The sequence below is a fragment of the Vibrio hippocampi genome, assembly GCF_921292975.1.
Lineage (GTDB): Bacteria > Pseudomonadota > Gammaproteobacteria > Enterobacterales > Vibrionaceae > Vibrio > Vibrio hippocampi.
In genome coordinates this window covers 519,043-576,713 of record NZ_CAKLCM010000003.1, presented here as the reverse complement: position 1 = coordinate 576,713, position 57,671 = coordinate 519,043, and the positions used below count along the sequence as shown (strand labels likewise).

Genomic DNA, 57,671 nt, shown 5'->3' with positions numbered 1-57,671 from the left:
TTTTGATATGCGGTGACTGCCGGAGAAAATTCAACAATCGGGTTGTCTTTGTTTTCGACGCCAAATGAACACATACCTTGACCGCGGTTGACGTAAAACGCCCAAAGCGGCACCCCTTTTTTACCCGCTAGACCCGGCAAGAAAGAAGAAAAGGTCTTTTTCAGGTCGTAATCTTGAATCACGAAACCGTCAGTATCTAAATAATATTCTTTAGTCATAATAGTTTTGGCCTATCGATGTTGCACTGTGCTAACGTCAAATCAGCTCTGATACAGCTGTGTAAGCGAGAAATAATCAGCGTTCTTGCCTCCTGCTGCTCTACAAGAAATTGGTACAAGTACCCATTTCTCATTATAAACAACAACAGTTTGCATCTGTGACACTCTTAAGTAAGCGCTTTCTTTCTGACATAAAAGTAAATGGATTAACCAATTACTTCCCGCTTTGAATGAAAAAAATGGATGCCTAGCCAGACTGAAAGGCATCCTAAATATGTTGCTTTAACCCTGCTAAATTAAGTTAAAGCGACAAAATAATTACCAACTTGCTTCAGTTTGAATACCAACGATCACGTCGTTAGCGGATTGCCCGTCGTCTGGATCAGTAGTCCAAGAGTTTTTCACCCAGCTCACTAAGAAACGAACTTCCGGGTTAACACCAGTCCAAGTTGGGAACATCAATGTAGGTGCGATAGTTAGCTTAGCTTGGTCGTAGCTATCACCGTTCCAGTTGTTATAGACATAACCAATTTCACCTTGCAGATACATCTTAGAGTTGATGCCAATCACTGGACGAACCATCGCTGATGCCCAATAGTCGTAAGTGCCATCGTCATAGTCGTTATATTGAGCTTGGAACGATGGGAAAATGCTTAGACCATTTTCAAATGCATGACCACCAAAGATCAATGCGCGGTAAGACACGTCACCCTCTTCCACTTGAGTTAGGAGGGAGATGGCGTCATTCCCCTCACCCCATTCAAACTCATGTTCACCAAAGCGCAGGCCGCCTGGTCTGTAAGCGTTATAAGATGTGATCGTACCCCCAAGTAACTGACCCGCACCTAAACCTTTACCCGCTTGAACAACAATGTTTGTATTTGAGCTGCCATCTCCCTGTAAACCAAAGAAGTTAAACATTTTGTAGCCAACAGTTAAGTCGTAACCTGTCTCTGCCCACTCTTTACCACTAATATCCCAGTTATCTGGCATCGCTTTAAATGTCGCGGAAATATCCCACACCCCATAGCGAGCGCTCACGTTAAATGCGTGCATTTTATTGTCGACGTTGTCATAGTCGTCGGCATACTCGTAGTCATCACGCTGACTCGAGATATACGCTGCATTAACAATGGCACTGCCCACTTTCATGGACTCAACGCCAATACCTGTACCTGACATGTCCGAATAGAAGAAATCGGTCATCCAGATATAACGTTCTTTACCGTAATCACGCTTACCACCAAAGATAACCCCAGTATCTGTGTAGCCCGAGATTTCGATAAAGCCGCTGCCGTCACCCGCGGTCAAACCATCAGAGACACCCGCGCCGATTTTCAACGAACGACCATCTCCGTAGGTCCAACGATAAGATAAATCGATATTGGTTTGGTTATCGTACTCAAGACCAAGACGACCTAGCGTCTCTTTTTGAGCGATAAAGTCTGAATCTTTAAAATCATTTTCCGCACTGTAAAGCACGCCTTGACGAAAGTAACCGTTGAATGTGAAACCTTCGGTATTTTCTGCAGAGTACGCTGAAGGAGCGGATAAACCGAACATTGCAACCATGCATGCCAAATTTAGTTTTGAGATTTTCATGGATATCCTTACGTATGAACAACAACCGGAATGAAACCGGTTACATATTAATAAATATTGTGTCGTAAACCTTAAGACAATCAGTACCTACCCTGTTTATCTTTGCCATGATAATAATCGAATCCAAAATTAATACCGTGATCAACTTCATTATTTAAGTAAGCGCTTTCACAATGACTTTTAAATATGCTTTCGATCACGTTGTCATGCAGTTCACTAATTTTCGTGCTACTGAATTGCAGCCATTTCTATAAATTCATTACTCGCATAAAGTGCTAATGCTATTTATAGCGGTGACTTTCTTTGCCAAACCCCTTTACTAAGCTGCCTATCCTCACCGTATCCAATGGGCAAGCGAGGTCACTTCTCCACCAATAAAGCCTTATTAAATATAGGATTAGTCAGCTAACCTTTGTAAGAGCCAACCTGATTCATCGCCAAACCTCTAATCATTGCTTTCAATAGTGACAAAACTATTAATTTCCCTTGAGACTAATGACTGGATATAGAGCCAACTCACATTTTAGTTAATAACGCTGCTTTGTCTTGAGTTAAAGATTGAATAGAAATTTTATAATGATATAAAGAAAGGGCTTTCTTTTTGACACTTTTAGTTAGGAAACTTTTATGTTTACTCGTAAAAAAAACGTGTTGTGTGCAGCAATCACTGCCACTGTATTGGCAGGTTGTAGTTCAAGCTTTGAAGTACCCAAGCGAAACCTGACCGATCCTGAGATAAAAAAATCCGAAGGTTGGACGTTAGTATGGAATGACGAGTTCAATGGAACTGAAATCGACCAAACTAAATGGAGTTTCGAAGAGAACTGCTGGGGCGGCGGCAACAACGAGCAGCAATGTTATACCGCTCGTGACAAAAATGCTTTCGTTCAAGATGGTGTGCTTTACATCGTGGCACACAACGAAACCTTTGTGGGTCCGAATAACATTAAAAATGATTACACTGACCTAAAAACCCTACCTTATACGTCTGCTCGCCTTACCACCAAAGAAAAAGGCGATTGGACATACGGTCGTTTTGAGATCCGCGCAAAAATGCCAATCGGTCAAGGTACTTGGCCAGCTATCTGGATGCTCCCAACGGATTACGTTTATGGAACATGGGCAGCTTCAGGAGAGATCGATATCGTTGAAGCGGTTAACCTAAAAGCGCCATCAGATTCACCTGATTTCGCGGGTCAACCTGAGTCACGTGTTTACGGCACACTGCACTACGGTGCGGCTTGGCCGAACAACAAACACTCGGGTCAACCTTATTACATTCCAGACAACAAGAACCCAGCAGACGACTTCTATACTTACTCGATTGAATGGGAAAAAGACGAAATTCGCTGGTACGTTGACGATGTACACTTCGCCACGCAAACTTCTGACGGTTGGTATGCTCTTTACACTAAAGACGGCGAAAAGAAAATTGGTATCGCCGACGCGCCTTTTGAGCAGCGCTTCCACCTACTGCTTAACCTAGCGATTGGCGGTTCTTGGTCTGGTAACACTAACCAAAAAGGCATTGATTCATCGGTATTCCCTCAAGCGTTGGAAGTGGATTACGTCCGTGTCTACCAATGTTCTAAAGACCGTGCCACTGGGCAAGGTTGTGCAACGGTGTCGGAGACCGCAGCCAAAGTTAAAGGTATTCAACCACCACTTATGATTGATCTACCTGCCGACTATACCACGGGTAAAGAAATCAACATCTTTGACGGTGAACTCAGCCAGTATTTGCAACAACATGCTTACGATCCGCAAGGCGTTATCATGGACTTCTCTTATCAAGCCGATGCTGAGCGTGGTCAGGTAATGCAAATCACGAAGAAAGCGGCAACGGGTAACGTCTACTTTGAATCACCAGAGCTTGACCTTTCTGACTGGTCTAGCAATGCAAAACTGGTGTTTGATATCAAGATGCTAGAAGTGAAATCCGGTGACGCTATCTCTGTCAAACTAGACAGTGGTTGGCCCGCAACCAGTGATCTTCCAGTCACGGTGCCCACTGATAACCAATGGCATACGATTGAAGTGGATATTGCCGAGTTGATTGCTAACGGCAACTCTTACAGTGCTGGCTCGGTGAATATGGCGAAAGTCAAAAACATCCTTGTTCTCGACCCCCTAGGTGAGATGACGTTCCAACTAGATAACGTGCGATTCGAGCGTTACTAAGCGGTTGTTCTTCTCTCCCGGCTGCCATTTTCGAATGGCAGCCAAACCCTATTTCCAAACAGAGTGTTGAGCCAATTTATCTCAGCACTTTTTTATAAAATAGAAAGAAAGCGCTTTCTTGTTGGTTTTATCTTATTGATTTATCAGCATATTGCCAAAGGCTCTATAAGCTCACCTGTGAGTCTTGGCGCGCTCTAGTGTTATTATTACTTATAGATCTAGACCTACTTTGGCTAGATAGGAGTCTTTTCATGTTTGCTAATAAAACGACGTTGTTAAGCCTGTGTATTTCTGTTGCCCTAGTATCGGGCTGCGAGTCTTCCAATTCCTCTAACAACGATAAACTCGCTCAAAACACACTGCCCTACCTTGCTGACTGGCAGCCTGCCAATAGTGCCGTTGCCAAAGATCCTGCTATTGAAGCTGAGGTATCTCGTATTCTCGCGCTTATGACGCTTGAAGAGAAAGTCGGCCAAATGGTACAGCCTGACTTACGCGAAGTAACACCAGAAGAAGCAAAGCAATATAAGCTGGGTTCTATATTGAACGGCGGCGGCGGTTTCCCCCAAGGAAATAAATACTCCACCGCACAAGACTGGGCTAAAGAAGCGGATAAGTTCTGGCTTGCGCTTGAAGCTGCCTACGCTGAGCGAGGCTTTCGAGTACCGTTCATGTGGGCAACGGACGCCGTTCACGGTCACAACAACGTCTATCGCGCCACGGTATTTCCGCACAACATAGGTCTGGGTGCTGCGCGTAACCCAGATCTCATTGAAAAGATTGGTATCGCCACCGCACGTGAAGTTGCGGCGACTGGTCTCGATTGGACCTTCGCACCTACCGTTGCCACGCCAAGGGACTATCGTTGGGGTCGTGTTTACGAGGGTTATTCCGAAGATCCTGAAGTGGTTTATCAATACGCAGGACGTATGGTTCAAGGTATACAAGGTGGCAGCGACGGACTCAAGACTGACCAACATGTTATCTCTAACGTAAAACACTGGATTGGTGACGGCGGTACACTAGGCGGCATCGACCATGGACAAAACCGTTACACCGAAGAATATTTACGCAATATCCATGCGATGGGTTATGTGGCGGGTCTTGAAGCGGGTGCTCAAGTCGTCATGTCATCATTTAACTCTTGGTGGAACGTCAATAACTATGACCCAATGGCGACAGATCGCGCCTCTGCCTCTGATGCCAGCAATCCGTACATGGAAAACCAAAAAATTCACGGTTCTCAATACCTGATCAGCGATGTGCTAAAAGGCAAGATGGCATTCGACGGTATTGTGGTGACTGACTGGAATGGTCAAGGTGAAATCAACGGTTGTACACCAGCGGATTGTGCTCAAGCGGTTCTCGCTGGCAACGATGTGTTTATGATTACTGACCGAGAAGATTGGCAGGCGTTCTATCACAACGTCATCAAACAAGTTGAAGCTGGCATTATCCCGATGTCTCGCATTGATGACGCAGTGACTCGAATTCTGCGCGTCAAGCTGCGTGCCGATTTATGGCAAAAACCGATGCCTTCTCAGCGTTCACTGGCGGGTAACCAAGCGATCCTCAGCGCCCCTGAGCACGTTGCTGTCGCGCGCCAAGCCGTATCGGAATCGTTAGTGCTACTTAAAAACAACGATCAACTTCTACCATTGAGCCAAGAATCGAACTATCTGGTCGTTGGTTCAGCGTCAAACGATATCACCAAGCAGACTGGGGGTTGGTCATTGAGTTGGCAAGGGGATGGCAACACCATTGATAAAGACTTCCCGAATGCACAAACTCTAATGATGGCGATACAACAAGAAGTCGGTGAAGACAAAGTCTTTACGGACCCTGCCGCAACGTCACCACAAGAGTCGATTGCTGTTGTGGTGATGGGTGAAGATCCGTACGCTGAGATGTTTGGTGATATTGGTCGTACTCTGACCCTAGAGTATTCAAAATTGAAGCCTTCTTACGCTAAAGATTTGCAAACGATTCAGTCATTAAAACAGCAAGGCTACAAAGTCGTCACTGTGTTCTATTCTGGTCGTCCACTCTATGTGAATGAGGAAATTAATCAATCGGATGCCTTTGTTGCGGCTTGGCTACCGGGCACGGAAGGCTTAGGTATTACGGATGTGTTATTTGCCAAAGACGGCATGGACTTCAAAGGTAAACTGAGTTATTCATGGGGCGCGATGAAGTGTTCAACCACGATCAATCGCGCTGCACCTAATATCAGTAACTACACCACGCCTGTCGATGGTATCAACGGTGAGTTGATCGAACAGGATATTAGCGGTGAACACGCTCCCCTATTCCCGTATGGCTATGGTTTAAACTATGCCGGTGAAACTGAGGTGGCAGCCCGCTTTGAAGACCTTGATGCCATTCCACTTGATCCTCGCTCATACGGTTGCGGCATGTCAGAACCAGATTCTGATGTTGCTCAATATCCATTAGAGATTTATGGCAAAGATGCGCAAGGTGGTGAGTTTGTACCAAGAATGAATGGCGCTGCCAATGGATGGAAAATTCTACCTCTGACTAGAGGAGAAACCTCTATCGGCTCGATTACCACACTAGGCATCAACTACGACGGCATGCAACAATCCGCGCTTGAAGTGACCTTTAAAGGCAGGCAGAGCGAGTTTGGTGACAACGCGCCGGGTCAAGTCTATATGCAGACACCGGATCTTAAAGGTCGTGATTACACCCGTTACCTCAACGCTAACTCTACCCTTGAGTTCGACATTCGCATGGCAACAAAAGCCCCAGAAAGTCTGGTGTTAGCGACACATTGCGAGTGGCCTTGTAACGGCACGGTTCAGATCAATAAAGCACTACCCGAGCCATCAACTCAGTGGAGTACCATTAAGGTGCCACTTAGCTGTTTTGTCAAAGGTGGTATGTCGTTCCAGTCTATGAGTACACCATTCTTGATGTATTCGGAAGACGCGGTGAAATTCGATTTAGGTAAAATCCGTTTGGTTCCAAACCCTAATGGTGAGCCAAAAGATGCGGTTAACTGCGATGATGTGTTGAGTTTTTAATTGAAACATTATTCCTTTTAGATTCAACAAAAAATCCCCCATGGCTTACACCATGGGGGATTTTATATTGCGGATATTGTGAATATTGCGGATATTACGGCTAGGTTATAAACCGCTATTCATCATCAGACAGAGGAATCAGCTTAGTGCTGCCCCCTTTCACTTTTTCTCGGCGATGCTGAATCATGGCATAGAAGCCCGGTATCAAGAACGTTCCTGCCAATAACACACACAGTAAGCCGCCAACCAAAGAAATACCTAATGAGTTCTGGCTGATATGACCGGCACCTGAAGCAAAAATCAGCGGGAAAATACCCAAGATAAATGACCATGAGGTCATATTTACCGCTCGGAAACGCAATTTGCCCCCTCGTACTGCGGCCGTATCGATCGCGATATCCTTCTCTTCGCGCTCCAGTTTGGCAAATTCAACAATCAAAATCGCATTCTTGGCGGCCAAGGCTATCAAGAGAACCAAACCTATCTGCGCATACAAGTTCAAAGGCGTTCCGGTCAAGTTAAGCGCTAAGAAAGAGCCTAACGTGGCAACCGGCACCACCAAGATAATCGCCAGTGGTATGGTCCAACTTTCATATTGAGCCACCATAAACAAGTAAATAAAGATCAACGCTAATGCAAACGCATAGATCGCTTGGTTACCCGCTAAGATTTCTTGATACGCCATGCCTGTCCATTCGTACTGATAACCCATTGGCAAGATTTCAGCAGCCACGCGTTCCATCGCCGCAAGTGCATCGCCACTTGAGTAACCCTCAGCAGGTTGCCCTTGAATCACCGCGCTTCGGTACATGTTATAACGCCAAGCAACATCCGGCTCAAACACCTGCTCATAAGAGACCAGCGTACTCAGTGGAATCATTTCACCACCTGATGAGCGCACATGGAACAGCGCCAAATCATCCATACCTGAACGATATGGGGCGTCAGCCTGCATTGTCACACGGAAGTTCTTACCAAACATGGTGAAGTCATTCACATACAAAGAACCTAAGTTGCCCTGTAGGGTTTGGAAAATGCTCGATAGTGGAATACCCAGTTGCTGCGCCTTTTCACGGTCAATATCGACATAATAGTGCGGAACATTGGCTCTAAAGGTGCTAAAGGTGTAAGCGATCTCAGGTTGCTGATTCGCCTTTTGAATCACCTCTTGCATCACCATCGCCAGATCGGTACGACTACGACCTAAGGTATCTTCCAGAACAAATTCAAACCCTGACGCTGCGCCCATCCCCGGAACCGCTGGCGGTCCCATCGCAAACACCACCGCGCCCGGTAGTTGCTGGGCCGCAACTTGGTTGATGCGAGCCGAAATCGCCTGTGAAGAGTGGTCACCCTCAAGATCACCTCGCTCGCTCCAGTCTTTTAGCTTGATAAACAGCGATGCACCATTAGAGGCCGCGGCACCTGTCATAAAGGCATAGCCATTGGCTACCGTGATGCCGTCAACTCCTGGCTCTTGCTCGACCAATTCAACTAACTTCTCCGCCGTTTCCGTGGTGCGAGACAAAGAGGCAGCATCAGGCAATTGCACATTGACCAACAGGATGCCTTTGTCTTCTTGAGGCACAAACGCCGTTGAGGTGTTTTTAGCGAAGAAAGTCACCGCCGCCACCGCCACTATGAAGAAAGTCACCAACAAAATCGCTTTCTTAACCAAGAAACCCGCAATCTGTCCGTATCGTAAAGTCACCTTGTCCAACATACCGTTAAAGGTTTGGAACCAACGTGCCGTGTTACCACCGCCCTGTTTTAGCACCAATGAACACAGCGCTGGAGAGAGCGTCAGTGCGTTGATCGACGAGATGATCACCGAAATACAGATGGTCAAAGCAAACTGACGATACATGATGCCGGTAATACCCGGCAGCAAAGTCACCGGAATAAATACCGCCAACAATACCAAGGTTGAGGTAATGATGGGACCAGTCACCTCTTTCATCGCCCGCAGGGTTGCTTGACGCGGTGTTAACTCGGGGTGGCGTTTCATTATGGTGTCGACGTTCTCAATCACCAAGATCGCGTCATCCACCACAATTCCGATCGCCAAAATCAAGCCAAACAAGGTCACGGTATTGATGGTAAAACCAGTGATGCTCATGATGGCGAAAGTACCGATAAGCGACACTGGAATCGCAACCACCGGAATCAAAGTGGCGCGCGCACTACCTAAGAACAGATAGGTCACTGCAATCACCAACAGTATTGCTTCAATCAGGGTTTTCACTACCCCTTTAATTGATTCGGCAACGAAAATCGTGGTGTCATAACTGGATTCATACGCCATGCCCTCTGGGAAATTCACGCTCATACGATCAAGCATTTCCATCACGGCTTTGCCACTTTCTAGTGCGTTGGCATCCGACTGTAGCGACAGCGTCACAATGGACGCATCTTGGCCACGGAACTGACCACCGCCATCATAGAACTTTTTCCCCAGTTCTACTCGAGCCACATCCTTGAGATAAACAGTTTCACCGCTGGAATTGGCGCGGAGCACGACATTTTCAAACTCGCTGACGGACTCAAGTCGCCCTTTCGTCACCAGATTGAACTGCACTTCTTGCGGATCAGCATAAGGCGCAGCACCGACACGACCAGCGGCGACTTGTACGTTCTGTTCCGCCAACGCGGAGTAGACATCGGAAGTGGTCATATTGAGGTTGGCTAACTTGTCAGGGTCCAGCCAAACACGCATCGCGTACTCACCACCCCCGAGAACATTGACCTCACTGATACCTTTCACTCGCGCTAATTGGTCTTTGACGTTTAAGTTGATGTAATTAATCAGAAACTTATCGTCATACTCGCCATCAGGTGAATAGAAGTTCAACACCATCAATAGATCGGGAGAACGTTTTTTCACTGTCACACCGACCATGCGCACTTCTTGAGGCAGTTTTGACTCAATCTGTGCCACACGGTTTTGCACGTTCACCTGCGCCATATCGGGATCGGTGCCAGTTTCAAAGGTCACATTCAAAGAATATGAACCGTCATTGGCACTTTTTGAGGACATGTAGATCATATCCTCTACCCCATTGACTGAGGTTTCTATTGGATCGGCAACCGCCTCTTCCACCACTTCCGCGCTGGCACCAGTATAGTAAGCGGTCACGCTGACGGAAGGAGGGCTAATTTTGGGATATTCTGCCACGGGCAATACAGTAAGCGCGATGGCGCCCGCCAGTGTCAAAATAATTGAGATCACCAAAGCAAACTTTGGTCTCTGAATAAAGAAACGACTTAGCATCTACGACTCCACTTTTTCGCTTGCGCTGTTTGCCTGTTCTACCTGAACCGGCATACCGTTCCTTACACGCTGTAGTCCTTGGGTGATCACTTGATCATTTTGGCTCAAACCATTGCGGATAATGACGCCGGATTCCACCTGCGTGCCTAAAACCACGTTGCGGCGCTCGGCGACATTCCCCTCGGAAACAAGCATAACAAAATCACCTTGCAAATCGGTTTGCACTGCGCGACGAGGGACAGTCACCACTTCAATCGGTTGGTTCTGTACCAGTTCAACACGAACATGCTGTCCCGGCAGTAATCTTTGCTGTGGATTATCCACAACAGCGCGCATTGCTAACGTACCAGTATTGATGTCAATACGGTTGCCGAGGAAGTCAATCTTACCTTGGTGATCATAGGCTTTGCCGTTTTCCAATAGGATATTAACTGACACTTCATCCGATTCCGCTTTGCCATCGCCCTCGACTTCATCCATACCGAGTACCAAACGCTCGCGCTCACTGACACTGAACGATGCGAAAATAGGGTCAAGGCTCACCAATGTGGTCAACACGCCCGTTGAAGGAGAAATTAGGTCGCCAATGCTGGCTTTACTATCCGCAATTCGACCGCTAAATGGTGCGCGGATCTCGGTATACGAGAGATTGACCTCTGCCACCTTGAGTTGGGCAAAACCCGCTTCTAAGCGAGCTCGGCTACTCAGCAAATTCGCCGTTAAGGTATCGAACTCAGATTGAGAAATATTGTTGGATTTAATCAGGTTTTCACCACGCTGAAAGTCTAGCTCGGCTTTTTTCAGCGCCGCCTCAGCTTCGGTCACCGCCGCTTTAGCGCTGGCAACTTGAGCCTCAAACGAAGAAGGTTCAATGGTGTAAAGTCGCTGACCCTGCTCTACAATCTGACCCTCTTTAAAGTGTCGTTGCTGCAGGTAGCCCGTTACTTGAGCAGTTATCGCAGTGTCTTCCACTGCATCCATACGTCCAATGTAAGATTTGCTTTGTTGATGAGAAATAAGCTGAACCGCTTGTGCTTGCACAACAGGCGCAGGTGCTGATTGATTCGCTTTATCAGCTTGACCACAACCGGCTAAGAGCGCTGCGGACATAAGGCTAGCAAGGAGAATTTTCTTAGGCATTGAAAAACCACTAATGTCGTCTAATTGGAACAGAGCCAATGAGACTAACAAAACCAGAGGGTTAGCAATGTCCGAGAAACATTAGTAAATGGTATAGAAGTGTTTCGAGATATTACACATTGTAAATTCAGTTAATACACTAAATCGCTCAACCGTAAAGACTAGTCCTTCGCTAACTCGCGAGGAAACGTTTTGTGGTACATCTCCATAAAATCGGCTCGAATTTCTTGCTCTAAGTGCAGGGCTAATTCGGTAGGACAGAACAACATAATATGTATGATCTGCTCCCCAGTATCACCACTAGAAATATGGACATGCGGTTCAGAGCCGGGTAAATCAACACCCGCATGTTTCTCAATCACGCCATTGTATCGACGTGCAACGTCAATGAAACTTTCGCTGTGATGTTCAATTCGTTGGATAAGCTCTGGAACCAGCGGATAAAGGTTATCAAAATCACGCACCACAATTGAAAAGTTGTGGTAAACATAGCGCTTCATAAAGTTGAGGTTCTTCACCGCATAAGTAAAGAACATGCTATTGGGGAGCGTGATGGTTTTGCCAGTAAAATGATACTGACCGTGGTAGAGGTCGATCTCTTGAATCACGGTCGCCATCAGGTTGTGTTCAATCACCTCACCGCTGGTTTTTCCTACCTCAATCCAATCACCAATTCGAAAAGAACGCGAACTGGCTCGCTGAATAGAGCCAGTGAAGCAGAGAATGATCTCTTTAGAGGCCACCACAATCGCCACGGCAATGGCGGTTACAGACAGGGCAAACTCGCTGATTTCTGACCGCCACAGTAAAAAGAGTGACACCATAATCACCGCAAACGAGCCATTCTTGGTGCGTGACATCCATTTGCGTTGATCTTCAGATAAAAAAGCGACGTCTCCGCGAATACCGGAAAGCGTCACTCTTCGAATCATCAGTATCAATCCAACGATCAGTAAGCTAAAAAGGAGTTTATTTTCCAATAAAAACTCAACAACTCTATTTAACTCTTCCATAATCGCCCGATTCGCCTATTGGTCACTTAATTATCGTTACGATAACGAATCGCCGTCTGTTTCGCAATTTCTACGATCACGTTGACTGCCTGCTGCATCCCTTGCACCGTAATAAACTCATGAATACCGTGGAAATTATAACCACCAGTAAACACGTTCGGACACGGTAATCCCATATACGACAAACGTGCACCATCTGTACCGCCACGGATTGGTTTGATATCTGGAGTAATCCCACAGTTTTGCATCGCTTCACCCGCAATTTCAATAATGTGTGGGTGTGGCTCAACCATCTGTTTCATATTCGAGTAGCTGTCCGTCACCGTAATCGTGACTTTTGCCTTAGGATAAGCTTGAGCAAACGACGCGACTTTATCCTCAAGGTAGGCTTTGCGAGCTTGTAAGCCTTGGGTGTCAAAATCACGCAGAATGTAGTGCAGCTTTGCTTTGGCAATCGACATATTGGCATCCGCTAGATGGTAAAAACCCTCGTAACCTTGCGTCGTTTCCGGTGTTTCATTCTCCGGCATTTGCGCATGAAACTTGGCTGCAAGCGTCATGGCGTTAACCAATTTATCTTTCGCAGTACCCGGATGAACACTGATACCGGTAAATTCTATCTCTGCGGAGGCAGCATTGAAGTTTTCATACTCCAATTCGCCCACCGGTCCACCATCTATGGTGTAAGCCCACTGTGCGCCAAATTGCTCAACTTGAAACAGATCGGCACCACGACCAATTTCTTCATCTGGCGTAAAGCCGATTGCAATGTCGCCATGTGGTATGTCAGGGTTATCAATAAGATGAGCGATAGCAGAGATGATCTCGGCGATGCCCGCTTTATTATCTGCACCCAACAACGTTGTGCCGTCAGTGGTAATAATATCGTGACCAATTAGGCGATGCAGATCAGGATATTGAATCGGTGATAGAACCTCATCTCCTTTGCCTAACGCAATATCTCCGCCTTTGTAGTCTTCGACAATCTGAGGCCGTACATTTTTACCTGAAGCGTCAGGCGCGGTATCCATATGAGCAATAAATCCAATGGTTGGAATCGCCGCATCCGTTTGGTTTGAGGGTAATTTAGCGGTCAAATAGCCATTTTGATCCAACTTAACCTGAGAAAGACCCAGTTCAACCAACTCCTGCTTTAACGCTTGAGCGAATAGCATTTGCCCTTCACTGCTGGGGCATGAGGAAAGCGACGGGTTGGATTGCGTGTCAAAGGTGACATAGTGGAGAAACCTATCGATCAAATCTGTCATAACTGAACCTTAATATCCGAGTATTCACTTGTAGGCTCAGTATGATAAAGAATAATTATAATTTGATGTTGCGGTGAGTCATCTTCCGTTCAGTTTGCTGTTCATCGATAACGACTCGCTTTGCCTAACAGCCGTGCCACCTAAAAAATGTCGCCCAAGATCGTCTAACGCGCGTCAAAATGTTCTGATACTTTTATCATTTGTATGATTTTTAAACATGCGAGTGATGCAACATAAACTGTGTATGACTTTGCTTGATCACGCCATTTTCTAACAAGTAAGGGGGGACTCATACGACACACTAACCCAACCTATAAATAAACGGGAGTGAAAGCAGAGTGGCTTCATAAACGGAAATAATTTTAATATTAAATAGAAGAAAAATTTCCATAATTAATGTTAAGTAATTAGCTTGATGTTAATTAAAATAATGTAATCCGATGTAATAATATACAATAAGTCATGTTGAAAAACCAAAGATTACAACTAAGCTATTGATTAAACTATACAATAACAAACTTACCCACTATCACTCCCCATGAAACACAAAAACGTTAATAAAAAGTAAATTTAGCACCATTTGATATAGAGTATGACGCCATAATGGGTGGTGATCATTTATTTAAAACACCACCAAGCGGGTTAATTTCCCACCAAATCGTCGCATTTGGTTTTTTTTTGTGTGGTCAAAAGCAAATTTCCACATCGATATGTGATCATGCTTGCACATTGCCAATTGAATGCTTTTGCCTTTACTTTTTCTGACTATTATGTCCGACAATAACATAAAAAAGGGGTTCAAAATGAAACTTAAAGTACTAGCAGGTTCAATCCTACTGTCTCTTCCTATGGTTGCTCTAGCGGATGTGGCTAACAATGGTGTGGACTATCCAGTTCCTGCTGACAAGTTTGATATGCGTAACTGGAAAATCACTATCCCATCAGACATCAATGAAGATGGAAAAGTAGATGAGATTGAAGGGGTAGCAATGATGAGCTACTCGCATAAAGACTTCTTCTTTCTAAATAAAGACGGCCATCTTGTGTTTGAAGTACACAACAAAGCGATTACCACTAAAAACTCTAAAAATGCTCGTTCTGAACTTCGCCAGATGCCGCGTGGTGCCAACTTCGATAATATCTTAACTGATGGAAAACTAAATCAATGGGCACTTTCGAGCCACCCACAAGCTGATGAATACAGCGCTGTTGGCGGTCTTTTGGAAGCGACTCTTAAAGTTGATCACGTTTCTATGAACGCTAAGTTCCCTGAAAAGTACCCTGCTCACTCTGTTGTTGTTGGTCAAATCCATGCTAAAAAGCACAATGACCAGATCAAAGCTGAAACAGGTTACGGTCATGGCAATGAGCCAATCAAGATTTTCTATAAGAAGTTTCCTAATCACGACACAGGATCGGTTTTCTGGAACTATGAGCGTAACTTAGCGAAAAACGATCCAAATCGTATTGATATCTCCTATCCTGTTTTTGGCAACACGTGGGATAACTTAGAAGACCCAGGTAAAGCTGGCATCAAGCTAGGTGAAGAGTTTAGCTACCGTATTGAAGTCAAAGGTACGATGATGCACCTCACATTTGATACAGCTCGCCACGACACTGTTACTTATGAGATCGACTTAAGCAAGGGTATCGATGACAAAGACCACCCAACTGGTTACGCAGCAGACGACTTTTATTTCAAAGCCGGCGCTTACGGTCAATGTAGTGTTCAAGATTCGCATCCTGTATGGGGTCCTGGCTGTGCAGGTACCGGTGATTTCGCAAAAGATAAAGCAACAGGTGACTACAACAGTGTTACCTTTAGCGCACTTAAGCTAAACGGTAAGTAAACGCCATTTGGTCATACAATGAGGGGCATTTTCCTCTTATTGCGACCCAAACTCAAGGGGCTGATTGCTATAGCAATCAGCCCCTTTTTATGTTCATGCAACAGACTCAGCTTAACGCTTCCTCTACTCCCTAATGGTCGAGTTGCGTGCAAATAGTGGTCGAAGTTGAGATCGCTTGCGCAGCCACACCCATTACCTTCTAGTGATGCCGCCTCTACATTTTACGTAATATGACGCAGACAAGTATAAAGATGGCAAAAAAAAACTCACCGAACGGTGAGTCTTCATAAATTCGCCTAAGTATCAACGGATACCAATATCGCGCTGTAGATGTGCTGACAAATCACTGCTATATAAACTGTGTTGTACTTCATCTTTACCAAACAAGATATCCATAAAATGTGCAATCAATCCTTTGAGGTTTACTGAGTATGCCTTCTTTTCCATAGAGGGAGCTACAGCGATGGTGTTCATTTGCATTGCTTGTGCCATGATTGCCTCTCTTAATACTTACGTATCAATTATTCGTTTTGTTGATAGTAATTTTACGAAAAATCTCTCTAGCCACAAAATGACAAATTTTCCTATTTCAGATAAGAAAAACTAATGAATAAAGCCATTAGAAACCAACATACGATAAAGGTGAATTTCTATTCACTATTTGCTATTCAAAGTAAATTATCCCGAATTTTTAGGCAATAAACTGGATAATAACAAAAACAGTCAGACCAACATTGAATGATAAATACTAAAAAGACCTCTCATTAATGAGAGGTCTCGCACATTTTAACTTAGATATTCTTATCGTTAAACGTCTTCAGATACGCTTGTTACTGCCTGACGACGCTCTTTATAAATCGACGCGACCGTTGCGACCGTCATCGTCATCAAAATGGTTGTCAGCGACACCCAAGTTGGGATTTCCCAAGCGGTGCCCACCAATGCCATCTTGATACCAATAAAAATCATAATAAATGACAGTGCCGGCTTAAGATAAACAAACCGATTCAGCATACCCTCAAGCACAAAATAGAGTGACCGTAAGCCTAACAGTGCAAACACGTTAGCGGCTAACACTAAGAAAGGCTCTCGTGTTACTGCAAAAATCGCTGGGATAGAATCCAAGGCAAACATAATATCCATAAACGCAATCACACCAATCACCACCAACATCGGTGTAAAGATGCGCTTGCCATTTTCAACCACAGACAGGCTGTTGCCACGGAACTCGTCCGAAATCGGCACCATTCTCCTAATCAAACGTTCAGGCAGAGGGCTGATCTCCTCTTCCCCATCATCACTTTCACGCGCCAACTGAACACCAGTCCAGATAAGGAAAGCGGCAAACAGGTACATCACCCAGTGGAACTGTTCTAACAATTGTACCCCGACCGTAATCATGAGCGCACGCAGTACCAATGCACCGATAACGCCCCACAGTAACGCTCTTGGTCTAAGGTGCTTAGGAACGGTGTATTGATGGAAGATAATCGCAAACACGAAGAGATTATCGACACTGAGTGACTTCTCTAATAAGTAGCCTGTTAAAAACGATATGGTCGCCTTAAGAGGCGTATATTCGCTAGTTGGTGCGTAGAAATCCCAGAACAGAAAAATGGTACCCGCAAATAGAAAAGCTGACAGAAACCAAAAAACACTCCAAACAGCGGCTTTACGAATGGTGATATTCCCACCACGGGTTTGATAGATGTCTAAAGCGACCATTAGCAGCGTTAAGACAAAGAATGAAATATACATTGACGGGGTCATAGCGTCCTCCAGGCGGAAGGAGGAACAGGTTGGGTTCTGACCTTCCGCATACAAAAATCACCCCAGTGCGGTTAAGCAGACTGGGCTTTGAATGCGTTGGTCTCGTCAAAGTACCGACTCGCTGTGAATAAGTGATTACCTATCACAAACAAGGGTTGATTGCGGTACTTATATTTGCCGGATAAGCGTTTGCTTAACGAGATGACGACAAATAAACGGGTGACTACTCCCCAAAACGAGAGCGATTATATGGAGCAGTATCACCTTTGTCTAGATGTAATATGGAAAAAAGTGCTACCGCTCAAAAAGCAAAAAACCAGCACTGTAGGGAGGCTGGTTTCACGTCTTTTTGGATTAAATTTTATTGTTATGCTTGCGCTTTATCTTTGCCGTTCGACTTTTGATTTGTCTCTTTCCAGTATTGGATTCGGCAACGATGAAGTTGAGCACGTCTCATTTTTTTCATGGGTTAACTCCTTCTAAATTCCGTCTGTTAAGTTACGTTTGCTATGTAACATTGACATGACAGCTTTAAGACTATTCCATGACAGCTAAAACAACCTTCTTAACCCGCTGAGCTAAGGAGCGATTAGTCTGTCACTTGTTTCGATACCCGAGATACTCTTTGTGAGAGCCTGATAGTTGTGGGTATATACGTTCCAATTGCTAACCTAGTTTGAATCTCATTTTTCATTGTCTAGGTAAATAATTTTGATTAAAAAATGAGATGTAAGTTCCATTTTCACCTACCTAATTAGAGGTATATCACGTTTAATGAGAGCTGAATCGCCACTCGTATTGAATTGCTCAGCACCACCAACAGGAGGGGTTTCTGTGTCTTAACGGTGCTGTTTGGACCTTTGGTTTTCGGTTTTCAGTGCGTAACAGGAACCACAGCGGCTGAATTACCTCTAAACTGTTGATCTGTAAACGCATCAACTATAAATATATCCATTTCCAATGTATAAACTCCATTTGCGTTGTAACGTTTGTTAGACGGAATCATTCCACCTTCGATTTCCGTCTATCTTGCTAAAATCTCATATCCAACTCAAGACATACCAGCAATTCGTATCAAGTTTGAGCAGGGAAAGACGAAAACACATTCACGCTAAAGCCGCTCTTTGTTGATTAATGACCAAAGGTAGACTCGCTTGAGCAAACTGATTCTTTTGCGCAAACGTCGTTTTGGCTGATTGCATCGGGGGCTTTTAGAAACCAGTTTCAACTTTGTTTTCACTTCGTCTCCATCCACCAACACAATCCTCCCCCAACGCAATAAGCAAGCAAATCTTTCCAATCAAACGTGGCGCCTAAAATCACGGCTAAAGGCGATGATGGCTCGATACCGAGCCAAGTCGTCACTTGCAATAGTTGTCCAATTTCAACAAAAAACGCAATTAACACCACCAGCAAAACCAACCATTTGACGGGCATTGATAGGAAACTCGCCAGCAAGTAGTAAAGCCAAACCACAACTAAAACATCACCGAAGGTCGGACGAATAAAGCTATCTCGAACGTAAAGCGCGATAACGACTAGAACGATAAAGCACACGAGGCTTTTGAGCCCATGTATCGCTGAAAAACGAAGGGCGATACCGGACTTCTCATCAATCCCAGCACTTTGCTGACGAGAAAAATTAGGTTGTTTAAGCGTCTTCATGAGTCACCTTTATGGTTTCTTCTGTTTTCAAGTCGCGGGCATAGGCATACCAGTCAACATTACGCGTGATCACCATAGTAAAACTCAAAATCGCGAAGCACAGCAATGCTCCCATCACTAGCGCGTAGTTCTCTGCTTGCAGCAAACCAAACAACAAGCCGTAAAGGGTCAGCAAGCATGCTCCAAATATCGCGCCATGCTTAACGTTATTCAACATACCACTCACGTATACACTCAAAAGGCTGGTGGAAGCCACCGCTGACACCACGTACGCCCAGTTGAATCCTAGATGCTCACTCATCGAAATCAGCAGTAGATAGAAAAGCGCCAACGCCAAACCAATAAAGCCGTACTGCACAGGGTGAACGGGGCGCGCTTGGAACAGCTCCAGTAAAAAGAAGCTGGCAAACACGAGCGTGATAACCAGCAGTGAGTAATTCACCGCACGGTGAGACTTCAGATAGTGGTCAACTGGGTCAATCAAATCCACTCCCATTTGTCGCTGTTCTAGCTTACGACAGACGTTGTTGGAGGACAAACAGCTTTGGAATAGTTGGTTGATATTGGTCGAGAAGTTATTGCTCACCCACTGCGCTTTAAAGCCATCCTCTGATATATCTGACGACACGGGTAAGTAGTCACCGATAAAGCTTGGATGTGCCCATGCTGAAGATAGCTCAACCGTGGTTTGGCCCCCAATGGGTGTCACTTGTAGCTGCCCCAAGCCTTGCAGTAGGAAGTTAATATCGAATGTCAGAGGCTGCTCTTTGTTTAAATCGGTTAGTTTCAACGGGCTGTGGAAACCCTGTGGTAGTTGTTCTAGACCGGTTCCTGGCATAACTTCGATGTCAGAGCTCGCGAACACCATATCATCGAGACGAATCAATCCGCGGCTATCTTTAATACCGACCACTAGGCTAATGCTATCAATATCGACATCCTGTAGCGACGCTAAATCATCGGCATCGAAAGCACCTTTTAGCGCCACTTGCGCCTTGTATAAACGCGCACGGTAAATGCCACGATACTTTTCAAAACTGTCCAGATGAGCGCTCATATCGAAAGTGCTGGGTAAAAGGAATTTGCGACGCTCTTTAATCTGTAGTTCGTCATCTAGATAACTGGTCTCCGTATAGTTGACCATTATGAAAGGTCCAATAATACGCTGTTCACCGCTGCTGCTTCGTGCAATGTCATTCCTAACTTCATCTTGGCGATACGAGCGTTCTGAGATCAGCTCACTGACCATTGAAAGCGGGACTTGCAGTAAGACAAACAAAAACAGTACGAAGGCGAACTTCATCCCGAGTTGGTTATTGAGGATATTTTTCATGTTTCATTCTCCATTTGCTGATATAGGTACTCTAAATCAGCAATTTGGAAAACGAATGGAGCTAATGTGTAGTTTCTATAGAGTTGGTAAAGTCAGAGTCACTTTCACGCCGGATTCAACGTTTTCCACTTGCAACGTGCCTTGATGCAACTTGGTAACTTGCTCGACAAAGTTAAGTCCTAACCCTGTACTCTTAACGCCATTCTCACGAGCGAGCGAATAGAAACGTTCCGTTAAACGAGGCATTGCGTAGTCTGGAATATGAGGACCTGAGTTGAAAATTGATAAGCGTACGTTTTGTTTCGAGATGTCAGTGCTCCACTCAATACCACCTTCCGAGTAAACGAAATCCAGCGCATTGTCCATCAAGTTAAAGACCGCTTGTTTAAGTAAGAATGTGTCGCCCAGCACGGCGATATTTTCATCAATCTTAATGCTCACAGTGACTAACTTAGCACTCAAACGCGCATCCGCCGAAGCAACGACTTCACTCACCATTTGTTTTAGTGAAATCGGCTGAACTTGCTCTAGCTCCAGTCGCTTTTCAATACGAGCAAGTTCAAGCAACTTATCAACCAGCGACTGCATGCGATCGCTTTCACGCTCAATATTGCTTGCAAAGCGAGTGACCTTGTCTTCAGGCAACGGCATCTGCAATATTTCGCTCGCACCTTTAATCGCTGACAGTGGGCTTTTTAACTCATGGGTCAAGGTCTGAACATACTCTTCTACATACTGCTTACCATCCAGTTGATTGCGCATTTTCTCTAACGCATCGCTTAGTGTGCCGTACTCGTAAAAGATACGAAACGTCGGTTTAGACACCTTTTCGCCCTCGCCCATTTTGGTCGCGTAGTCTTCCAGTCTGTTCAACGCCGAATGAATTCGCCAAGCAAACAACGCACCGACTAGTAGCACCAAACCACTCATCCACACCATCCCAAACAGCACATTGCGTTTAGAAAGGTCGATAAACGGCTGCACAGAACGATTGGATTTTGCCACCGTCACGCTGCCAATAATCCCACCCTTATGATAGATCGGCGCGGCAACATGCATGACGGTTGAAAGGGGATCTTTCGGGTCTTCGATGGTAGTGCGTGCACCATATTGACCACGAAGCGTGAGATATACATCGTTCCATTGTGAGTAATCTTTGCCGACGTCTTGCTGCCAAGAATCCGCAATCACAATGCCGAGTTTGTCCGTGATATAAATTCGATGGTTAATTGCTTTTTTACCAACTTCCCAAATGCGCGCTTGTGGCGCTCGTTGCCCGTAAGTCGCTAATAGTTGAGAAAAACGACTTTCTGATAACTTTCCATTGGCGACGTCTTCTTCTGCTAATACCGCAAGCAAGTTCGCCATATCGACTAGCGTCTCTTCCGTGGTTTGGCGCACTGTCGGCTTGAGCTCTTGGATAACGGTTTTACTCACCATATAAGCCGTCATTCCTACTAGGATAAAGTAGAGGAAAAACAGTCTTAACCCCAGTGAGATCTTCGGCCAGCGATTCATCATTCACTCTTAATACAGTAGAAGTAACCAAAGCCGCGTTTGGTACAGATTCGTTCGGACATACCGAACGACTTCAACTTATGGCGAATGGCTTTGATGTGGGTATCAATATTGCGCTCGTACGCGGCTTCTGGTGCCATGTCCGCGGCAATCATCAATTGCTCTCGGCTCAATACGTTTGAAGAAACAGAAATCAGCTTATCGAGGATCTTGAATTCGACGGCGGTTAGCCCGAGCATTTGACCAGCGACACCATAATCAAAGTTCGTTGCGACTAGATCATGGCTAGGTTGAGCTTGTTCAGAGGTTGTATCTGGCACTAACTTTGGTTCTGCCATCGGCGCTTTAGCTTTGATTCGAAGCTTGATACGAGCCAGCATTTCGCGAGGACTAAATGGCTTGATCACGTAATCATCCGCACCAATCTCCAAACCCACTACACGGTCGATTTCATCGCTTCTGGCGGTTAGAAAGATAATCGGAATATCAGAAAATTCGCGGATGGTTTTGCACAGTTCAAAACCGTTGCCATCAGGTAAACCGACATCCAACACAAGCAAAGCCGCAGAATTATTCTGCAAAAAAATCAAGCCTTCTCCTGCCGTTGCAAACCACGCCACGTGGTAGCCGTCCGTCTCTAATACATGAATCAGGTTTTCTGCAATGGCAGGTTCATCCTCAATAATGAGGACTGTCGATTGGTCGGTCAAAGTCTGAGCCTCGTTGACGATACTTAATCTGATGCCGTGGTTGTTCACTGCTTTTGCGCAAAGGCTAACGAATTGATACTGAAAAGGCAAAATTCGTGAGTGATCTTAGGAGGTTGTTGCAAAAAATCAGTCACACAGATTGACAGCAATCACATGCGCTTTAACGGCTTCACAACACTATCTAAACCTTCGATTTTTAACTCCAACGATAACGCCATCAACATGCCTAGTTCACCCTCCGGGAAACCTTTTTTCTGGAACCAAAAACAAAACAGTTTCCTTCGGGAAACGAGGCGTGGTTTATAGCGTGCGTCTCACTTTATAACTTACTTTTGGACAATTCTAACTTGCGTCTTTTCTAATTTAGCAAAGCATGAATTAATTAAAGTATGGCAACTCGCTTAGTCGAGTGTCCAGTATCACTGGAGCAGATCATTTGTTAAATTCGGAACCCAGTCATCGCACCCGACTTTATTAGGAAATCCTCACCAATTAACATTGGGTGATACTTCATTCCTCCAGTTAGCTCATCTGGGTGTTGGGCTATAACTCCACCAATACCTTCTTTGTGATTGTTAATCACTGCATAGCTAGTAGGAAGTGAAAGATCGATTATTTCCATGGTAGGTAGAGTCAACCAAGCATGGATATTTAAAGTTGAACCGTCGATTCCATTATTCAGGATATTCAACAAACTCTCTTCGGTTTGATGGAACATTAGCCTTTCGTTAGTTTCAACATAACCAATAGTAAACTGGCACGGCATACCCACTATCTTGCTCATCGGTTCTAACAGTCTGAAATGGAAAGACAAACATTGCGCAACAACATCCTCAACATCAGGTTCACCAATATGTTCCTGAAATGCTTGTGCAAAACCACTCATCAATTCAGGAGTTAACAGTCGACCTTCTTGGTAAGTCACAGTCGAACAGTTCAGTCCAAACCCTTTCGTTCTATCTACTGCACTTTCAAATTCTTTTCTATACATAATCTACCTTTAATTTTAAGCAATAAGTATCACTTATGTATATATGAACAGTTCTAGTAAGTTTCAAGTGGCAGAGAGAATTTAACGCCCTGTTCTTACGAATCCCCTCATAATTTCTATATAAAACAATGAGTAGACGCGCATCGCTCATTCTGATCTAATGAATTTCGCCAAAAACACACCTGATTTAATGAATTTAATAGGGAGTCCTAACGATGCGCGATGTTCAAATTCTACAGCAAACTCTTGAGAATCAATGCCCTGAAATTCACAAAAAACGACTTAGATCTCTAATACTTGCAACCAAGACTGTACTTGATGGCTCTGACCTCACACTCACCAAAATTGGACGAGCTCTCGACTCTGATACCACGGTGAAACATGCCATCAAACGTATCGACCGATTGCTTGGTAATCACAATCTACACCGTGAAAAAGAGTCCATATATAAATGGCATGCTTCCTTTATTACCCGCGCCAACCCTTTTCCTGTAGTGGTGTCGGATGTTCATGAGCAACTGCGCTATATGACATTGCGCGCTTCGGTATCCGTTAAAGGTCGTGCCGTCACGCTTTATGAGCAGGCATTTGAGTACAAAAACTACAACTCACCCAAGAGCCATCAGCACTTTCTCGATAAGCTGCAATCCCTGATCCCCCATGGCTGCACGCCTATCATTATCTCCGACGCTGGCTTTAGAAATACGTGGTTCAAGCAAGTCGCCAGCAAAGGTTGGTTCTGGCTTGGGCGTGTACGTGGCGAAGTCTCGATTAAGTGTGGCGAGGGTGCTTGGCAATGGAACAAAACGTTTTATCCTCAAGCAACAGATAAGCCGCTGTTTTTAGGAGAAAGCCAACTTGCTAGGCGCTCACCGCTTAAGTGCTTTGCTTACTTATACAAGAGTCATCCCAAAGGCAGAAAAGCGCATCGACATAGTCGAACCTGCTAGAAACACTCGGCAGGAAAAGTGTTCCATAAAGGAGCAAAAGAACCTTGGCTTCTGGTCACCAACATCCCAAATCATGTACTTAACGGCGTTAAAATCACCCGTTTGTACGCTAAAAGAATGCAAATTGAAGAGTCGTTCCGAGATTTGAAAAGCCCCGCTTACGGGTTAGCGCTACGCCACAATCGAACACGTTGCACTAAGCGCATTGATATCTTGTTGCTCATGGCATTGATGGCAGAAATCATCATGTGGTGGAATGGCTTAATCGCCATGCAAGCTAAATGGCATTATGACTTCCAAGCCAACACCATCAAGCATCGGCGTGTGCTCTCGATCCCTAGACTGGGTAAGGAAGTACGTTGCCACCGTAGATACCGAATAAAAGAGTCACAATATCATTGGGCAATGGTGGAATATCAGCGCCTCACGCATACCTGTGGGTTGGGGGAATTATGAGGGGATCCGCCAGCGCCCTGTTAAGGTGTGAGCAACGCAATACCTAAGCTCCCGCATACCACCTTAAACACTAAACGCAACGCATAGCAAAAATGCCAAGCGTTGCGAATCACTCTTAAACAGATTGTTAGAACTACATACTCGACTTACAATATTACTTTTAACGACTAGAGCTCCTTCTTAGAGCCCTTACCTTAATTAAATACTTTTCTCCAAAAGGGGTAAGTTTCCAATACGTGTTGGTATCCGACACCGATCTCTTCTTATCGCCGGTAGTCATAAGCCCCAGAGCCTGTAACTGTACACAAATCTGATCTTCACAGTTTTTGTATAAAACAATGCGTTCAAATTTGTTGAAATCTCGATATTCTTTAGGGATTGCATGAAAATAAACAAGCCTTATTTTTTGAGCTAAATCTTGAGACGTACATTCACCGACTAATGCTGTACCACAATAAGAAAATATCCTATCCCATGTTGCTGATAAATTGATATTTTCGCTATTTCCCTCACTATCTACGAACAAGTTCCAAGCGATTTTATATTCGTCTTCCCCCCCAATAAGTTCATCAAAATCTTTTGGGGCTGAATTTTCGTTGGCTAACGACTCGAGTTCTATCACTCTTGAGCGCAAACGCTCCATCTCTGACAGCATATTTTGATCTGCAGCGTACCTTCCTGGAACCCAGCCGTCTGATGGATGTTTCTTTTTTAATTGGATTAAGCTTCTCGAAACTTTGCCGCCAAGGTCATGGGGGCTTGTCCAAAATTTACAGTGTTTCAACTGAGCTTTAGATCTAAACTTTTCCAATCGTTCTTTACCAACTTCTGAACTCTCTACTTTGCTCGATGACAAGTCACCAATATTTTCATGGACAAAGCAAATTACTGGCTTTCCCGTAGCGACTGCATAATCAAACTCCATTTCTGTATATCCGACACCATCACTATTCGTGGAACCATACTTACCTGCGAGGATCAAAATGTAATAATCACATCCATCAATTATTTCGGTTATAAGTGACCAAGCGTCTTCATCGGTAGCTGGGAATAACTCCATACCAGCCGGAATACAATCAAGCTCTAGTAAAGCATGAATAACCTCCTTACGCTCTTCAACTAAGTCTCTATATGTGGAAGAAACGAAGACTTGGTGTTTAACTTCCATACCTCTAATACTCCTCTATGTAGTTCTAACATTCTTAATAACAGGCAGTCTCGTTTTTCTGTCTGCCTAACTTTCCATTAAGCTATCATAACTCACTAAAAATTAAAGCAAATACATCGAGCTATGTATTCTGTGATCACATAAAAACGCGCCAGCGCGTTATCACTTTTTAACAGTGCCTGTTATCTAAGGCATGATCATCACAACTATCCACATAAACAATAACTTACTAAATATTCTATCGACAAAACGAGACTCAGCACTCAACAAAACAAGCCATTTTTCATACTCAAACCAGATTCAAACCTAATAAACTGTATAAATATCCAGAACAAGGGGACAGGCATAGCTGAACGTAAGCATTAAAAAATTTAGGGTATATTTGGAGTAGTGAAATACGCAGATCAAAAGCTCTAAATTACTTTGGGGCAGTTCTGAGTCAGTTTCGCAGTCAGCAACCACTTTGACCACAACTACCGCACAGTTTCCATAGCTAAGAAGCAACGAGCTTGTCCAACACTTGAGATTAAGCCGTTAAGTCTCATGCTTGGCACATAGCTCCCTTGCTTTTGTCAGCCGCTTTACCAAGGCCTGATACCTTGGTCCTTTTCTAACATCCGCTGTACATTCTGTACCGTTTTTGAAATAAAAAGCCTCAACCTTTTCAATATACAGCTCGCAATAATAAACCTCTTACTTATCGTTTTTTTCTTTCCTAGAAAGGATGGCGACACGCTCAAAATAGTAAGAAGCAGGAACCAAATCAGCCTTATTCATGGTCTTTAGCTCAGCATCACAACAGCGTTTCATAGCATCGATGTCATGCTTCTTCTCTTCAGCTAATTCCCATGCTTGCTTACCATCGACCAAATTGACTCCATCTGTTACCTCGGTAATTAATTTTCCACTGCTTTGTGGAGAGGCATCTTTATTCTGTAAGGTAGGCTGCTTTTTCTTAAAAAAAACTTAGAAGGCTCATTTGCACACTCCTCGGCATTTAATATTTAATTAGTAAGTGAGCTCGTTTTGGATAATAGAAATCTACTGAAGAAGGACAAAGAATAGACGTGATTGTGAAGCTCTAATATCGGTCTTTAACATGATAAAAGCGAGTAACCAAATGAAATGGTTCTCGCTTTTTTAATCAATTACCACGTTTGATTCGAGATAAAAATTACCCAGTAAACTCTTCAGAATCGGGACGATTGGTAAACTGCACACCATTTAAGAAGTCGCACAGCAGTTGGTCTTCACACTGTTTGTAGTTTTTGTTGTTTGGCTTGCGGAAATACGCACCAATTTCGTATTTACTTAAACTAATACCAACCACTTCTAATACATCCAACACTTCTTCTGCTTTCATGTCTAGCGCAATGCGCAGCTTCATGAGAATCATGTTGTTGGTCAACGCGACTTCTGCCTTAGGTTGCTCGCCGTCTTTTTTGCCTCGCTTGAGGTTAATAAAGCCATTTAAGAATACCGCTAACTCTTGATCCTTCATCTTAACGCAAGATTTGTCGCTTTCATCTTTTAACCAGTTTGCCACTTTATCGTGAGCCACAGTGACTTCGACCTGCTCGAAAGCTTTCATTATCTGTGCGTTTTTAAGGTTTAACGCGTGTTGGATACGACGTAAAATTTCGTTGTTAGTCACTAGGGATTCCTAAAATGAGTTCTATGGGTGAATAAAAATCCATCAATTACATGCGATCTGTGGGTGTTTTTATTCAATAGCGTAGTTGACGGTGACTCTAACAGAGAACACGTTTCTTCGGTAGGTTATATTCGCTTTAAAGGCTTAACCACGCTATCTAACCCTTCGATTTTCAGTGCTAGGCAAAGTTTTAATAACTCACCCAATTCACCGTTGGGCCAGCCTTTTTTATCAAACCACAGTAGATACTCTTCCGGCAAGTCAATCAAGACTCTGCCCGCGTATTTGCCAAACGGCATGGTCATGGTGGCTAATTTAACTAGGTGTTGTTTTTGAAACATATGCGGAGACTCTGAACTGTTTGTAGAAAATGACTACGCCACTGTCTTATGCGCTAAGGATGTCTGTAAGCAACAATCAAAGCCGTGGCTTAAAAAAGAAATGCGATGGATATTCGCTATTGGTCGAATAATGAGTCAGCCCCGATTAACGGGATCAATCGCTGTAAAACATCTTCCATCACGCTAGGCTCGGCGGTGGTGATCTTCTTCACGTTACGCTCTTTCCATGAAAGTGTTTGAATCAAACTGGATGCCACGACACTTGGTTTGTTCAGATTATTTACTGGAACTTCCGTTGCTTGACCGCGAATACTGGTACTAATTGGACAACAGATCAGTAAACCCGTTTGCTGATTGTATTCTTTACTTGAAATCACCAAGGCAGGACGATATTTACCGACTTCTTTGCCTTTGGTTGGCTCAAAGTCCAACCAAATAATCTCATTGCGTTTAGGAACGTACTGAGCCATTACTCACCTAACTCCTTAGCGGACACTGTCGCCAGTTCATCAGCATGAGCCGTGTGTGAGTCTAGACCTTTCAGTAACTCTTTTTCGCTAAATGGAAAACGTTTCGTTTGACGCTTAATGGGTTCAATAATGATTTTTCCACCATCGGTTTTAACGTCAATGTCAGCACCTTCGACCAAGCCAAGCTGCTTGATAAAAGCGGCGGGAATGATATTGCCAAGGCTATTACCAATCTTTCGTACTTGAGTGCGCATATTTCACCTTCCAGTAGCTACAATGTTATAACAAAAGCATTGTATGCTTTTCACTCAGAGTGTCAACATTGTTATAACTAGAATGAAATTATAGTTGCCGTGGATTGTTGAACGTTTCTCGAAAAAAACAATAACGGTAGGGATAGAGTTTAAAATGGCAAACTCAAGCAACAGCCTCACTATTCAGCTATAGCAAGCACCCTGTTCTAGAGAAGCTGTTGCTTGAATTTACAGATTGCCTCTAAAGACCAAACTCGGCGATAACCTGCTCGACCCAATGGCTGACACGCTCGTCCGTTAAACTCGCTTGATTATCTTTATCCACGACCAAGCCCACAAACTCGTCCCCATCTAACGCGGCGGATTCATTGAACTCGTAGCCGACATTTGGCCAACGACCAAATAGCTCCGCACCACAATCTTCGACATAATCAAACAGTTCACCTAATCCATCGACAAACTCATCCGGATAGCCGACTTGATCGCCCATTCCGAACAGCGCTACCTTTTTACCCGATAGATCCAGATCATCGTATTGCTCTAAAAACTCTGCCCAACTTTTCAGCTCGCAATCCGCCTCTAAGCCCGGTAATAGTCCTGAGCCTAATGTTGGCGTGCCCAAAATAAGATAGTCGTATGCGAGCAACGCACTGTCATCAATACGATTGACATTCAATGGCTTATCCGCGCTATCACCCAGTTTTTGCGCGATAAGTTTCGCCACTTTGCGTGTACTGCCTGTATCGGTACCAAAAAAGATTCCTACTTTTGCCATAACGGCCTCCCTGTGATTTTACTGTTGTTCCATTTCTGTTGATTTCTGTTCACAACTATCAATCGTCATCTTCGTCGTCACTGGGACTGACAAAGGTAATTGGTCGATAGATCTCTACTCGGTCCCCTTCACACAACTCACTATCCAGTGGCTTGACCTTACCGAACACGCCCACTTTACTGAGGTTTAAATCGATCTCTGGATAGAGGTTCAATACGCCGGACTCGGTAATGGCACTTAATAGTGTCGCTGGGGCATCAAGTGTGAGTTGTTTCCAAAATTGCTCCTCTGGTAGGGCGTAAATCACGCTAGCTTTCATAAATCACCCCCTTTTGAACCTTATCTCTGGACTGCAAATAGAGTTCGAGTTTCTGTTTTGCCGCAAGCATCCCTCCCAGCACCAAAAATCCCCCCGGAGGCAGAATGGCAACCAGAACGCCTTGATACTGCTCAATCACCGTTACCTCAAGGAACGCAAAATGGGAACCTAAAAGAAGTGGCGCATTTTCAAATAACGTACCCGAACCCAGTATTTCCCTTATCCCGCCCAACACGACTAACACCCAAGTAAATCCGACGCCCATGGCCAAGCCATCCACCGCCGACTTGAACACCGAGTGACGACTAGCAAAAGATTCTACTCGACCAAGAATGGCGCAGTTGGTCACGATCAATGGAATAAACAGCCCGAGCACCTGATGCAGTTGCGCTAAATAAGCGTGCATAAATACATCGGTTAAGGTCACCAAAGTGGCGATAATAAGGATATTAATAGGAATACGAATCGCACGACTCACCCAACGCTTTGCACACGACGCTAAAATGTTCGACATCAACATGACCGCTGTGGACGCAAGACCAAGCCCGACACCATTCGTGGCACTGTTGGTAACGGCGAGTAGAGGACAGAGCGCAAGCAATTGCGTTAAAACGATATTGTTCTTCCATAAACCGCTGTAGACAAGTTCAAGTGATGACTCTTGTTTCATTTGTTCTCCTCCTCTGCCTGAGAATCCAAACTCGGCTCTAATACCAAGGCTTGCTGCGCTTGCAGAGCATGATGAACCCCTTTCACCACCGCTCTTGGAGTGATCGTTGCGCCAGTGAACTGCTCAAATTCGCCGCCATCTTTCTCGACTTTCCAGATCGAGGTATTGGCGAGTGATTTGGCGCTAAAGCTTAATACCCAATCACTTTTAGCCAGTTCGATTTTGTCGCCTAAACCGGGGGTTTCGGTATGGCTGACCACTCTGACATTACTGATCACACCCTGCATATCGACACCGACCATAAATCGGATGTCACCGCTGTAGCCGGGGATCGCCGAGGTGATCACTTGATAACTTGGTACACCGAGTGAATCTTTTAAGGTAATAAACTGATAGGAATATCCCGCAAATTCCAACTGTTGGGCTGCATCAAGCTGTTCGTCGCTGATCGGCGTGATCGGCACCAGTTCCGAGATGAGTTGTCGTCTCTGAGCTTTTTCATTGGCTTGAATAATGGGACTGGTGATCTCGTCCACCGCCGTCAAACCACCCGCAGCGATAGAGCAAGTTAACGCCAACGCACCCGCTTGGAGGATTAACGCATCCTTGCTAAAGGGCTCATCACTCAACTTTTCCCACACTGTTTTTGCGGTTTTCTGCCAGTTCAATGTATTCATTCTGCTTTCCCTCCTTGTTTTAACTTACGACTACCAAACCAAGCCGGCTGCACGTAGTAGTCAATAAGCGGACTGAGGGAATTCATAATTAACACCGCGAACGCGACACCTTCCGGATAACTTCCGAGGCTGCGGATCAGCCACACTAATAAGCCACAACCTAAGGCGTACACCACCTGCCCTTTGGCGCTTGAAGGCGACGTCACCAGATCGGTCGCGATAAAGAAAGCACATAAGATCGCGCCTCCAGAAAAGAGATGAACGCTAGGGGCCAGGTACATTTCAGGATCGATCCAATAACCGAGAACGGCCGGAACTAACAAACCAACACAAAAGAAAGTCGGAATGACCCAAGTGATGATGCGTTGATAAATCAAAAACAGACCGCCCATCAACAACCAAATCGCATGGGTTTCACCTAAACTTCCTGATTGTCCTCCAGTCAGTAATGCTCTCGTCGTCACTTCAGGGCGACTCTCCGACAACACCGTTGCGGAACTCACCGCATCAAACTGCATCCAATCCGCAACCGAGACTTGCGCTAATCCCTCAGGGGCTAACCAAGCGGTCATTTCAACCGGAAAGCAGACGAGCAGAAATACCCGAGCGAGCATGGCAGGATTAAACAGATTCTGCCCTAGCCCACCGTACGCTTGCTTGCCGACAACAATCGCAAACAGCGCCCCAACGACACATAAATGAGTCGGAAATGCCGGGGGTAAACTCATCGCGAGTAGCAATCCGGTCAACACCGCTGAGCCATCGAAACAATGACTGATCCGCTTACCCATCGCCAACAGACAAAGCGCTTCTGAGACCACACAAGCGACCACACAAGCCGCCACGACGCGCGCGACTTGAGGACCAAAACTGATCAAACCAAACAAGGTTGCGGGCAACAGAGCGAGCACCACCAAGTACATGATTTTCGTTGATGAGTGATGTGAGTGGGCATGAGGCCCGACACCGGGTTTAAAATTAATCATGCGTCTACCTCCTTTTGTTCACGTCTGGAAGAGGTTCGGCGACGTCGCTTGTTGGCTTTTGCCGCTTTTTTCTGCTCTGCCTCAAGGCGTAAACGTTGTTCTCTGGCTTGTGAGAGTTCCTTGGCTCGTGCCTGACGATGTTGACTGCGCTGACGCTGAGTTAACACCCCTTTGGCGTGTTGGAAATAGTGAACCAACGGGATATTTGATGGACAGACATAGCTACAAGCACCGCAAGACATACAGGTTTTCACCCCAAGATCTTGCGCGCGTTCATATTCCGACGCGTAACAAGCGGAACGCATCATAAATGGCATTAATCCCATAGGGCACGCACGAACACATTGACCACAGCGAATACACGCTTGTACCTCACTGCGTGGCATTTCTTCGCTGGTTAATGCCAGCAAACCATTGACGGTTTTGTCTATTGGCGTATCAATATCAGTGACAACGTCACCCATCATTGGACCACCTAGCACCAAACGCTCGCAGGTTAGACTCACACCACCGCAATATTGCAGAATATCGCGGACACGAGTGCCTATTGGCACCTCGACATTCATCGGACGCTCGATGCCCGCGCCGGATATGGTCACGACTTTCGACACTAAAGGTCGTCCCCAGCGAACCGCGTGGTAAACCGCGCGTGCTGTACCGATATTATTCACAACCAAACCCAAATCCGTGGTTCTGGTTCCGGCAGGCACAGTGATGCCCGTTAGCGCTTTAACTAAGTGCTTAGCCGATCCCATTGGGTATAACGTCGGAACGCTGTGAACCTCAATATTGCTATCATCCGCCACCGCAGCTCGCATGCGCTCCAAGCTCACGGGTTTGTTATCTTCGATACCTACTAAGGCGCGTTTAGCGCCCACGGCCGTCAGTAACAACCGAATCCCTGTCACCACTTCCGCCGTGAAATCCTTCATCAAGCGGTCGTCACAGGTGATATAAGGTTCACATTCACCACCATTAATGATCAGTGTCTCCACCCCAGCCCTACGCGCAAATTTGATTTTCAATCCCGTGGGAAACGCCGCACCGCCAAGCCCGACGATACCCGCTTTTTCCACTAAATTTTCTATGGCTTCTGGCTCTAAGTTCGCCACTGAGCGCGAGCGATAATCCTTAGACCAACTTTGATTATTGAAGCTGTCGATAACGATAGTGTTGGCTTTAATGTGTGATGGATGATTCGCGCTATAAGATTTAATCGCACTCACTCTGCCGTTGACCGAAGCATGCATGGGCGGCTGCATTCCATTGCTGCCAACCGCAATCAATTGACCTCGCATCACCTCATCCCCCTCGTTCACGACCGGTCTTAGGTGAGTCCCATTCGGCAGTAATAGAGATTGATAGACTCGCTTAGGCGTAAAGGTTTGCAAGCGACCTGATTCATGATTGGTCAGGTGCTTGTTGGCAATCGGGTGTACCCCGCCGGAAAAAGGTTTGCTGAAAAAACTCATCCCTTTATCAATAGTCGACATCGTCTTTCCTTAACTTAACGTCATATTGGGTTTCGGCCAGTGCCAGCTCAATGTGTCAATCGGGGCAATATCAACCGAGACGCAGGATTGAGGACACACCGAGACACACAGTTGGCATCCGGTACAGACATCGCTGACCACGGTATGCATCTGCTTCGTCGCGCCGACGATGGCATCAAACGGGCATGCCTTATAACAGCGTGTACAACCGCTGCACTGCGACTCATCAATGCTGGCGAGCATCGGCTGACTTTCCCCTTGCTCACTCAACGATACCCCGAGTAACTTGCCAATTTCCGCCGCCAGCGCACTGCCACCGGGTGGACAATCGGTAATATTTAGCTCACCACTAACCATAGCCTCAGCGGCTTGTCGGCATCCTGCCTTACCGCATTGACCACATTGACCGCCGGGCATAATCGACTCAATATCATCCACAATGGGATTTGAGGCGACATAGAATCGTCGAGCCGCCAATCCCAATCCAAGTCCTAATAACGCGCCCATTAGCGCAAACATCATCATCGCCATTGTTATCCCTTCCTATGCCATTCCTGCAAAACCCATAAACGCCATCGACAGTAATCCGGCGGTGATAAAGGCGATGGGATTGCCCGCTAAACTCTGAGGGACACGACTTAACGACAGTTGAATACGCATTCCAGAAAAAATGACAATAACCGCGGTGAACCCCAATGCACTTCCTAAACTGAACATCACGGTAGTAAGAAAAGAGAGCTGTTGCTGAACCACTAATAGCGCAACGCCAAACACGGCACAGTTGGTGGTAATTAACGGTAGGAACACACCCAGAGATTGATACAAGGTCGGGCTATTTTTTTGAATATATAGCTCGGTCACTTGCACTACCGACGCAATGACAACAATAAATGACAGGGTTCTGAGTACCTGTAAATCGAGCGGAAGTAGGACAAATCGCTCTAATAACCATGCCGCCAGTGCCGCCACCGTAATAACAAACGTCGTGGCTAATCCCATACCTAAAGCGCTGTCGATGTTTTTCGACACCCCCATAAAAGGACACAGACCCAAAAACTTCGCCAACACGACGTTATTCACAAAGGCTGCACTAAGAAACACTGTCCACTCATCCATAATCGTCTCTCCCGTGATGATACGAAGTGACAAGTTGCAGAAATAATGCCAAGGGTCGAAACTGGCTGTAAGCGCCCTATTACAAGGCAAATCGACCTTTTCTCGGGCATCTAAAGCGAGATTTCGGATAACAAATTGTCTGCTTCCCGACAAACGTGGACGATTTTGTTGGTCAAATTTAATCTCGATCAACAGCAAAGCACTTAACAGGCCAAGGTTGTGCTACTTATGCCAACTCGGAACATTTTATGCTTAGTTGTTCATAAACCAGGAAGGTGTATGAGATAGGAGTTCTTATGGAACCGAGAACAACTGAAGCCAATAAGTACCAAGAATTAGGCTTACCGTCACAAAAATTAATGCATACCGAGGCCTATCTATTGACCGATAGCCGGGGAGAAATTCTGTATGCGAACCATCAACTACAGACATTAACCGGATACAACGAAAAAGAGCTCGTGGGGAAAAATTGCTCTTTGTTTTCCAACCAGTTTACTCCGAGAGCTATATATCAAGAGTTGTGGGACACCATTTCTCAGGGGTACAGTTGGCGAGGACATCTGGTCAATCGAAAGAAAAGTGGCGAGTTATATATCACTGAACTGTCCATCACACCGGAATTTGATGGACAAAATCAAAGGTATCACGCCATACATAGAGATGTTTCTGAACAGTTTTCACTGCAACAATCGAGTCGAAACCATCAATCTTTATTTGAGTCAGTATTAAATCTTGCCTCAATATCCAGCGTCATTTTAGATGCCAACCAAAAGATTGCTTTTACCAACAAAGGCATGAAACAGACCATCGGCGAGGACTATTTTCAGGACTATCTCTATCCGCAGTTATTGATTGATATCCGTCAACAAGGCGGCAGGTTGGACCGCTTATTTAAACGGGAGATTGAGGTTTTCTTTAGAGGTGAACTGCGCCATTTTGAATACAGTTTAGAACCCGTGCAGTGGCAAGCAGGCAGCAACGATACCTTTTTCCATCCCCAGATACAGCAATATCTCGTGGTCGTTATCAATGAACGCACGCGCGAAAAGCGCCTGATGGAACAAAAGCGTATCGACGCGCTAAAACTGGTGGCGTACGAAAGTAAACATGTCCACAGTATGCAAGAAGTCTTGATGGCGACCATACATCAACTGCAAGCGCCATTGAACATGATTGATTCTGCCGTCAATATATTACGCAGCCGTAATCACGCCTGTGCGGGTTTATCGATGATGAAAGATGCCGTTACCGAAGGTTTTGATGCACTTAAATTCATTCAAAACGCGATCCCCGAACGCGCCCCTGAAAGTATGCAGGCAACCAACGTCAACCAAGTGATCAGCGACGCCTGTTCCATCAGTTCATCAAGATTGTTGCACGAGTATATCGAGTGTGAGTTACAACTTTCACCTTGCTTGCCAACCATCAATGCCATGCCTGAGCGACTACGTTTGGCGCTGGTGCAATTGATCGACAATGCCATTGAATCCATCGTATTGTCTAAGCCCAGAGACCGAGGACTGATCTTGCGCTCCGATTACTATGAGCAAGAGTTGTTTATCACTATCGAAGACAGTGGCAACGGCATTTCGACTGATCTGCATAACAAGGTGTTTGAGCCGTTTTATTCCAGCAAATCACCCTGTCACAGCGATTGCCGAGGCATGGGACTTGCCATCGTGCAACAAGTCGTCAATGACCATCAAGGCATCATCAATATCGACACCAGCGACAACCTAGGTGGCGCTAAACTAAGTCTGATCCTGCCCGTTAATCTTTGGGGGGTTGAACAATGAGCCAGACCATGTCATTGAGCAGTGAGGGATTGTTACAAACTCTCTATAAAATCTGCACCCACCTAAACCAAAGCCTTGACTATAAAAAGACGCTGCCTGAAGTGCTGAAGATATTACACGATGAATGCGCCCTTTTTGGTGGCATGCTATCGGTGTTGGATCGAGAAAAAAACATCATGCTGGTTGAAACCGTTCATGCGCCGTCACTTGACGCAACCGCAAACAACAAAAACATCAGCTATAAACAGGGCGAAGGTTTAATTGGCACCGTGATGAAGCATGGCGGCTCCATTGTGTTGATGAACCTTGGCAGTGATAACCGCTTTGTCGATAAGCTTGCTATTTACGATTACGGTAAACCCTTTATTTGCGTGCCTCTTAAGAGCGTCAATAAGCAAGTTATTGGCGTCATTTGCGCCCAGCCCAACACCAAATTGGAACAAGACATTCGTCAGTTGCACAGCTTTCTTGAAATGATCGCCAACCTACTCACCGTCAATATTCAACTGGGTCATAACGTCGCGATCAAACAGAAACATATCGTCAATGAACGCGATGGATTACGACGTAAACTACGCAAAGACTATGGCGTCCAATCTATGGTGGGTCATACTGAAGTGATGCGAGAAATTTTCGACCAAGTGCGTCTGGTTTCTCGCTGGGATTCGACCATTTTAGTTCGTGGGGAATCAGGGACAGGTAAAGAGTTGATCGCCAATGCCATCCATTACAACTCGCCCCGCGCTAATTTTCCATTTGTGAAGCTTAACTGTGCCGCACTGCCAGATAACTTATTGGAATCGGAGCTTTTTGGACATGAAAAAGGCGCATTTACTGGCGCAGTAAAGCAGAAGAAAGGACGCTTTGAGCTCGCCCATGGCGGCACCATCTTTTTGGATGAAATCGGCGAAACCAGTCCTGCTTTCCAAACCAAACTGTTACGAGTGCTACAAGAAAAAACCTTCGACCGTGTCGGAGGGACAGAACCCATCACCGTTGATGTGCGCATTATCGCCGCCACCAACCGATGTCTGGAAGAAGAAGTACTGGCTGGCAACTTTCGAGAGGATATTTACTATCGCTTAAACGTGATGCCAATTAACCTTCCACCACTCAGAGATCGATTGGAAGATATACCACAACTGGCCAGTTCAATTTTAGATAAACTCTCAGGAATACAGAGCCGTAAGCTTTCCATCAGCGATGAAGCCATGAGCCATTTGATGAGCTATCACTGGCCCGGTAACGTCAGGGAGCTTGAAAACACCATCGAGCGTGCAGCGGTGCTAAGTGGTGAAGGTATGATTACCGAAAAGCTAATCCGATTTAACCCGACACGAGACTTTGCCGCCTTGCAGCGCAGTGTGCAAACCCCGCCTCCTGCCAGTTATTCGCCGCCTTCCATGCCCGCTTCTATGCCGACTTCGATGCCTGCTGGTTCTATGCCGACTGGTTCTATGCCGACAGGTTCTATGCCAACTTCACCCCTACACGGCGGCGAACGTGCGGCGAATTCTGGTTATGGAGGGATTAACCTTGAATATGACAGCAATGAAAGAAGCCGCGTCATTAACGCCCTAGAACAATCTGGTTGGGTAAAAGCGAAAGCCGCGCGGATCTTAAATATGACGCCAAGACAGATCGCTTATCGAATTAAGACCATGAATATTGAGATGAAACAGATCTAGTCTTTACTCCCACGCACTTAAAAAGGATGTCGTCAGTTTTACGACATCCTTTTTTGTTCGCTTATGAACATTCTTTACTCACACCGAACAAACCTAACTATAACTTATTGAAAATAATATAAATAAAATCAACCAAGCTAGGCACATGCTTTGCAAGTTAATCGCTAATACCTGATAAATTGACAAGGAGTGTCAATGACAAATTTGTCAAACCAACCCGATAATCATTCAGTGGTGCATTTTTTTGATAAATCGATACAGAGTCGTATCGCGGAGCACCCCTGCTATTCTAAATCTGCTGGCAACTATGCGCGCATCCACTTACCCGTCGCTCCGGCGTGTAATATTCAGTGTAATTACTGTAATCGAAAATACGATTGCAGTAATGAGTCAAGACCTGGCGTGGTTTCTAACCTACTCAGTCCGGTCGAAGCACTGGCGCGCTTCCATGCAATCAAGCAGCGGATGCCAAACCTCACCGTGGTTGGCATTGCCGGACCCGGTGATGCGTTAGCCAACCCAGATTACACCTTTAAAACCTTAGAGTTGATTCACCAAGCGAGTCCGGATGTTAAGTTATGTATCTCCACCAATGGGCTTGATCTGTATCGACACGTTGACCGATTAGCCGCGTTGGGGGTTGATCACCTCACGGTAACGATCAATACCACCGACCCTAAAATCGCCGCAAAAATTTACCCTTGGATCTTTTGGAACCATCGCCGTTGGCATGGAGAAGAAGCCGCGGAGTTGTTAATCGAGCAACAACTGAAAGGACTCAAAAAGGCAGCTGAATCAGGCATGTTGGTCAAAGTGAATACCGTGCTGATCCCCAATATCAACCAAGAGGGCATTGAGGCATTATCGGAGCAACTCAAGCACGCCGGCGCTATGCTACATAACATCATGCCTTTAATCTCTGCCCCCGAGCACGGCACCTATTTTGGTCTAAATCATCACCCTGCCCCGACCGAAGAGGAAATTGCTCAAGCACGAAGCCAATCTGTTATGCATGTGCCACAGATGACGCACTGTCAGCAGTGTCGCGCCGATGCCGTTGGCACGCTTGATACCGCCTGTAGCACCAATCAATCGACCGAAGATAAATACCTTGTGGCAGTCGCCAGCAAACAAGGGGATGTTATTGATTGTCATTTTGGTCACGCGACACAATTTGATATTTATCAGCTAACCGAAAACGAGGCACGATTTGTCGAAACTCGTCATGTAACGCCTTATTGCAATGGTCAGTCTGAATGCGACCAACCTTTACCGCTTGACGCTCTGATGGATTGTAAAGAAGTTCTCTCAAGCCGCATCGGTCTGGGTCCGTGGGAGGAATTGAAGCAGCACGGTATTGCCCCCAATGTGGACTTCGCGTTTATGTCGATTCGTGAGGCATTATCGCTACTGTGTATTGCGAAACTGTGTATTGCGAAATCACAAGCTAAACAGGTCGATAACCGTTTAACGACTCAGCAACAGTTGGCTTAACCAGAGAGGAGCACGACATGACACTGACCATTAATCAACAATGCACTGGTTGCCACGCCTGCTATTTGGTTTGTCCTAACAAAGCGATCTACAAAACTGGCGAAAGTAGCCCAAAATTTGCGATTCACCAAAAGCGATGCAATGACTGTATTGGGCAGTTTGAACATTCACAATGTGTCTCTATTTGCCCGATTGAGGAAGCCATTACCCGTGATGGTATTCCTGCCAACCCAGCAGGGAGTTTGACAGCATGTTAGTGAACCGAGAACTAGATAAGTCACTCAAAGCTTTTGAGGAAGAGAGCACCAATCACTATCACGAACAGTATTATTGGCAGCTATTACTTGAGGGCTTTGTTTGTGGTCGGGCTCGACTGCCCCATTCGATGGGACTGTCGAAAGACAACTATGAGCGCCTGCGTCTGCGATTTATCGCTAACGACCGCCAACCCGCGCCGCTTATTCAACAAATGAAACAAAGACTGACCCAAGATATATTTACTGACCTGCTATATAGCAGAGAGGAAGAGCGAGACGACTTATTCTGCTTATTGCTCGCTCATCTTGATGGACAAGTGCCACTGGGGCATGAAATGGCGAAAGTATTGGCGACCGGCTGTGTGGCTCCCAACCATCTTTGGGAAACACTCGCGCTACCGGACAGAGCAACGTTAAGTAATATCATTGCGCTCTATTTCCCCAAATTGTTTGCCAAAAACAATCTCAATATGCGCTGGAAACGTTTCTTCTATAAACAGCTTTGTGACCAAGAAGGCGACTATGTCTGCAAAGCACCAAACTGTTTACAATGCAGCAGTTTTAAACAGTGCTTTGCAGAATAAACCGCTGGCTATTTTTGTGCTTGAGTAAATTTGTACTGAGGTATATTTGTACTGAGGTAAAGCTAATCCGTTTAAGAAAATAATTCTTGGCACAGTGCTTCACAATAGACGGTCACACAATTACGACCACTGTTTTTGGAGTAGTACATAGCACGGTCAGAACGAGTCAATACATACTTACACTCATCTTCCCCTGACGCGAGTTTCGATACACCGATGCTCACCGTCACAGATATATTTCTATCATCAACGAAACAAGGCGTGTTTTGGATTTGATACCTTAATCGCTCGGCAATGTCCTCGGCATCACTAATATTAGTATTTGGGAGAATAATTCCGAACTCTTCACCACCAATACGCCCAATAATATCGGATTCTCTTAATTCACGAGTAATAACTTCTGTGACATGCTTAATAACCACATCACCCAACTGATGACCGAGGCTGTCATTAATTCGCTTAAAGTAATCAATATCCATCATTAAGAATGACGTATTTTGTTCGGTATGTTCAAAGCGCTCAATACACGAAAACAAGCGATCCATAAAAGCTCGACGGTTGAACACTTGTGTTAATACATCGGTCTCAGACAGTTGACGAAGTTTTTCTTCTAAACTATGTTTTTCGGTAACATTACGTGCAGTCCAAATCACCACTCGTTGTCCATCTTCCATCACATAGGGCTTGATGATTCCTTCTATCCACAATTCAACTTGACCAAAAATAAAAGTAGGTAAGACCTTCAAATGTTCCGGACTGAAGTGATATTTAACAACTTGTGTCGCATTGGCATCCAACGTTTGGCTGATGTAACCAAGGAATAATTGCGCTAAGTCTTGTGGGAAAATATCATTAATATTTTTTCCGATATACTGCTTAAAGTCCGAATCAATATTATTGTCTACCCCACCAAAGATATCCAGATAGACACCTTGCTCAGAAAAAATAAAAACATGGGCAGGCATCTGCTCCAAAATATCCAAATACTGTTGCTTTGATAACAATCGTCGTTCCATAACTCTATTGATAATTAACTTCCCCAAGTTGCGGAAATTGTAACAAACAATTTATAACAAAAGGAGCTTTCATCGAAAAATCAACAAAATATCGTTTTGAAATCAAACTTTCATCACTATCTGTATTGCAATTTATCACCAAAGAATAAGTCATACAATTGCCAAGGTTTTTATTTGTATCCAAACCTGCATATTGTTCATCAATTGTAAAAAGTCACAAGAACGCTGGGTTAGCAAAGCGTAAATACGCTGATTGTCTTCAAGTCGCAGCGATACCAACACTTCACCAAGTTTTGCTGATGGACAGAGTTGAACGATTGTCGCGGGCAAACGGTTGAGAATAGATGACTGATCACGGTGACTCAGGCTAATACTGACATCAGACGCCATAATTTGACATCGAACTCGGCTGCCAACAGTTTGCTCAATTTGCCCATGCAATAACTCGACACTCTGGCTTTGCAATAACGTTAAACCATCATGGCAGTGTTCGACTAAAGATAATTCAAGCACAGCACTGGGTTCTTCACTGCCATTTATGTTCTGCAAACGAGGCCAAGCTTCAGCGATACTACCGCTATAATTCACCCTACCTTGCTCAAATAGCACAATATTGTGGGCAAGCTTCACGACTTCATTTAATGAATGGGTGACATAGATTATTGGCGTCGCCAACTCTTGAGTTAACCTTTGTAGATAAGGTAGCACCTCATTTTTGCGCTTTTGATCCAGTGCCGATAACGGTTCATCCATCAATAACAGCCTTGGGTTAGTCAACAGAGTTCGCGCAATGGCAACACGCTGCTGCTCTCCCCCGGAGAGTTGCTGGACACGACGCTTGAGTAAATGTCCAATATCTAACATCTCAACCAAGTCATCTAGCTGTCGTTGCGTTTTTGTCTGTTTAAAGGATGGACAACCAAACGCAAGATTGCCTTGTACATTCAGGTGAGGAAACAAATTCGGCTGTTGAAACACATAGCCGATTTGCCGCTGATGCGTGGGGAGATAATCGCGACTGTCTATTCTTTGAGTGGGCGTTTTTTGACTGTGTTTTTTTTGAGTACGATTCGACTGCCAGATCTCGCCATTAAAACGAACACAGCTATTCGTCAGCTGAGTCAATCCCGCAATGGCTCTCAGGGTCGTCGTCTTACCGCTGCCGGAAGCACCAAACAAAGCGGTGACACCCGATGTGGGGATATTGACATCTATCGCCAGTTTGAAGTCAGGAAAGTGCGCGTTAAGCTGAACATCTAACATCTTGGTTCCTTATGGCGCTGCGCGTATTGATTCAGACCAAACGCCAACATCAAAGCAATAAACGAAAACGCCATCAGCATACCTGCAAGATAATGCGCTTCTTGGTACTGCATCGACTCGACCAGATTATAAATCTCGACCGACATAACTCGAGTTGAACCCGGTATATTGCCGCCAATCATCAAGACAATGCCGAACTCCCCTAACGTATGACAAAAGCCCATGATGGCGGCAGAGAAAATATGCGGCCACGCAAGTGGAATCGCGACATGAGTAAACACTCGCAAAGGCGAAGCACCCAAAGTAGCTGCGGCTTCAAATGCCCCGTGCCCCAGCGCCTCAAAGCCACTGCGCAAGGGCTGCACCACAAAAGGAAGCGAGTGAATAATGCAGGCAATGGCAATACCGGCAAAACTAAACGGTAGCGGTCCTATTCCAAGGTGAAGCAATCCTTGACCCAACCAACCACTGGGACTTAATCCCACGAGCAGATAGAAGCCCAGCACAGTCGGAGGCAGCACCATCGGCATCGTGGTCAGTGTCGCAATGATATTGCGCCATGGTGAATGCGTCTGCGATAGCCACCAAGCTAAAGGCACTGCGATCAGCAATAAAAAACCCGTCACCACACAGGCAAGCTGAAGTGTTAGCCAAACGACGGTTCCATCCATAGTGACTCCATTACGATTAAACTAATTCATCATGATTTCGCTAATTCATCATGATTTAAGCCATAGCCATAGCTCTCTAACAACGGTTGCACCGCCTGAGAAGTCACAAACAATAAAAATGCCTTGGCTTCTGCATGGTTTGGGCGATGTGTAATCACCGCGGCTTGTTGGTTGATAGGTGAATAGAGAGATTGGGGAATCAGCCAGTAGCGACCTAATGCTTGATTTTTAACCTGTGATAAAGACAAAAAAGCGAACTGTGCATTGCCTGTCTCAGCAAACTGAAACGTGGCATTTAGTCCCTTGCCATAGACCAACTGCTTGTTAAATGTTTCGAGTAAATCTTGATTGTTTAAACACTCCATCGCTGCCTTGCCGTAAGGCGCAACACTGGGCTCGGCTAGCGCGATTCGTCCGTGTAACATTGACGATAAATGTCCGTCACTGCTTGGTGTCCATGAGGCGTCACGAGTCCAGAGTACCAGCTTGCCTTGCGCATAAGTGACACGACTGTCCACTAAACCCAGCTGCTCTAATCTTTTCGGTCGAGTTTGGTCTGCCGAGAAGAAAACATCAAACGGTGCGCCTTGTTCAATCTGTGTTGCCAGCTGCCCACTACTGCCTGTGGACAACTGCACCTTGACGCCCGTTTGTTGCTGGTAACGTTGCGCAAGTGCTTGCATCGGGCGATAAAAGTTGTTCGCCACCGCGACTGTGAGGTGATGACTTTCACTTGCGACAGCGCCTTGAGGTATTAATATCACCGCAGACAGCGTTAACGCAGACAACATTACTGAAGACGACATTACCGCTGAAGGCATTACCGTTGAAAACAATAGCCATTTAGCCCATCGTAGAAACATACCGATTCCATCCTATTTTAATTCAGCAATCCATGCCTTTTGCAGAAAGGTTTTTGCTCGCTTACTATGCAATTCTTCTATTGATGGATACGCTTGCTCAAACGTCGCGACCTGCTCGGGTTTTTCTTCGTGACACACTACGATGTGATAACCCACTTCTGTTTGGATAGGCGCACTAACCACACCTTTGGGTAGCCACTGCAACACCGATTCTATCTCATTAAACAATTTGCCTTGCTCGCACCAACCCAACTGTCCGCCCTCAACGGCACTTGGGCACTCCGAGTATTTCAGCGCTAACTGGGGGAAATTATCGGCGTTAGCTTGCTGATAGACTTGTTCGATTCGCTTCTTGGCTTCGCCGGCACGATTTTCAGCAAAGTCGTTGTTAATAGTGATCAGGATCTGACTCACCTTCCAAGTTCGTTTACGACTGAATTTATCAAGATGCTTATGGTAGTAGTCCAGCGCATCTTGCTCTGCCAGTGGCGGAATTTGACCGCTAACGAGCTCTAACGCCGTGTCACAAACTAACTCTTGTTTGACGATCAAGCGCAGCGCCGATTCGCTGATTTGATGCTTATTTAGCATCAACTGAAATTGGTAGATATCTCCGCACTGCTCGACCAAACTATTGATCGTCTGATTCACTTGCTCTTCATCAATATGAATCAGCCTTGCTTCTGGTGAGCGACATATTTTTTGCTGAATGGCTAAGCTGTGATTCGCCAGTCGATCAACTTGTTGTAACTCTTGGGTCGTCAGAGATTGCGGGTTGACCCCAAATTGCTGTTGGGCAACTTTGAGTTTTTGATAAGCGAGTGACTGATCACTGTCAAGTTGTTGTAGTTTCTGATTATTGCTCATTGATCGCCTCCCATTAACCGACTTGTGCCATCAACTTAACGTCCGTATCAAGCTCAACGTCCGTGTCAAGCTCGGCACCCTGCGCAATCGCCTTTAATGGCAACCAAACCCAACGACCAGAAAACTGCACCTGATAACTCAACTCACCAGAGTCCATATCCCGGTGAATACGAATGATAGTCACGACATCGCCTTTTTTAGCAATCAACTGCCCGTGGTGGGCTAAGCCAGAGGCAAGCACTACTTCTTGTTTTAAATGGTAAGGATTGGGGTGCCAGTTCAACTCGGCACTAATCAGTTCTTCACTTTTCACTCCGATCTCTCGATCGACATCAGGAAAGTAAACCCGATACACCACTTTATTTTGCAAGTAGTAGCCAAAACTGCGTACAAACCCGACTGCGCCGGCTTCCACTAAACAGTCACCCTTTTTTGAACCATGCTCAAACGAGCCATCATTGCGAACCGTGCGTACCACTCTGGCTTGGTCACCAACATCAAAACGAGTTTCCTTGTACATATTCCTTCCCTCTCAATCAACTAGTCGCAGTCGCGACAACTCCCACACAGGTTAACGGGTTTGAGCCAAGTCTCTCCTCGCATCGCCTTGCAGTACGCGCGACGCAACGCCGCCTGATATTGGTGATAATCTACAGCTGGTTCAGCATCACAACTCAGCTCCTTGTTAAACCAGCCCAAAATCGCCACGCGACGTCCGGCTAACACCTCACTATCAAAGCTGACATCAAACAGTTCGAAGTACTGTTCTAAATCGACAAAGCTTTCCATTTCTATCTGCCAATCGGGACTTGGGGCAGAGCGATGACTCTCTGAATTTAATCCGCCATCTCCCATCAATCCGCTATCTAACATGAAACCGTTATCTACCATCAATCGCCTCCACCAAACGTTGTAAATCTTGCACACTGGGTATGCGCTTATTGCGTTCACTCCAATGGGTGAGCAAGTTCTGCATTTGTGGCAGTTGCATCTTATCCAGTCCCACGCCCATTTGTGATAGCAGCGCCAACATGGCGTGTGTGCCCGAATGTTTACCCAGTACCAGTTGATGCTCTCTGCCAACCATATGCGGATCAAAGCCTTGGTAGTTATTGAAGTCTTTGAGTAATCCGTCGACATGGATCCCCGATTCATGCGTAAAGACCTGCTTACCAATAATCGGTTTATGCGGCGACAAATCGAGCCCTGCGGACTGTTTTGCTAATCCAACCAACTTGGGGAGTTGTTCGAGCGCAATACCCGTGATGCCCTTGCCTAACACCTCAACCGCAACACTGACTTCTTCCAACGGCGCATTACCTGCTCGCTCACCTAAACCACAAATCGTGGTGTTCACCGACTCAACGCCAGCGCTGATCGCTGCTAAGGAGTTGGCCGTTGCTAAGCCAAGATCGTTATGGGCATGCATTTCTATCGCCACATCACTATTGGCAATCAATTGGCTGATCTGGTTATAAGTGGTGAATGGGTCCAAAACCCCTAAGGTGTCGGCGTAACGGACTCGTGATACCCCATGAATTGAGGCAAATTCCATCAGCACTAGAAGCTCATCTAAACTGGCTCGAGAAGCATCCTCCAACCCCAAAGAGACCTTAAGCCCCTGAGATTTAACCGCATCAATCAACGGTCGCAACTGAGCAAACAACTGCGCCATAGAAAGCGACAATTTATGTTGGCGATGCTGCTGTGAAGCGGGGATCGAGATGTTAACCCAGTCGATGCCAAGATCGAGACAGAGATCCACATCCTGCGGCACCATTCTGGCCCACACCATCAGTGCGGCTTCCGGCAATGTTTCTCTCATGGCAGCGATAGTTTCGCGCTCTCTACTTCCCATCGCGGGAATGCCCACCTCCAACTCACGGACTCCCAATTGCCAAAGGGTCTGGGCAAGTTCGAGTTTTTCGTTTCGAGTGAAAGCGACGCCCGGACTCTGTTCACCATCTCTTAAGGTGGTATCGTTAAATACCACCGTCCGATTTAAATGATTACGGTTAACGGAACTTGGCTGCATAGCGACTCCTTAACCATAAACAGGTTCAAAAGCATCTTGCTTTTGTTGCTGCGTCTCGTTGTCCCAATACGGCGATAACGCTCTTAAACGGCTAACAATGGTCGGCAACGTCTGTAACACATGATCGACTTCTTGCTCTGTGGTGTATTTAGATAAGGAAAAACGTAGCGTGCCGTGTGCCGCAGTTAATGGGATCTGCATCGCTTTCATCACATGGGAAGGTTCCAAAGCACCGGAAGTGCATGCAGAACCGGATGAAGTTGCAATGTTCGCCTGATTGAGCAGCAAGAGAAGCGCTTCCCCTTCAATAAACTCAAACGCAATGTTGCTGGTATTCGGTACGCGGTGCTGAGTATCGCCGGTGACAAAACAGTGACTGATTTGCTGGAGCAATCCTTGCTCCAACCTGTCGCGCAATCGTTGTATCTCTGTTGAGTACTCAGCCATAGCGGCTTTCGCCAATTCACATGCCTGCCCCATTCCAATAATCGAAGCGGCATTTTCCGTGCCCGCGCGTCGACCACGCTCTTGGTGCCCGCCTCGCATTAAGGGTCTAAAACGAGTGCCTCTACGCAAATAGAGGGCACCGACACCTTTCGGTCCATGAAATTTATGAGCCGATACCGACAACATATCGACACTGGTGTCAGCAACACGGTAACGAATTTTTCCGGTCACCTGCACCGCATCAACATGAACCTGAATACCAAACGCCTTGGCAAATTTGGCAATTTTTTCAATCGGAAACAGGGTTCCCGTCTCATTATTTGCCCACATCACACTCACTATCGCCACATTGTCACTGAGTGCGGCTTGATACGCCTGCATATCGAGTCGACCCTTTTTATCAACGCCAATCCAATGCACGGTATAGCCTTTGCGCTCCAAGTATTCGCAGAGAGCAAGAGTTGCCGGGTGCTCCACCTCTGTAGTGATGATTTCTTTACGCTCTGGGGTAGCCTCTAATGCAGATAAAATGGCGGTACTGGTCGCCTCAGTAGCGCAAGAAGTAAAAATGATTTCTGAATCGTGCTCCGCCCCCAATAGATCCGCCACTTGTCGGCGTGCATGCTGAATCGCTTTACCTACCTGCGAACCGACTTGGTGTATAGACGATGGATTGCCATAGTAATCGGTCAAGTAAGGCATCATGACTTCTAATACTTGCGGATCAATCTTCGTTGTGGCGTTATTGTCAAGGTAACAGTTGTCAAGGTAACAGTTGTCGAGGTAACCGTTTTCAGAGTAACCGTGACCTTGCTTGCCAAGCTCATTGTCGTTTCCAGCGTTTAAGTTAGCCATTTGACACCTCCTTGTGAGCGGCAGAGTCTTGAACTGGGAATACGGTCATACTTCGACCTAAAGCGTGTGATAATCTGTTTTCCAAATGAGATAAGGTCATCCCAGACATGCCGCACCCCGAACATGCGCCCGATAAAACAACAAACACCATATCTTGCTCAACATCACTCAGTTGAATGTCTCCGCCATCGGCCTGCACCGTGGGTCTTAATTCGGCAATGACTCGATTGATGATGGCTAACTCTTGTTCATCATGCTCAATAACTTGCTCAGCGACACACTGCTCCAACACCCACTCAATTTTTTCATGACAAGAAGTACAGGCACCGCCCGCTTTGGTGTAGTTGATCACTTGTTCTAAACTGGTCAGTTGGTTTTCTGCTACGACCTTTTTGATCAGCACATCGTCAATGGCGTAGCACTTACAAATGAGTTCCCCTTCTTCATGATGCTCACCGAGTTCAATGCCTCGATAATTGGCAACGGCGGCCTCAAGGGCTTCCATGCCCATCACGCTGCAATGCATTTTTTCTGGCGGTAAGCCGTCTAAATAGTTGGCGATATCTTGATTGGTCAACTCACTCGCTTGATCTAACGTTTTGCCGATAATTAAGGTCGTTAACGCCGAGGAAGAAGCGATGGCACTGCCGCAGCCAAACGTTTGAAAGCCGGCATCTTCTATTACTTCCGTTTCGGGGTTCACCTTTAACGTTAAGCTCAATGCGTCGCCACAACTCAGTGAACCCACTTCACCGACGGCATTCGCTTCTTGAACCACTTTGGCATTGTGTGGTTGAAAAAAATGCTGTTTTACTTTTTCCGAATAGTCCCACATGAGCGCTCCTTGCTTCCTAGTAGTTGTAATGATTGTAATAACGCTGTTGCAAAGAACTATTGCAAGGAGCACTCCAACTTAAAAAGCCGGATAGAATCAGAGAACCTATTGATAGCACTGGCTTTAACGGGGTTTCGAATCAATAAAACTCGCAAATTGTCACAAAGCCGACATGTCATATTGTCGGTTTTACTTCAAACATAGATTGGGTAATCGGTCACTCCCGTAACCCGCCAGTCTAGAAAATAACCGATACACTTATCTGCTTGATATTTGTTTTAATTAGCGCACTATGGCTAAATCAAGAAGATGAAATCGATAGCTTTCAATTTATAAGAAAGCACCACCAGTAAGGATGAGGGTGTATGAGCCAAGGCACTCAGAATGGAAGCCGCGATACAGAGTTTAATAAGAATAGGTTTACTGATAATAAACCTAGTAAAAATGAGCAAACGGATAAAAAGCTAAGCAATGCTTGGTTATTAGGGGTGAAAGATGCCATCCCGCTAATGAGCGGTTATATTCCTGTCGCCATCTCGTTTGGCTTAATTTCGTTACAATCCGGCTTTGGTATTTGGGAAACCATTGTTATTTCCAGCTTAATCTATGCCGGCGCATCCCAGTTCTTATTTGTCGCCATGGTCGCGTCTGGCGCACCCATTTTATTAGTGATTGTGATGACTCTGTTAGTCAATGCTCGACATTTGGTTTATGGTCCCAACATCGCGCCTTATTTAAATCGGAGTCGTTGGTGGATTCCCTTGATGCATGGACTCACCGACCAAATTTTTGCCCTAGCGCTCACGCGCTTCCCCCAACTGAGCGAGCCTCAGCGTATTCAATGGTATACCTCAGCGGCGGTTATCGCTTGGCTAAGCTGGATCCTAGGTACGGCACTTGGGGTCATCGTCGGCAGTGAGTTAGTAAAACAGTGGCCGCTATTGGGAGAAATACTGCCTTTCGCCCTCCCTGCACTGTTTTTGGTGTTGCTGGCACCCAAATTCGACTCAATCAAGTGGACGATTAGCCTCCTAACCACCACCGCTATCGCCGTGATCGTCAAGTTATATGGATTCCCTAATCTGGCGATTCCTTTAGCAGCCGTGTTGGGCACCATGCTTTTCTACGTTATAAAGCACCTTCAACATCAACGAGGTGAGTCATGAATACAACTCTCTGGATCGCAATGTTGGTTATTGCCATCGCGACTTATTTAATGCGCTTGCTACCGATTATTTGGCTGCGAAGACGAGCTCAAAAAAAGCAACACGACACAACAAACGACACCCTTCCACTGTGGATCAGCGTATTGGGACCCGCTATGATTGCGGCGATGTTCGGAACTTCATTAGTTCCCGCTCACCCATCGACCAGCACTTGGCTTGCAACCGTAATAGGCGTAGTCACCACATCACTGTGTTGGTATTGGAAGCGTTCATTAGGCTTGCCGGTATTAATCGGGGTTCTAAGCTTTGGCTTAGTGGTTTATTTATTTCCTTAAATTGATAATTTATTTATTGCCTTAACTTGGTAGTCAATTTATTGTCTTAAAGAGAGACTAGCGCCAGTTATTTGGCGCAATTTTATGTTTAGGGAAAAATAAGGATATTCTATCGATCACTTATCGTATATAGAATATCATCCCACATCATAAATAGGGTGTGGGATATAATCCCTCTCCCACTAAACTCGAAATATTTCAAGCACTTCCTACATTAAATCCTCAAAAATGAGATACATCACAAACATTGCTTAACTACTTGTTTTTCAGTACAAATATTATACAAACCCACCCTCAAAAGTATTGCAATTTGTTTCACGATGATTATAAATATTTCTCGCTCTGCCGGGGATCTATATAACCGTCCGTATGTGAATAATAAGGGGAAATGTCACATCGGTTTTCGCAGCGCGATTGTTACCAATATAAAAAATCAAAAATATTATTCATTAAAGGGTGGATGAATGAAAAAAATGTCTTTACTTGCCACGTCTGTTGTCGTGGCACTATCGGGCTGTGGCTCAGATAATGGCTCAGATAGTGACCCATCAGTCAGTAACTATATCACTGGCTTTGATGGCTATTTACACAATGCCGTAGTCTTTATTGATAAAGACGCCGACGGCGTATGGGATGCCAATTCAGATACTTTCTTAGGTTTAACCGACATTCAAGGTCGAGTCGATATTGGCGACACAACCGTAGATGGTACGCTCGCGCTTCAAACTCTTATCCCAGGTGGTGATGCTCAACAAGATCTTATCGATTTAGACCCAGAACTGTACTCTGGCGTTTATACCGTTGACCAAGATCTACCGGGTCAACCTCTATCAACCGAGCTGGTTTTCCGCGCTCCTCAATCTTCAGATGTCATTTCTCCAATCACTGACCTAGTGGCAATCGAGATGCACAACGATGCTTCTTTAACAGAAGAAGAAGCCATCAGTGTCGTCAATAAATCGTTGAATGACGGTGTAGAAGACGAAGATTTTGACCCGTATGTTGATTTTGTATCAGGCGCTGACGAAGATCCTGCCATGCACAAAGTGGCACAGATTCTTAGTGAAACCAAAGCGGATGACCCCGTTGCTTACCAGCAGGATGGTAAAGCGACCGCAATGGCAGATGAAGCCAAACAGGTTGTTGACGATATCGTCGAAAACAATCCGGAAGATCTTGATGATCCAAGCTATGTGGTCATCGTTGACGGTGATACGAACAGCGGCATCGAAACTCCAAGCTACAAGACCATCGTTGACCACGCGATCTATGAAACGGTTCAAGATAAGTTTGATGACCTTGAACTTGAGCACGGCCAAGTCGGCTCAAGTGATTACCTGCTCACTGCGGACATCACTAGCCTATTTAGTGACAAAGACGTGGACAACATCGACCTAAGCCTGATTTCTATCGATCAGAGTCAGCTTGCCGATTCTAATGTTCAAGTGGTTTATAACCCGAGTAATGGCGCTCTTAACCTTGGCGTTAGCCCATCAGACAGTATTGCTAAAGCGGGTGACTTTGCCATTGTCGTGACACTTGCCGATTCTGATGACACCAATGAAACCCACGCGGTATTCGAATTCGAAATCGACGAAGGCGAAGCAGAAGCTCCTGAATATTCGGAAGATACATTGCAAGGTCTGCAAGACGAGGTCGATTTATGGCAACTGGTGCAAGGTGAATCCTTGGGTGAAGGGTACTTCATCGATTTCAGTGAACTGTTTAGCGGTGACAGCGAATTAGAATTGAGCTTCTCATCGAATGCGGAAAGCAATGGTCTGATCTTCGACAATATGGGAACAGGTCTGATTGGTATTCAGGGCACACCACTTCGTAGCAGCGAAGATGACGAGACAGAATACACCATTAAGCTAATGGCAACTGACCAAAACGGTCTATCAACCTCAGCAGAACTTGAACTGCCTGAGGTTGCCGAGCCAGTCTCATTGCCAAGCGAAATTACCATCGATCAAGACAAGCTCACAGCTCTGCAAGCAGAAATCACCAAAACACTGGAAGCCCTTGAGCTGACAGTCGGTATGGACAGCTTCCAGCAAACATTTGATGTCACCGAGGTCTTTGCTACCACCGGACTTGAGAATGTTGAATACTATGCAGGTAGCGCAAACGATGACGAAGGCGAAACGTCGATTGCCGGTATTTCGGTCACTATGGTCGATGACTCCGCGATACTTGCTATCTACGGCAGTCCAACGGTGACGGCTGAAGATGGCGAATTCGTTCTGATGGCGGGTTCCAATGTTGATAGCGACAATGAAATCATTTCCGAAGCGGTAACGATTAAGCTTCCTGCGGTAAGCGAAGGCGAAACCTCTGAGCCAGAACTCCCCTCTGCGGACTTGATTATCGGCAAGGATCTCTACTTTATCGAAACACCAGAAGCTAATGGCGATATTGTCGATAACCGCTGTGAAAGCTTTAAACTCGAAGATGGACAAGTCTATTTTGGTGACGAAAACTATCAAGGCGACCTGACTGAAAGTTGCGCTCCTGTCTCTTCACAAGCATCCGCAACTTACACCGTGGCTGATGACGTCATTACCATCGTCGAAGACGACTATGACCCAATGACAATGGAACTGCTTAACGTCACCGGTAAAGATGGCGTTCAGCGTTTTATCATCCGAACGACTGAACTGCGTAGCAATGAAGACAACTATGTTGCGAGCATGGAAGTGATGGAATCGGTATCGGAAGCAGAATCGCGAGTTGACATGAAGTCCAACACCGACTCTCTATCCCGTATGCAACAAACCAGCTTATACATTGATGGCGAGTATGTGGATGTCTATGTCACCACGCAGATGGAAAACAGTGATGACGGCGGTAATGATGAAGCAGCTGATGCGGATCTATTCTTTGACCGCGTTGACGGCGGCAACTTAACTTGTGATCAAGTCGCACCACTGTTTTACGCGAAAACCTTCAGCGGTTCGCAAAACGCCACTTGCTTCGACAACGAAGAGAATGACGGTTCATACCATTACGTGGGCTATGACTTTGATTTCGCTTATCAACACGAACTTGATAAAAAATATCGTATCTCTTTCGCGAGCAATGACGACGAGCATGTTGCCGATCTAAACTTCAACATCACTTATGATGGCGATAGTTTCGAGAATGATTAAGATCGTTATTTTTAGCTAATATCCAGCCCTCAATAATTACATTATTGAGGGCTTTTTTTCATTTTTAGCCACATTTTGTCACTCTATCTCCCGTTTATACCGCCAAATATTATGGTGTAAAACCAAGCAAACGCGGGCTATTTTCACCATTAATTGCTGAATCAATAGCCAAAGCCCTTGAATTGTTTGCCATGTATGATTAATTTAACTGCAGTTAATCCATGGATATAAGAAGTCACCAATGAACACAAAAAGCAACAACGCGCCATCGAGTCAACCTTGGACCGAGTCGATGCCACAACAGCAGTTTGAATTTATGTCAAAAGTACTGGCTGCCCCTTCACCAATCGGCTTTGAAGCTGCGATGAGCTATGGCGTAATCAAGCCAGAATTTGAAGCCTTTATGCCACAAGGTTGGGGCATTCACCAATTCAAAGGCAATGCTAGCCTTGTGTTCGACTCTCACCCTGGTCGTGACGATCTGACCAGCGTGATGATCGTTGGTCATGCGGATAAAATTCGTATGCAAGTCCGCAAAATTGACCAAGATGGTAAGGTGTGGATCAACACCGATTCTTTCCTGCCAACAACGCTGATTGGCCATGAAGTCAAAGTGTTCTGTCAATCACCAGACCAACCGGGCAGTTATAAAGCGATTGAAGGCTGTACGGTAGAGGCTCTAGGGGCTATCCACTTCTCGACGCCATCACAGCGCAGTGGCGAGCAAGGTATCAAACCTGAATCTATCTACCTAGAGATGCACATTCACGGTGAAGACCGCCAGCAGCAAGTTGAAGCTCTTGGCTTACGCGTTGGTGACCCAATTCTACTTGATCGCCCTATCAAACGTGGCGTGGGTGCAGATACCTTCTACGGCGCTTACCTCGACAATGGTCTTGGTTGCTTCTCAGTTACTGAGATTGCACGTATGTTGGCGAAAGAGAACTTAGACAATATTCGCGTGCTCTACACTATCGCGACTCATGAAGAGATCGGTCGTTTCGGTTCCACGCAAATCGTTGGTGAACTAAAGCCAGATGTGCTTATCGCCACTGACGTAAACCACGACTACGAAGCCGCTCCCGGTATTGCTCCGCGCAATATGAACCCGCTGAAAATGGGTCAAGGCTTTACTATTGGTCGCGGTTCAGTCGCCTCTGAGTTCTTAGTACAAAGTGTTGAAAACGTCTGCCGCGAAAACGATATCCCATGCCAACTCGACTTTTCTGGTCGTGATATGGGTACCGACGGCATGGCAGCAGCGCTTGCAGGAGTGGATAGTGCGTCAATCTCGATTGGCTACCCAATCCGAAACATGCACACCGCTTCTGAGTCGGCACACACTGGCGATCTACTCGCGTCAATCCACGCTATCGCCGAGTTATTACGCCACTTCAACCAATACAACGGCGACACTGGCATCACCCGAGATGATCTGAAAAACAGCCACATTCGTTTGGATAATCTGTAAACCGTCAGACAGTCTTTGCTATTGGTTTAGAATAGAGGACCTCGTTTAGAATAGAAGATCCCGTTCAGTAAATAGCATTATGATTGAAGGAGCGCTTTGGGCGCTCCTTTTTTATTCGACCTAAAATACAAATAGTTAGACTGAAAGCGACAATCTAGCTCAGGTTTGACTCGGCGGGTGTGCTACGCGATGATCTTTTTTGGCGTGTTAAATTAATAGCAACAAGTCCTGAAACGATAATAACTGTGCCAATAACATGGTAAGTCTCAATATCTTCACCCAAGATGATGTAACTTAATATCGCAGCAATCACAGGCATAAAATTCATTGATAGTGATGATTTCATCGCTCCAATCTTGTCGATTGCCACTTTCCAAAAATAAGGTGAAATAATAGAAAGGAAGAATACCGCATAGATTATGAGTGGGATTGACGTGGTCGAAGGAATATAAGATTCACTCGTCACTAACATAAGGGGACACAATAGCACTGAAGCAACAAACAGTTGGCAATACAACAATGTCCAACCTGACATTATACTAGGGTTTCTATTTAGAATAATGCCATACAGAGAATACGAGAATGTTCCGACTAGCATCAGGATATCCCCATAATTAAACTCTAAGTTCTTTAAAACGTTGATGTCCCCTTTAACAAGAACATAAACAACGCCGCTCAATGATACTAGCACCCCAATATATTGAACAATTGACAGCCTAGTTTTTAGAATGATAATGCTCATCGCCAAAGTGACAGCAGGGATTAGCGAGTTAACCAATGACATATTGATGGAAGAGGTGTAATGACCAGAGAAGTAAGTCATGGATTGACTCAATCCCATCCCCCAAAAACCTAAATACACTAGAGTTCGGTAGTTTTTCTTAATAACATCAATATTTTGTTTTATCTTAGGCAAACAGACCGGTGTTAGAACTAAGAATGCAAACAAGCATCGGTAGAACGCAAGTGTCGCAGGTTCGATGACACCGACAGCCATCTTACTAACAATGTAACTTCCTGCCCATATAGCAACGGTGATAAATGAAATTAAGTAGCCCATGTGTATTTATTTAGGTGTAAATCATAATATAGGCAGCTATTGTACTAGTAATGGCGATGAATTACTGTACGGAAAAGAGTTATATCTAGCCCAGTTCATATAGCGCTAATTGATAACAGGGCGACTTTTGTATTTTAAACTGCAAATAGTGATTCGATAAGTCAAAGAATCTAAACTTTCAACATTGAACACCAAACTGAGGGATTTTCTATATCTGTCTTTGTTCATAAAATACTAATTTGTTGACAAGTTTTTATCCACAAACTTGCCGAGTGGTGTATGCAGCACGCATATTTTTCTTTGTAATTTCCCCGTAAAACTTTCAAGCACCAACCTATCTGGAATGACCATATCACGGCGCATAGGTGATATGGAAAACCTATATTTTATGCCTTATTTTGGCGTTAAATTCGAGGTCAGTTGACGTTTTCTCGATATATCGCCGGTTTAATATCAATCAGAGGCGTGTTATCCAAACAATCAAGTCCCCTTACGCTGATCACACCATTGTCGATGGCGGTTATAGGTAATACCGCCGCTCCAATCGGATTAGGACGATGTGGAGAACGAAGCGCGAATGTGCCTTTTCTGTCCCCTCCTCTACTCACTTGAACAACTTGATCACGCTGTGCATCCGCTAACCAATAAAGTACCAGAATGTTATCGCCAACGGCTAACCCGCTTAAACCTGGTTTGAATTCCTCAAAAAGCGTAATCCGGCAGGTTGGACCCTGAGCCTGAATGTTGTTTGGACACGCCTCAACAGACGTATAAGGTGTGGAAATTTTTCCAATAAAGTTCAGTGTTGCTGTCATCGGTAATCCTTAATTACGGGTTATTTTTCATGGTGACAAAGGTATAGATAAAAATGGTGACTAAGATAATTGAGCCACCCACAATACTGGAGATGCCC

At 45.4% G+C, this 57,671-nt stretch carries 52 protein-coding genes and 2 pseudogenes (2 of these 54 only partly in view); 13 read left to right on the top strand and 41 right to left on the bottom strand.

Annotated features, from left to right (window positions below; genetic code table 11):
* Both L9Q39_RS15720 and L9Q39_RS15715 read right to left on the bottom strand, forming a co-directional pair.
* On the bottom strand, nucleotides 1-218 hold the start of the coding sequence (locus L9Q39_RS15720) for a hypothetical protein (protein ID WP_237486046.1). It extends 2,953 nt beyond the left edge of the window; the window shows 218 of its 3,171 coding nt (coding positions 1-218); its start codon is at nucleotides 216-218; its stop codon lies off the left edge, out of view.
* A 318-nt stretch (nucleotides 219-536) separates the two neighbouring features.
* Nucleotides 537-1,820 carry a carbohydrate porin gene (locus L9Q39_RS15715; RefSeq protein ID WP_237486045.1) on the bottom strand — a complete coding sequence of 428 codons (1,284 nt, stop codon included), beginning with the start codon at nucleotides 1,818-1,820 and terminating at the stop codon, nucleotides 537-539.
* Nucleotides 1,821-2,447: 627 nt separating this feature from the next.
* On the opposite strand from L9Q39_RS15715, the gene L9Q39_RS15710 reads away from it, so the two are divergent.
* Nucleotides 2,448-4,001 (top strand): glycoside hydrolase family 16 protein, encoded by a 1,554-nt coding sequence (locus tag L9Q39_RS15710; protein WP_237486044.1) that lies wholly within the window; start codon nucleotides 2,448-2,450, stop codon nucleotides 3,999-4,001.
* Between the two features lie 251 nt (nucleotides 4,002-4,252).
* Complete coding sequence (locus tag L9Q39_RS15705; protein ID WP_237486043.1) at nucleotides 4,253-7,045, top strand: glycoside hydrolase family 3 protein; 2,793 nt, start codon at nucleotides 4,253-4,255, stop codon at nucleotides 7,043-7,045.
* 115 nt (nucleotides 7,046-7,160) lie between these two features.
* Here L9Q39_RS15705 and L9Q39_RS15700 read toward each other — a convergent pair whose 3' ends face one another.
* From L9Q39_RS15700 to pepT, 4 genes are all read right to left on the bottom strand, one after another.
* The gene (locus L9Q39_RS15700; protein ID WP_237486042.1) at nucleotides 7,161-10,316 is read right to left on the bottom strand and encodes an efflux RND transporter permease subunit; all 3,156 of its coding nucleotides are present in this window, start codon (nucleotides 10,314-10,316) and stop codon (nucleotides 7,161-7,163) included.
* A complete protein-coding gene (locus L9Q39_RS15695; protein WP_237486041.1) occupies nucleotides 10,317-11,456 on the bottom strand; it encodes an efflux RND transporter periplasmic adaptor subunit in 1,140 nt (379 codons plus the stop codon).
* 161 nt (nucleotides 11,457-11,617) lie between these two features.
* On the bottom strand, nucleotides 11,618-12,469 hold the full coding sequence (locus L9Q39_RS15690) for a mechanosensitive ion channel family protein (RefSeq protein ID WP_237486040.1): 852 nt from the start codon (nucleotides 12,467-12,469) through the stop codon (nucleotides 11,618-11,620).
* Between the two features lie 26 nt (nucleotides 12,470-12,495).
* The gene (pepT, locus tag L9Q39_RS15685; protein WP_237486039.1) at nucleotides 12,496-13,737 is read right to left on the bottom strand and encodes a peptidase T; all 1,242 of its coding nucleotides are present in this window, start codon (nucleotides 13,735-13,737) and stop codon (nucleotides 12,496-12,498) included.
* An 803-nt stretch (nucleotides 13,738-14,540) separates the two neighbouring features.
* Here pepT and L9Q39_RS15680 point away from each other — a divergent pair.
* Complete coding sequence (locus L9Q39_RS15680; RefSeq protein ID WP_237486038.1) at nucleotides 14,541-15,587, top strand: polysaccharide lyase family 7 protein; 1,047 nt, start codon at nucleotides 14,541-14,543, stop codon at nucleotides 15,585-15,587.
* A 303-nt stretch (nucleotides 15,588-15,890) separates the two neighbouring features.
* Here L9Q39_RS15680 and L9Q39_RS15675 read toward each other — a convergent pair whose 3' ends face one another.
* From L9Q39_RS15675 to L9Q39_RS15635, 8 genes and pseudogenes are all read right to left on the bottom strand, one after another.
* Complete coding sequence (locus L9Q39_RS15675) at nucleotides 15,891-16,079, bottom strand: hypothetical protein (RefSeq protein WP_237486037.1); 189 nt, start codon at nucleotides 16,077-16,079, stop codon at nucleotides 15,891-15,893.
* Between the two features lie 315 nt (nucleotides 16,080-16,394).
* Complete coding sequence (locus L9Q39_RS15670; protein ID WP_237486036.1) at nucleotides 16,395-17,357, bottom strand: TerC/Alx family metal homeostasis membrane protein; 963 nt, start codon at nucleotides 17,355-17,357, stop codon at nucleotides 16,395-16,397.
* Between the two features lie 1,236 nt (nucleotides 17,358-18,593).
* Nucleotides 18,594-19,022, bottom strand: coding sequence for a ribosomal maturation YjgA family protein (locus L9Q39_RS15660; protein WP_237486035.1), 429 nt, complete (start codon nucleotides 19,020-19,022; stop codon nucleotides 18,594-18,596).
* On the bottom strand, nucleotides 19,009-20,355 hold the full coding sequence (gene creD, locus L9Q39_RS15655) for a cell envelope integrity protein CreD (protein ID WP_237486034.1): 1,347 nt from the start codon (nucleotides 20,353-20,355) through the stop codon (nucleotides 19,009-19,011). Before creD ends, L9Q39_RS15660 begins: the two co-directional genes overlap by 14 nt.
* A gap of 75 nt (nucleotides 20,356-20,430) precedes the next feature.
* Nucleotides 20,431-21,873, bottom strand: a complete 1,443-nt coding sequence (gene creC, locus L9Q39_RS15650) for a two-component system sensor histidine kinase CreC (RefSeq protein WP_237486033.1) — start codon at nucleotides 21,871-21,873, stop codon at nucleotides 20,431-20,433.
* On the bottom strand, nucleotides 21,873-22,583 hold the full coding sequence (locus L9Q39_RS15645; protein WP_237487039.1) for a response regulator: 711 nt from the start codon (nucleotides 22,581-22,583) through the stop codon (nucleotides 21,873-21,875). Before L9Q39_RS15645 ends, creC begins: the two co-directional genes overlap by 1 nt.
* Before the next feature lie 149 nt (nucleotides 22,584-22,732).
* A pseudogene (locus L9Q39_RS15640) lies at nucleotides 22,733-22,846 on the bottom strand (putative quorum-sensing-regulated virulence factor); the annotation flags it as partial.
* A 176-nt stretch (nucleotides 22,847-23,022) separates the two neighbouring features.
* A complete protein-coding gene (locus L9Q39_RS15635) occupies nucleotides 23,023-23,574 on the bottom strand; it encodes a cytochrome P450 (protein WP_237486032.1) in 552 nt (183 codons plus the stop codon).
* 215 nt (nucleotides 23,575-23,789) lie between these two features.
* On the opposite strand from L9Q39_RS15635, the pseudogene L9Q39_RS15630 reads away from it, so the two are divergent.
* Nucleotides 23,790-24,980, top strand: a pseudogene (locus L9Q39_RS15630) (IS4 family transposase).
* A 160-nt stretch (nucleotides 24,981-25,140) separates the two neighbouring features.
* On the opposite strand, the gene L9Q39_RS15620 reads toward L9Q39_RS15630, so the two are convergent.
* The 14 genes from L9Q39_RS15620 to rsxA form a co-directional block, all read right to left on the bottom strand.
* A complete protein-coding gene (locus tag L9Q39_RS15620; protein WP_237486031.1) occupies nucleotides 25,141-26,148 on the bottom strand; it encodes a DUF4062 domain-containing protein in 1,008 nt (335 codons plus the stop codon).
* Between the two features lie 693 nt (nucleotides 26,149-26,841).
* Entirely contained in the window at nucleotides 26,842-27,018 is a 177-nt protein-coding gene (locus L9Q39_RS15615; RefSeq protein ID WP_237486030.1) for a hypothetical protein, read from the bottom strand.
* 304 nt (nucleotides 27,019-27,322) lie between these two features.
* Nucleotides 27,323-27,802: a YehS family protein gene (locus L9Q39_RS15610; RefSeq protein WP_237486029.1), complete on the bottom strand. Its 480-nt coding sequence runs from the start codon at nucleotides 27,800-27,802 to the stop codon at nucleotides 27,323-27,325.
* A 125-nt stretch (nucleotides 27,803-27,927) separates the two neighbouring features.
* On the bottom strand, nucleotides 27,928-28,143 hold the full coding sequence (locus tag L9Q39_RS15605; protein WP_237486028.1) for a DUF3820 family protein: 216 nt from the start codon (nucleotides 28,141-28,143) through the stop codon (nucleotides 27,928-27,930).
* Between the two features lie 116 nt (nucleotides 28,144-28,259).
* Nucleotides 28,260-28,613 (bottom strand): type II toxin-antitoxin system PemK/MazF family toxin, encoded by a 354-nt coding sequence (locus L9Q39_RS15600; RefSeq protein WP_237486027.1) that lies wholly within the window; start codon nucleotides 28,611-28,613, stop codon nucleotides 28,260-28,262.
* Nucleotides 28,613-28,867: an AbrB/MazE/SpoVT family DNA-binding domain-containing protein gene (locus tag L9Q39_RS15595; protein WP_237486026.1), complete on the bottom strand. Its 255-nt coding sequence runs from the start codon at nucleotides 28,865-28,867 to the stop codon at nucleotides 28,613-28,615. Before L9Q39_RS15595 ends, L9Q39_RS15600 begins: the two co-directional genes overlap by 1 nt.
* 241 nt (nucleotides 28,868-29,108) lie before the next feature.
* A complete protein-coding gene (locus tag L9Q39_RS15590; RefSeq protein ID WP_237486025.1) occupies nucleotides 29,109-29,642 on the bottom strand; it encodes a flavodoxin in 534 nt (177 codons plus the stop codon).
* Between the two features lie 58 nt (nucleotides 29,643-29,700).
* Entirely contained in the window at nucleotides 29,701-29,961 is a 261-nt protein-coding gene (locus tag L9Q39_RS15585; RefSeq protein WP_237486024.1) for an RnfH family protein, read from the bottom strand.
* Entirely contained in the window at nucleotides 29,951-30,631 is a 681-nt protein-coding gene (locus L9Q39_RS15580) for an electron transport complex subunit E (RefSeq protein WP_237486023.1), read from the bottom strand. Before L9Q39_RS15580 ends, L9Q39_RS15585 begins: the two co-directional genes overlap by 11 nt.
* Nucleotides 30,628-31,308, bottom strand: a complete 681-nt coding sequence (locus L9Q39_RS15575; RefSeq protein ID WP_237486022.1) for an RnfABCDGE type electron transport complex subunit G — start codon at nucleotides 31,306-31,308, stop codon at nucleotides 30,628-30,630. The genes L9Q39_RS15580 and L9Q39_RS15575 overlap by 4 nt, the downstream gene beginning before the upstream one ends.
* Entirely contained in the window at nucleotides 31,305-32,294 is a 990-nt protein-coding gene (locus tag L9Q39_RS15570) for an RnfABCDGE type electron transport complex subunit D (protein ID WP_237486021.1), read from the bottom strand. The genes L9Q39_RS15575 and L9Q39_RS15570 overlap by 4 nt, the downstream gene beginning before the upstream one ends.
* Nucleotides 32,291-33,787: an electron transport complex subunit RsxC gene (rsxC, locus tag L9Q39_RS15565; protein ID WP_237486020.1), complete on the bottom strand. Its 1,497-nt coding sequence runs from the start codon at nucleotides 33,785-33,787 to the stop codon at nucleotides 32,291-32,293. Before rsxC ends, L9Q39_RS15570 begins: the two co-directional genes overlap by 4 nt.
* Before the next feature lie 9 nt (nucleotides 33,788-33,796).
* A complete protein-coding gene (locus L9Q39_RS15560) occupies nucleotides 33,797-34,318 on the bottom strand; it encodes an RnfABCDGE type electron transport complex subunit B (protein WP_237486019.1) in 522 nt (173 codons plus the stop codon).
* Nucleotides 34,319-34,330: 12 nt separating this feature from the next.
* Entirely contained in the window at nucleotides 34,331-34,903 is a 573-nt protein-coding gene (gene rsxA / locus L9Q39_RS15555) for an electron transport complex subunit RsxA (protein ID WP_237487038.1), read from the bottom strand.
* Between the two features lie 296 nt (nucleotides 34,904-35,199).
* Here rsxA and nifL point away from each other — a divergent pair, with 296 nt between their 5' ends.
* The 5 genes from nifL (at nucleotide 35,200) to L9Q39_RS15530 (ending at nucleotide 40,722) form a co-directional block, all read left to right on the top strand.
* Complete coding sequence (nifL, locus tag L9Q39_RS15550) at nucleotides 35,200-36,699, top strand: nitrogen fixation negative regulator NifL (RefSeq protein ID WP_237486018.1); 1,500 nt, start codon at nucleotides 35,200-35,202, stop codon at nucleotides 36,697-36,699.
* Nucleotides 36,696-38,387, top strand: coding sequence for a nif-specific transcriptional activator NifA (nifA, locus tag L9Q39_RS15545; RefSeq protein WP_237486017.1), 1,692 nt, complete (start codon nucleotides 36,696-36,698; stop codon nucleotides 38,385-38,387). Before nifL ends, nifA begins: the two co-directional genes overlap by 4 nt.
* A 195-nt stretch (nucleotides 38,388-38,582) precedes the next feature.
* Nucleotides 38,583-39,881: a nitrogenase cofactor biosynthesis protein NifB gene (gene nifB / locus L9Q39_RS15540; RefSeq protein WP_237486016.1), complete on the top strand. Its 1,299-nt coding sequence runs from the start codon at nucleotides 38,583-38,585 to the stop codon at nucleotides 39,879-39,881.
* Nucleotides 39,882-39,898: 17 nt separating this feature from the next.
* The gene (locus L9Q39_RS15535) at nucleotides 39,899-40,138 is read left to right on the top strand and encodes a 4Fe-4S dicluster domain-containing protein (protein WP_237486015.1); all 240 of its coding nucleotides are present in this window, start codon (nucleotides 39,899-39,901) and stop codon (nucleotides 40,136-40,138) included.
* Nucleotides 40,132-40,722, top strand: coding sequence for a nitrogen fixation protein NifQ (locus L9Q39_RS15530; RefSeq protein WP_237486014.1), 591 nt, complete (start codon nucleotides 40,132-40,134; stop codon nucleotides 40,720-40,722). The genes L9Q39_RS15535 and L9Q39_RS15530 overlap by 7 nt, the downstream gene beginning before the upstream one ends.
* A 71-nt stretch (nucleotides 40,723-40,793) precedes the next feature.
* Here L9Q39_RS15530 and L9Q39_RS15525 read toward each other — a convergent pair whose 3' ends face one another.
* From L9Q39_RS15525 to nifU, 10 genes are all read right to left on the bottom strand, one after another.
* Nucleotides 40,794-41,726: a GGDEF domain-containing protein gene (locus L9Q39_RS15525; protein ID WP_237486013.1), complete on the bottom strand. Its 933-nt coding sequence runs from the start codon at nucleotides 41,724-41,726 to the stop codon at nucleotides 40,794-40,796.
* Nucleotides 41,727-41,888: 162 nt separating this feature from the next.
* Complete coding sequence (gene modC, locus L9Q39_RS15520) at nucleotides 41,889-43,001, bottom strand: molybdenum ABC transporter ATP-binding protein (protein WP_237486012.1); 1,113 nt, start codon at nucleotides 42,999-43,001, stop codon at nucleotides 41,889-41,891.
* Nucleotides 42,995-43,672 (bottom strand): molybdate ABC transporter permease subunit, encoded by a 678-nt coding sequence (gene modB, locus L9Q39_RS15515; protein WP_237486011.1) that lies wholly within the window; start codon nucleotides 43,670-43,672, stop codon nucleotides 42,995-42,997. The genes modC and modB overlap by 7 nt, the downstream gene beginning before the upstream one ends.
* A gap of 29 nt (nucleotides 43,673-43,701) precedes the next feature.
* Nucleotides 43,702-44,535 (bottom strand): molybdate ABC transporter substrate-binding protein, encoded by an 834-nt coding sequence (gene modA / locus L9Q39_RS15510; protein ID WP_237486010.1) that lies wholly within the window; start codon nucleotides 44,533-44,535, stop codon nucleotides 43,702-43,704.
* A 12-nt stretch (nucleotides 44,536-44,547) separates the two neighbouring features.
* On the bottom strand, nucleotides 44,548-45,402 hold the full coding sequence (locus L9Q39_RS15505; RefSeq protein ID WP_237486009.1) for a peptidylprolyl isomerase: 855 nt from the start codon (nucleotides 45,400-45,402) through the stop codon (nucleotides 44,548-44,550).
* A gap of 13 nt (nucleotides 45,403-45,415) precedes the next feature.
* Nucleotides 45,416-45,922: a nitrogen fixation protein NifZ gene (locus tag L9Q39_RS15500; RefSeq protein WP_237486008.1), complete on the bottom strand. Its 507-nt coding sequence runs from the start codon at nucleotides 45,920-45,922 to the stop codon at nucleotides 45,416-45,418.
* A 20-nt stretch (nucleotides 45,923-45,942) separates the two neighbouring features.
* Nucleotides 45,943-46,293 (bottom strand): nitrogenase-stabilizing/protective protein NifW, encoded by a 351-nt coding sequence (locus L9Q39_RS15495; RefSeq protein ID WP_237486007.1) that lies wholly within the window; start codon nucleotides 46,291-46,293, stop codon nucleotides 45,943-45,945.
* Nucleotides 46,283-47,437: a homocitrate synthase gene (gene nifV, locus L9Q39_RS15490; protein WP_237486006.1), complete on the bottom strand. Its 1,155-nt coding sequence runs from the start codon at nucleotides 47,435-47,437 to the stop codon at nucleotides 46,283-46,285. Before nifV ends, L9Q39_RS15495 begins: the two co-directional genes overlap by 11 nt.
* A 9-nt stretch (nucleotides 47,438-47,446) precedes the next feature.
* Nucleotides 47,447-48,739, bottom strand: coding sequence for a cysteine desulfurase NifS (nifS, locus tag L9Q39_RS15485; RefSeq protein WP_237486005.1), 1,293 nt, complete (start codon nucleotides 48,737-48,739; stop codon nucleotides 47,447-47,449).
* Nucleotides 48,732-49,574 (bottom strand): Fe-S cluster assembly protein NifU, encoded by an 843-nt coding sequence (nifU, locus tag L9Q39_RS15480; RefSeq protein ID WP_237486004.1) that lies wholly within the window; start codon nucleotides 49,572-49,574, stop codon nucleotides 48,732-48,734. The genes nifS and nifU overlap by 8 nt, the downstream gene beginning before the upstream one ends.
* A 365-nt stretch (nucleotides 49,575-49,939) precedes the next feature.
* Here nifU and L9Q39_RS15475 point away from each other — a divergent pair, with 365 nt between their 5' ends.
* The 4 genes from L9Q39_RS15475 (at nucleotide 49,940) to L9Q39_RS15460 (ending at nucleotide 55,698) form a co-directional block, all read left to right on the top strand.
* On the top strand, nucleotides 49,940-50,740 hold the full coding sequence (locus tag L9Q39_RS15475) for an AzlC family ABC transporter permease (RefSeq protein ID WP_237486003.1): 801 nt from the start codon (nucleotides 49,940-49,942) through the stop codon (nucleotides 50,738-50,740).
* Nucleotides 50,737-51,075, top strand: coding sequence for an AzlD domain-containing protein (locus L9Q39_RS15470; protein ID WP_237486002.1), 339 nt, complete (start codon nucleotides 50,737-50,739; stop codon nucleotides 51,073-51,075). Before L9Q39_RS15475 ends, L9Q39_RS15470 begins: the two co-directional genes overlap by 4 nt.
* Before the next feature lie 464 nt (nucleotides 51,076-51,539).
* On the top strand, nucleotides 51,540-54,227 hold the full coding sequence (locus L9Q39_RS15465; protein ID WP_237486001.1) for an acid phosphatase: 2,688 nt from the start codon (nucleotides 51,540-51,542) through the stop codon (nucleotides 54,225-54,227).
* A gap of 241 nt (nucleotides 54,228-54,468) precedes the next feature.
* A complete protein-coding gene (locus tag L9Q39_RS15460) occupies nucleotides 54,469-55,698 on the top strand; it encodes a M28 family peptidase (RefSeq protein ID WP_237486000.1) in 1,230 nt (409 codons plus the stop codon).
* Nucleotides 55,699-55,852: 154 nt separating this feature from the next.
* On the opposite strand, the gene L9Q39_RS15455 is transcribed toward L9Q39_RS15460, so the two are convergent.
* The 3 genes from L9Q39_RS15455 to L9Q39_RS15445 all read right to left on the bottom strand — a co-directional run.
* Nucleotides 55,853-56,758, bottom strand: coding sequence for a DMT family transporter (locus L9Q39_RS15455; protein ID WP_237485999.1), 906 nt, complete (start codon nucleotides 56,756-56,758; stop codon nucleotides 55,853-55,855).
* Between the two features lie 416 nt (nucleotides 56,759-57,174).
* Nucleotides 57,175-57,573, bottom strand: coding sequence for a tRNA (N6-threonylcarbamoyladenosine(37)-N6)-methyltransferase TrmO (tsaA, locus tag L9Q39_RS15450; protein ID WP_237485998.1), 399 nt, complete (start codon nucleotides 57,571-57,573; stop codon nucleotides 57,175-57,177).
* 13 nt (nucleotides 57,574-57,586) lie between these two features.
* Nucleotides 57,587-57,671, bottom strand: the final stretch of a protein-coding gene (locus L9Q39_RS15445; RefSeq protein ID WP_237485997.1) for a DMT family transporter. Its footprint extends 803 nt past the window's final position; 85 of the gene's 888 nt are visible here — the last part of the coding sequence; the start codon falls outside the window, past its right edge — the gene reads right to left on this strand; its stop codon occupies nucleotides 57,587-57,589.

Excerpts from the sequence above, each read along its gene's own strand:
- L9Q39_RS15715 (WP_237486045.1), bottom strand. The coding sequence starts at position 1,820 with ATGAAAATCTCAAAACTAAATTTGGCATGCATGGTTGCAATGTTCGGT.
- L9Q39_RS15710 (WP_237486044.1), top strand. The coding sequence starts at position 2,448 with ATGTTTACTCGTAAAAAAAACGTGTTGTGTGCAGCAATCACTGCCACT.
- L9Q39_RS15705 (WP_237486043.1), top strand. The coding sequence starts at position 4,253 with ATGTTTGCTAATAAAACGACGTTGTTAAGCCTGTGTATTTCTGTTGCC.
- L9Q39_RS15700 (WP_237486042.1), bottom strand. The coding sequence starts at position 10,316 with ATGCTAAGTCGTTTCTTTATTCAGAGACCAAAGTTTGCTTTGGTGATC.
- L9Q39_RS15695 (WP_237486041.1), bottom strand. The coding sequence starts at position 11,456 with ATGCCTAAGAAAATTCTCCTTGCTAGCCTTATGTCCGCAGCGCTCTTA.
- L9Q39_RS15690 (WP_237486040.1), bottom strand. The coding sequence starts at position 12,469 with ATGGAAGAGTTAAATAGAGTTGTTGAGTTTTTATTGGAAAATAAACTC.
- pepT (WP_237486039.1), bottom strand. The coding sequence starts at position 13,737 with ATGACAGATTTGATCGATAGGTTTCTCCACTATGTCACCTTTGACACG.
- L9Q39_RS15680 (WP_237486038.1), top strand. The coding sequence starts at position 14,541 with ATGAAACTTAAAGTACTAGCAGGTTCAATCCTACTGTCTCTTCCTATG.
- L9Q39_RS15675 (WP_237486037.1), bottom strand. The coding sequence starts at position 16,079 with ATGGCACAAGCAATGCAAATGAACACCATCGCTGTAGCTCCCTCTATG.
- L9Q39_RS15670 (WP_237486036.1), bottom strand. The coding sequence starts at position 17,357 with ATGACCCCGTCAATGTATATTTCATTCTTTGTCTTAACGCTGCTAATG.
- L9Q39_RS15660 (WP_237486035.1), bottom strand. The coding sequence starts at position 19,022 with ATGAAGACGCTTAAACAACCTAATTTTTCTCGTCAGCAAAGTGCTGGG.
- creD (WP_237486034.1), bottom strand. The coding sequence starts at position 20,355 with ATGAAAAATATCCTCAATAACCAACTCGGGATGAAGTTCGCCTTCGTA.
- creC (WP_237486033.1), bottom strand. The coding sequence starts at position 21,873 with ATGAATCGCTGGCCGAAGATCTCACTGGGGTTAAGACTGTTTTTCCTC.
- L9Q39_RS15635 (WP_237486032.1), bottom strand. The coding sequence starts at position 23,574 with ATGTATAGAAAAGAATTTGAAAGTGCAGTAGATAGAACGAAAGGGTTT.
- L9Q39_RS15620 (WP_237486031.1), bottom strand. The coding sequence starts at position 26,148 with ATGGAAGTTAAACACCAAGTCTTCGTTTCTTCCACATATAGAGACTTA.
- L9Q39_RS15605 (WP_237486028.1), bottom strand. The coding sequence starts at position 28,143 with ATGTTTCAAAAACAACACCTAGTTAAATTAGCCACCATGACCATGCCG.
- L9Q39_RS15600 (WP_237486027.1), bottom strand. The coding sequence starts at position 28,613 with ATGGCTCAGTACGTTCCTAAACGCAATGAGATTATTTGGTTGGACTTT.
- L9Q39_RS15595 (WP_237486026.1), bottom strand. The coding sequence starts at position 28,867 with ATGCGCACTCAAGTACGAAAGATTGGTAATAGCCTTGGCAATATCATT.
- L9Q39_RS15590 (WP_237486025.1), bottom strand. The coding sequence starts at position 29,642 with ATGGCAAAAGTAGGAATCTTTTTTGGTACCGATACAGGCAGTACACGC.
- L9Q39_RS15585 (WP_237486024.1), bottom strand. The coding sequence starts at position 29,961 with ATGAAAGCTAGCGTGATTTACGCCCTACCAGAGGAGCAATTTTGGAAA.
- L9Q39_RS15580 (WP_237486023.1), bottom strand. The coding sequence starts at position 30,631 with ATGAAACAAGAGTCATCACTTGAACTTGTCTACAGCGGTTTATGGAAG.
- L9Q39_RS15575 (WP_237486022.1), bottom strand. The coding sequence starts at position 31,308 with ATGAATACATTGAACTGGCAGAAAACCGCAAAAACAGTGTGGGAAAAG.
- L9Q39_RS15570 (WP_237486021.1), bottom strand. The coding sequence starts at position 32,294 with ATGATTAATTTTAAACCCGGTGTCGGGCCTCATGCCCACTCACATCAC.
- rsxC (WP_237486020.1), bottom strand. The coding sequence starts at position 33,787 with ATGTCGACTATTGATAAAGGGATGAGTTTTTTCAGCAAACCTTTTTCC.
- L9Q39_RS15560 (WP_237486019.1), bottom strand. The coding sequence starts at position 34,318 with ATGGCGATGATGATGTTTGCGCTAATGGGCGCGTTATTAGGACTTGGA.
- rsxA (WP_237487038.1), bottom strand. The coding sequence starts at position 34,903 with ATGGATGAGTGGACAGTGTTTCTTAGTGCAGCCTTTGTGAATAACGTC.
- nifL (WP_237486018.1), top strand. The coding sequence starts at position 35,200 with ATGGAACCGAGAACAACTGAAGCCAATAAGTACCAAGAATTAGGCTTA.
- nifA (WP_237486017.1), top strand. The coding sequence starts at position 36,696 with ATGAGCCAGACCATGTCATTGAGCAGTGAGGGATTGTTACAAACTCTC.
- nifB (WP_237486016.1), top strand. The coding sequence starts at position 38,583 with ATGACAAATTTGTCAAACCAACCCGATAATCATTCAGTGGTGCATTTT.
- L9Q39_RS15535 (WP_237486015.1), top strand. The coding sequence starts at position 39,899 with ATGACACTGACCATTAATCAACAATGCACTGGTTGCCACGCCTGCTAT.
- L9Q39_RS15530 (WP_237486014.1), top strand. The coding sequence starts at position 40,132 with ATGTTAGTGAACCGAGAACTAGATAAGTCACTCAAAGCTTTTGAGGAA.
- modC (WP_237486012.1), bottom strand. The coding sequence starts at position 43,001 with ATGTTAGATGTTCAGCTTAACGCGCACTTTCCTGACTTCAAACTGGCG.
- modB (WP_237486011.1), bottom strand. The coding sequence starts at position 43,672 with ATGGATGGAACCGTCGTTTGGCTAACACTTCAGCTTGCCTGTGTGGTG.
- modA (WP_237486010.1), bottom strand. The coding sequence starts at position 44,535 with ATGTTTCTACGATGGGCTAAATGGCTATTGTTTTCAACGGTAATGCCT.
- L9Q39_RS15505 (WP_237486009.1), bottom strand. The coding sequence starts at position 45,402 with ATGAGCAATAATCAGAAACTACAACAACTTGACAGTGATCAGTCACTC.
- L9Q39_RS15500 (WP_237486008.1), bottom strand. The coding sequence starts at position 45,922 with ATGTACAAGGAAACTCGTTTTGATGTTGGTGACCAAGCCAGAGTGGTA.
- L9Q39_RS15495 (WP_237486007.1), bottom strand. The coding sequence starts at position 46,293 with ATGGTAGATAACGGTTTCATGTTAGATAGCGGATTGATGGGAGATGGC.
- nifV (WP_237486006.1), bottom strand. The coding sequence starts at position 47,437 with ATGCAGCCAAGTTCCGTTAACCGTAATCATTTAAATCGGACGGTGGTA.
- nifS (WP_237486005.1), bottom strand. The coding sequence starts at position 48,739 with ATGGCTAACTTAAACGCTGGAAACGACAATGAGCTTGGCAAGCAAGGT.
- nifU (WP_237486004.1), bottom strand. The coding sequence starts at position 49,574 with ATGTGGGACTATTCGGAAAAAGTAAAACAGCATTTTTTTCAACCACAC.
- L9Q39_RS15475 (WP_237486003.1), top strand. The coding sequence starts at position 49,940 with ATGAGCCAAGGCACTCAGAATGGAAGCCGCGATACAGAGTTTAATAAG.
- L9Q39_RS15470 (WP_237486002.1), top strand. The coding sequence starts at position 50,737 with ATGAATACAACTCTCTGGATCGCAATGTTGGTTATTGCCATCGCGACT.
- L9Q39_RS15465 (WP_237486001.1), top strand. The coding sequence starts at position 51,540 with ATGAAAAAAATGTCTTTACTTGCCACGTCTGTTGTCGTGGCACTATCG.
- L9Q39_RS15460 (WP_237486000.1), top strand. The coding sequence starts at position 54,469 with ATGAACACAAAAAGCAACAACGCGCCATCGAGTCAACCTTGGACCGAG.
- L9Q39_RS15455 (WP_237485999.1), bottom strand. The coding sequence starts at position 56,758 with ATGGGCTACTTAATTTCATTTATCACCGTTGCTATATGGGCAGGAAGT.
- tsaA (WP_237485998.1), bottom strand. The coding sequence starts at position 57,573 with ATGACAGCAACACTGAACTTTATTGGAAAAATTTCCACACCTTATACG.